Annotated in this window: 51 protein-coding genes (2 of these 51 cut by a window edge); 5 read left to right on the top strand and 46 right to left on the bottom strand. The window is 70.9% G+C overall.

Going from position 1 to position 57,671, the window contains the following annotated elements; all coding sequences use genetic code 11:
* Together EDF51_RS03430 and EDF51_RS03435 are read left to right on the top strand one after the other, a co-directional pair.
* Positions 1 to 65: the 3' portion of a peptidylprolyl isomerase gene (locus EDF51_RS03430; protein WP_134193845.1), read on the top strand. The gene continues 748 nt to the left of window position 1, outside the view; 65 of the gene's 813 nt are visible here — the last part of the coding sequence; its start codon lies off the left edge, out of view; it ends in the stop codon at positions 63 to 65.
* Positions 66 to 178: 113 nt separating this feature from the next.
* Complete coding sequence (locus tag EDF51_RS03435; RefSeq protein ID WP_173168634.1) at positions 179 to 1,411, top strand: DUF349 domain-containing protein; 1,233 nt, start codon at positions 179 to 181, stop codon at positions 1,409 to 1,411.
* 102 nt (positions 1,412 to 1,513) lie between these two features.
* Here the strand turns inward: EDF51_RS03435 and EDF51_RS03440 are convergent, their stop codons facing one another.
* From EDF51_RS03440 to EDF51_RS19770, 5 genes are read right to left on the bottom strand one after another with little or no spacing between them, the layout of a single operon-like run.
* Positions 1,514 to 2,476: a bifunctional riboflavin kinase/FAD synthetase gene (locus EDF51_RS03440; protein ID WP_123937788.1), complete on the bottom strand. Its 963-nt coding sequence runs from the start codon at positions 2,474 to 2,476 to the stop codon at positions 1,514 to 1,516.
* An 8-nt stretch (positions 2,477 to 2,484) separates the two neighbouring features.
* Positions 2,485 to 2,931 carry a hypothetical protein gene (locus EDF51_RS03445; RefSeq protein ID WP_123339724.1) on the bottom strand — a complete coding sequence of 149 codons (447 nt, stop codon included), beginning with the start codon at positions 2,929 to 2,931 and terminating at the stop codon, positions 2,485 to 2,487.
* 45 nt (positions 2,932 to 2,976) lie between these two features.
* A complete protein-coding gene (locus EDF51_RS03450; protein ID WP_123937787.1) occupies positions 2,977 to 3,342 on the bottom strand; it encodes a hypothetical protein in 366 nt (121 codons plus the stop codon).
* Positions 3,339 to 4,298, bottom strand: a complete 960-nt coding sequence (gene truB / locus EDF51_RS03455) for a tRNA pseudouridine(55) synthase TruB (protein WP_131846500.1) — start codon at positions 4,296 to 4,298, stop codon at positions 3,339 to 3,341. The genes EDF51_RS03450 and truB overlap by 4 nt, the downstream gene beginning before the upstream one ends.
* A gap of 22 nt (positions 4,299 to 4,320) precedes the next feature.
* Positions 4,321 to 4,767: a hypothetical protein gene (locus EDF51_RS19770; protein ID WP_166673483.1), complete on the bottom strand. Its 447-nt coding sequence runs from the start codon at positions 4,765 to 4,767 to the stop codon at positions 4,321 to 4,323.
* A gap of 88 nt (positions 4,768 to 4,855) precedes the next feature.
* Between EDF51_RS19770 and EDF51_RS03465 the strand changes: the two genes are divergently transcribed.
* Positions 4,856 to 5,710 carry an A/G-specific adenine glycosylase gene (locus EDF51_RS03465; RefSeq protein ID WP_185094196.1) on the top strand — a complete coding sequence of 285 codons (855 nt, stop codon included), beginning with the start codon at positions 4,856 to 4,858 and terminating at the stop codon, positions 5,708 to 5,710.
* Between the two features lie 72 nt (positions 5,711 to 5,782).
* On the opposite strand, the gene rbfA is transcribed toward EDF51_RS03465, so the two are convergent.
* From rbfA to EDF51_RS03530, 12 genes are all read right to left on the bottom strand, one after another.
* Complete coding sequence (gene rbfA, locus EDF51_RS03470) at positions 5,783 to 6,247, bottom strand: 30S ribosome-binding factor RbfA (RefSeq protein ID WP_123294301.1); 465 nt, start codon at positions 6,245 to 6,247, stop codon at positions 5,783 to 5,785.
* Between the two features lie 111 nt (positions 6,248 to 6,358).
* Positions 6,359 to 9,211, bottom strand: coding sequence for a translation initiation factor IF-2 (gene infB, locus EDF51_RS03475; protein WP_123339727.1), 2,853 nt, complete (start codon positions 9,209 to 9,211; stop codon positions 6,359 to 6,361).
* 73 nt (positions 9,212 to 9,284) lie between these two features.
* On the bottom strand, positions 9,285 to 9,596 hold the full coding sequence (locus tag EDF51_RS03480; RefSeq protein WP_111083891.1) for a YlxR family protein: 312 nt from the start codon (positions 9,594 to 9,596) through the stop codon (positions 9,285 to 9,287).
* A gap of 66 nt (positions 9,597 to 9,662) precedes the next feature.
* Positions 9,663 to 10,658 carry a transcription termination factor NusA gene (nusA, locus tag EDF51_RS03485; protein WP_134193847.1) on the bottom strand — a complete coding sequence of 332 codons (996 nt, stop codon included), beginning with the start codon at positions 10,656 to 10,658 and terminating at the stop codon, positions 9,663 to 9,665.
* A gap of 174 nt (positions 10,659 to 10,832) precedes the next feature.
* Positions 10,833 to 12,584 (bottom strand): proline--tRNA ligase, encoded by a 1,752-nt coding sequence (locus EDF51_RS03490; protein WP_134193849.1) that lies wholly within the window; start codon positions 12,582 to 12,584, stop codon positions 10,833 to 10,835.
* A 284-nt stretch (positions 12,585 to 12,868) separates the two neighbouring features.
* Positions 12,869 to 14,002, bottom strand: coding sequence for a flavodoxin-dependent (E)-4-hydroxy-3-methylbut-2-enyl-diphosphate synthase (ispG, locus tag EDF51_RS03500; protein ID WP_111083888.1), 1,134 nt, complete (start codon positions 14,000 to 14,002; stop codon positions 12,869 to 12,871).
* 74 nt (positions 14,003 to 14,076) lie between these two features.
* A complete protein-coding gene (locus EDF51_RS03505) occupies positions 14,077 to 14,649 on the bottom strand; it encodes a cysteine hydrolase (RefSeq protein WP_133937035.1) in 573 nt (190 codons plus the stop codon).
* A 20-nt stretch (positions 14,650 to 14,669) separates the two neighbouring features.
* Entirely contained in the window at positions 14,670 to 16,142 is a 1,473-nt protein-coding gene (locus EDF51_RS03510; protein ID WP_134193851.1) for a cytosine permease, read from the bottom strand.
* A gap of 24 nt (positions 16,143 to 16,166) precedes the next feature.
* Complete coding sequence (locus tag EDF51_RS03515) at positions 16,167 to 17,501, bottom strand: site-2 protease family protein (protein ID WP_208321812.1); 1,335 nt, start codon at positions 17,499 to 17,501, stop codon at positions 16,167 to 16,169.
* 174 nt (positions 17,502 to 17,675) lie between these two features.
* Positions 17,676 to 18,758, bottom strand: a complete 1,083-nt coding sequence (gene dxr, locus EDF51_RS03520; protein WP_132100290.1) for a 1-deoxy-D-xylulose-5-phosphate reductoisomerase — start codon at positions 18,756 to 18,758, stop codon at positions 17,676 to 17,678.
* 2 nt (positions 18,759 to 18,760) lie between these two features.
* On the bottom strand, positions 18,761 to 19,732 hold the full coding sequence (locus EDF51_RS03525; protein WP_134193855.1) for an FKBP-type peptidyl-prolyl cis-trans isomerase: 972 nt from the start codon (positions 19,730 to 19,732) through the stop codon (positions 18,761 to 18,763).
* Positions 19,733 to 19,738: 6 nt separating this feature from the next.
* Positions 19,739 to 20,248 (bottom strand): OsmC family protein, encoded by a 510-nt coding sequence (locus EDF51_RS03530; RefSeq protein ID WP_132100288.1) that lies wholly within the window; start codon positions 20,246 to 20,248, stop codon positions 19,739 to 19,741.
* A 58-nt stretch (positions 20,249 to 20,306) separates the two neighbouring features.
* On the opposite strand from EDF51_RS03530, the gene EDF51_RS03535 reads away from it, so the two are divergent.
* Positions 20,307 to 21,299, top strand: coding sequence for an asparaginase (locus EDF51_RS03535; RefSeq protein WP_132100287.1), 993 nt, complete (start codon positions 20,307 to 20,309; stop codon positions 21,297 to 21,299).
* Positions 21,300 to 21,304: 5 nt separating this feature from the next.
* Here the strand turns inward: EDF51_RS03535 and EDF51_RS03540 are convergent, their stop codons facing one another.
* The 22 genes from EDF51_RS03540 to EDF51_RS03645 all read right to left on the bottom strand — a co-directional run bounded on the left by EDF51_RS03540 (position 21,305) and on the right by EDF51_RS03645 (position 48,793).
* Complete coding sequence (locus tag EDF51_RS03540; RefSeq protein ID WP_134193857.1) at positions 21,305 to 21,973, bottom strand: hypothetical protein; 669 nt, start codon at positions 21,971 to 21,973, stop codon at positions 21,305 to 21,307.
* A gap of 70 nt (positions 21,974 to 22,043) precedes the next feature.
* A complete protein-coding gene (locus EDF51_RS03545) occupies positions 22,044 to 23,915 on the bottom strand; it encodes an FHA domain-containing protein (RefSeq protein ID WP_132100285.1) in 1,872 nt (623 codons plus the stop codon).
* 23 nt (positions 23,916 to 23,938) lie between these two features.
* The gene (locus tag EDF51_RS03550; RefSeq protein WP_133937043.1) at positions 23,939 to 26,398 is read right to left on the bottom strand and encodes a transglutaminaseTgpA domain-containing protein; all 2,460 of its coding nucleotides are present in this window, start codon (positions 26,396 to 26,398) and stop codon (positions 23,939 to 23,941) included.
* A complete protein-coding gene (locus EDF51_RS03555; RefSeq protein ID WP_134193859.1) occupies positions 26,395 to 27,807 on the bottom strand; it encodes a DUF58 domain-containing protein in 1,413 nt (470 codons plus the stop codon). The genes EDF51_RS03550 and EDF51_RS03555 overlap by 4 nt, the downstream gene beginning before the upstream one ends.
* A complete protein-coding gene (locus tag EDF51_RS03560) occupies positions 27,804 to 28,775 on the bottom strand; it encodes a MoxR family ATPase (RefSeq protein WP_123294288.1) in 972 nt (323 codons plus the stop codon). Before EDF51_RS03560 ends, EDF51_RS03555 begins: the two co-directional genes overlap by 4 nt.
* Before the next feature lie 69 nt (positions 28,776 to 28,844).
* Positions 28,845 to 34,724, bottom strand: coding sequence for an Ig-like domain-containing protein (locus EDF51_RS03565; RefSeq protein ID WP_134193861.1), 5,880 nt, complete (start codon positions 34,722 to 34,724; stop codon positions 28,845 to 28,847).
* Positions 34,721 to 36,133, bottom strand: coding sequence for a serine/threonine-protein kinase (locus tag EDF51_RS03570; RefSeq protein ID WP_132100281.1), 1,413 nt, complete (start codon positions 36,131 to 36,133; stop codon positions 34,721 to 34,723). Before EDF51_RS03570 ends, EDF51_RS03565 begins: the two co-directional genes overlap by 4 nt.
* Positions 36,134 to 36,273: 140 nt before the next feature.
* Positions 36,274 to 37,095: a protein phosphatase 2C domain-containing protein gene (locus EDF51_RS03575; protein WP_123294286.1), complete on the bottom strand. Its 822-nt coding sequence runs from the start codon at positions 37,093 to 37,095 to the stop codon at positions 36,274 to 36,276.
* Between the two features lie 3 nt (positions 37,096 to 37,098).
* Entirely contained in the window at positions 37,099 to 37,872 is a 774-nt protein-coding gene (locus tag EDF51_RS03580) for an FHA domain-containing protein (RefSeq protein WP_132100280.1), read from the bottom strand.
* A 52-nt stretch (positions 37,873 to 37,924) separates the two neighbouring features.
* The gene (locus EDF51_RS03585; protein WP_132100279.1) at positions 37,925 to 38,503 is read right to left on the bottom strand and encodes a hypothetical protein; all 579 of its coding nucleotides are present in this window, start codon (positions 38,501 to 38,503) and stop codon (positions 37,925 to 37,927) included.
* A gap of 104 nt (positions 38,504 to 38,607) precedes the next feature.
* Complete coding sequence (yaaA, locus tag EDF51_RS03590) at positions 38,608 to 39,378, bottom strand: peroxide stress protein YaaA (RefSeq protein ID WP_347876520.1); 771 nt, start codon at positions 39,376 to 39,378, stop codon at positions 38,608 to 38,610.
* Entirely contained in the window at positions 39,375 to 39,638 is a 264-nt protein-coding gene (locus EDF51_RS03595) for a F0F1 ATP synthase subunit epsilon (RefSeq protein WP_017885743.1), read from the bottom strand. Before EDF51_RS03595 ends, yaaA begins: the two co-directional genes overlap by 4 nt.
* Position 39,639: 1 nt before the next feature.
* The gene (gene atpD / locus EDF51_RS03600) at positions 39,640 to 41,094 is read right to left on the bottom strand and encodes a F0F1 ATP synthase subunit beta (protein WP_065959250.1); all 1,455 of its coding nucleotides are present in this window, start codon (positions 41,092 to 41,094) and stop codon (positions 39,640 to 39,642) included.
* Between the two features lie 47 nt (positions 41,095 to 41,141).
* A complete protein-coding gene (locus EDF51_RS03605) occupies positions 41,142 to 42,044 on the bottom strand; it encodes a F0F1 ATP synthase subunit gamma (RefSeq protein ID WP_123339744.1) in 903 nt (300 codons plus the stop codon).
* The gene (gene atpA / locus EDF51_RS03610) at positions 42,045 to 43,673 is read right to left on the bottom strand and encodes a F0F1 ATP synthase subunit alpha (RefSeq protein ID WP_123339745.1); all 1,629 of its coding nucleotides are present in this window, start codon (positions 43,671 to 43,673) and stop codon (positions 42,045 to 42,047) included.
* 107 nt (positions 43,674 to 43,780) lie between these two features.
* A complete protein-coding gene (locus tag EDF51_RS03615) occupies positions 43,781 to 44,575 on the bottom strand; it encodes a F0F1 ATP synthase subunit delta (protein WP_123937769.1) in 795 nt (264 codons plus the stop codon).
* A 2-nt stretch (positions 44,576 to 44,577) separates the two neighbouring features.
* Complete coding sequence (locus EDF51_RS03620; protein WP_123312395.1) at positions 44,578 to 45,132, bottom strand: F0F1 ATP synthase subunit B; 555 nt, start codon at positions 45,130 to 45,132, stop codon at positions 44,578 to 44,580.
* A gap of 9 nt (positions 45,133 to 45,141) precedes the next feature.
* On the bottom strand, positions 45,142 to 45,378 hold the full coding sequence (atpE, locus tag EDF51_RS03625) for an ATP synthase F0 subunit C (protein WP_027465781.1): 237 nt from the start codon (positions 45,376 to 45,378) through the stop codon (positions 45,142 to 45,144).
* 61 nt (positions 45,379 to 45,439) lie between these two features.
* Entirely contained in the window at positions 45,440 to 46,252 is an 813-nt protein-coding gene (gene atpB / locus EDF51_RS03630; protein WP_111084153.1) for a F0F1 ATP synthase subunit A, read from the bottom strand.
* Between the two features lie 155 nt (positions 46,253 to 46,407).
* Positions 46,408 to 46,899: a hypothetical protein gene (locus tag EDF51_RS03635; RefSeq protein ID WP_123294279.1), complete on the bottom strand. Its 492-nt coding sequence runs from the start codon at positions 46,897 to 46,899 to the stop codon at positions 46,408 to 46,410.
* Positions 46,896 to 48,122, bottom strand: a complete 1,227-nt coding sequence (locus EDF51_RS03640) for an MraY family glycosyltransferase (RefSeq protein ID WP_111083866.1) — start codon at positions 48,120 to 48,122, stop codon at positions 46,896 to 46,898. The genes EDF51_RS03635 and EDF51_RS03640 overlap by 4 nt, the downstream gene beginning before the upstream one ends.
* Positions 48,119 to 48,793: an L-threonylcarbamoyladenylate synthase gene (locus EDF51_RS03645; protein ID WP_123294277.1), complete on the bottom strand. Its 675-nt coding sequence runs from the start codon at positions 48,791 to 48,793 to the stop codon at positions 48,119 to 48,121. Before EDF51_RS03645 ends, EDF51_RS03640 begins: the two co-directional genes overlap by 4 nt.
* Positions 48,794 to 48,830: 37 nt before the next feature.
* Between EDF51_RS03645 and EDF51_RS03650 the strand changes: the two genes are divergently transcribed.
* The gene (locus tag EDF51_RS03650) at positions 48,831 to 49,481 is read left to right on the top strand and encodes an HAD family phosphatase (protein WP_131879678.1); all 651 of its coding nucleotides are present in this window, start codon (positions 48,831 to 48,833) and stop codon (positions 49,479 to 49,481) included.
* A 126-nt stretch (positions 49,482 to 49,607) separates the two neighbouring features.
* Here EDF51_RS03650 and prmC read toward each other — a convergent pair whose 3' ends face one another.
* The 7 genes from prmC to lysA form a co-directional block, all read right to left on the bottom strand.
* On the bottom strand, positions 49,608 to 50,444 hold the full coding sequence (gene prmC / locus EDF51_RS03655; protein WP_207913252.1) for a peptide chain release factor N(5)-glutamine methyltransferase: 837 nt from the start codon (positions 50,442 to 50,444) through the stop codon (positions 49,608 to 49,610).
* A 64-nt stretch (positions 50,445 to 50,508) separates the two neighbouring features.
* The gene (prfA, locus tag EDF51_RS03660; protein ID WP_123294274.1) at positions 50,509 to 51,591 is read right to left on the bottom strand and encodes a peptide chain release factor 1; all 1,083 of its coding nucleotides are present in this window, start codon (positions 51,589 to 51,591) and stop codon (positions 50,509 to 50,511) included.
* A gap of 3 nt (positions 51,592 to 51,594) precedes the next feature.
* Positions 51,595 to 53,892 carry a transcription termination factor Rho gene (rho, locus tag EDF51_RS03665; RefSeq protein ID WP_131879680.1) on the bottom strand — a complete coding sequence of 766 codons (2,298 nt, stop codon included), beginning with the start codon at positions 53,890 to 53,892 and terminating at the stop codon, positions 51,595 to 51,597.
* A 182-nt stretch (positions 53,893 to 54,074) separates the two neighbouring features.
* On the bottom strand, positions 54,075 to 55,016 hold the full coding sequence (thrB, locus tag EDF51_RS03670; protein ID WP_123294435.1) for a homoserine kinase: 942 nt from the start codon (positions 55,014 to 55,016) through the stop codon (positions 54,075 to 54,077).
* Between the two features lie 101 nt (positions 55,017 to 55,117).
* Positions 55,118 to 56,197 (bottom strand): threonine synthase, encoded by a 1,080-nt coding sequence (gene thrC, locus EDF51_RS03675; RefSeq protein WP_123294272.1) that lies wholly within the window; start codon positions 56,195 to 56,197, stop codon positions 55,118 to 55,120.
* A gap of 70 nt (positions 56,198 to 56,267) precedes the next feature.
* Positions 56,268 to 57,575, bottom strand: a complete 1,308-nt coding sequence (locus tag EDF51_RS03680) for a homoserine dehydrogenase (RefSeq protein WP_123294271.1) — start codon at positions 57,573 to 57,575, stop codon at positions 56,268 to 56,270.
* Positions 57,576 to 57,600: 25 nt separating this feature from the next.
* Positions 57,601 to 57,671, bottom strand: partial view of a diaminopimelate decarboxylase gene (gene lysA, locus EDF51_RS03685; RefSeq protein ID WP_131920025.1) — the 3' portion only. It continues 1,357 nt past the right edge of the window; the window shows 71 of its 1,428 coding nt (coding positions 1,358-1,428); the start codon falls outside the window, past its right edge — the gene reads right to left on this strand; the stop codon is at positions 57,601 to 57,603.

Consider the following 57,671-nt stretch of genomic DNA (forward strand, 5'->3'; position numbering starts at 1 on the left):
ACGGCACCGGTGAGCCGAAGGTGGCGACGACGATCACCTCCGCGACCATCGCCCAGGAGAAGTAGTCCACAAGCCGTCGCGTCCGGCGGGCCGCGGAGCCCGTCCGTGCAATAGGCTGACGACCTGACCGTGCCGACGGTGACGTCGGCGATGCACGACCACGATCGAGGCGAGACCTGTGGGATCTGACGAAGCAACGACCTGGGGGCGGGTCGACGAGAACGGGACCGTGTACGTCCGGTACGAAGAGACCGAACGTGCTGTCGGTGAGTACCCGGACGCCACCCCCGAAGAAGCCCTCGCCTACTTCGCGCGGAAGTACGCCGACCTCGAGGGGCAGGTGAAGATCGCCGAGCAGCGCGTCCAGCGTGGTGCGTCGGCGAACGACGTCGCCCGGACGGTCGAGCACCTGACGACCCTGGTGGCCGAAGCCCGCGTGGTCGGTGACATCAAGTCGCTCGAGACCCGAGTGGGCGCGCTCACCGAGCAGCTCGGCTCGCTCACCAAGGAGCAGGCCGAGCAGGCGCAGCAGGCGCTGAACGACGCCCTGGCGCACCGTGCGGCCCTGGTCGAAGAGGCCGAGGCGCTCGCGGCGGTCGACCCGGCACGCGCGCAGTGGAAGCAGATCACGGCGCAGCTCGACGACGTGTTCGCCCGCTGGCAGCAGCACCAGCACGACGGCCCGCGCATCCCCAAGAACGAGGCCAACGAGCTCTGGAAGCGGTTCCGCGCAGCGCGGTCCACCGTCGACCAGCACCGTCGCGCGTTCTACTCCGAGCTCGACGCGCAGCACCGCGACGCCCGCACCCGCAAGCAGGAACTCGTGACCCAGGCCGAGGCACTCGCCTCGCGCGGGTCCGACGCGATCCCGGACTACCGCCAGCTGCTCGACGACTGGAAGAACGCCGGGCGCGCCGGCAAGCGCCACGACGATGCCCTCTGGGCGCGGTTCAAGGCCGCCGGTGACGTGCTGTTCGAGCAGCGCCACGCCGAGAGCGCGGCGGAGGACGAGGAGTTCTCGGGCAATCTCGAGGCGAAGCAGGCCCTGCTCACCGAGGCCGAGCCGCTGCTCAAGGCGACCGACCGGGTGGCGGCGCGCAAGACCCTGACCGGCATCCAGCGCCGCTGGGACGAGGTCGGAAAGGTCCCCCGCGCGGACGTCCGTCGCATCGAGGACCGCCTGCGTGCGATCGAAGACCACGTGCGCGGGCTCGAGGACGCGCACTGGAAGGAGTCCAACCCGGAGCGCAAGGCCCGGCAGACCGGACTCGCCAGCCAGCTCGAGGACGCCATCGGCAAGCTCGAGTCCGAGCTCGCCGACGCGCAGGCCTCCGGCGACGCCCGCAAGATCAAGGACGCCCAGGAAGCGCTCGACGCCCGCAAGATCTGGCTCGACGCCCTCGGCAGCTAGTCACTGCACACGACGACGCCCCCGTGACCGATCGGTCGCGGGGGCGTCGTCGTGTGGTGCCGTGTGGGCACTGTCTGCTGGCGTCCGGTGTGGCGCCGCCGTTCAGACCGGCGTGGGCAGGCCCAGCAGCAACCGGATGTCGAGGTCGTCCTGCCGCATCTGCGTGGCGAGCTCGTCCATCGAGTCGAACTTCACCATGCCGCGGACGTACGAGACGAACAGCACCGAGATGCGATCGCCGTACAGGTCGAGGTCGACGTCGAGCAGGTGCGCCTCGATCTGCTTGGCGGGCACGCCCTCGAACGTCGGGTTGTTGCCGACCGAGACGGCCGCCGGGTACACCGTGCCGTCGTGCAGCACGCGCGCGGCGTAGACGCCGTCGGCCGGTGCGAACCCCTCGAACGCCGGGTCGAGGTTCGCCGTCGGGTACCCCATGGCGCGCCCGCGCTGGTTGCCGTGCACGACGGTGCTGCGGACCGCGTGCTCACGCCCGAGCAGCCGGGCGGCCTCGGCCACCCGCCCGTCGCCGAGCAGTTCGCGGATCCAGGTCGACGAGACGCGCCGCTCGCCGTCGGGGCGGACGTCGTCCACCAGGTCGACGTCGTCGATGAGCTCGACCGTGAAGCCGTGCTGCTCCCCCAGGGTGCGGAGCAGGGCGACGTCGCCGGCACCCTTCGCCCCGAAGCGGAAGTCGCTGCCGACGAAGACGAGCCGGGCGTGCAGGGTGTCGACGAGGATCTCGGACACGAACGCTTCGGGCGACTTCGACTGCAGTTCCTCGTCGAAGCGGAGCAGCAGGGTGGCGTCGACCCCGGCGTCGTCGAGGAGCTCGCGCCGCTGCGCCGTGCTCGTGAGGGCCGGCGGGACGTGCTGCGGGTCGATGACGTTGAGGGGGTGCCGGTCGAACGTCACCACGGTGGCGACCAGGCCCTGTTCGTGGGCGGCGCGCTCCAGGTGCGCGATCACCGCGCGGTGTCCGACGTGCACGCCGTCGAACTTGCCGATCGTGACGGCGCTCGGACCGAAGCCCTCGGCCACGTCGGCGATGTCGTCGTAGAACTGCACGGTTGCTCCTACTCGCCCACGGGGGCGGTGGTCGATGCGGGCACCGGTTCGACCGTCGCGGTGCGGTGGTGCTTGCGGAGCCACCAGAGTCCGGCGATCGGCAGGACCAGCGGCGCGAAGGCGTAGCCCATGCCGTAGTACGACCAGATCGTGTCGTCGGGGAAGAGCTGCCGGTCGAACAGCGAGAGCGTGCCGATGACGAGGACGCCGGTCATCTCGAACACGATCGTGACGCACGCGACGCGGTACCAGAAGCGTCCGGGCACGATCAGGGCGATCATCGCCACGATGTACACGACGGCGGCGATGGCGCTCACCGTGTACGCGAACGGCGCGAAGGAGAACTTCTCGATGATCTGCACGACGCTCCGGCCCGTCGCCGCCAGGGCGAGGATGCCGTACACGGCGATGAGGACGCGGCCGATGCCGGTCGCGAGTGAGGATCTGGTCGCCATTGCACCGATTCTACCGACGTGCGCGGACCACCATGACGCTCGGCGTCAGTTCAGGGCGAACCAGATCTGGTACATCCGGTAGATCATCACCGCGACGGTGAAGGCGCCGGCGCCGAGGACGACGGTGCTCCACTTCGTGCGGTCCACGAGCGCCCAGACGATGGTCGCCGGCGGCACCAGGAGCACCGACACGGCGTAGACCCCGAACTCGAGGGCGTTGCCGTCCGGCGGGCTGCCCGTCGCGGGCAGCACGATCGAGATGACGCCCTGCACCAGGAGCAGGACCTCGATGAGCGCGAGGGACCCCACGGTGTAGTCGTTCGGCTTCCAGCCGATGAACCCGACCACGACGGCGAACAGCCCGGCCAGGACCGCGACGACGAGCTGGACCCACATGAACCACTCGATCACGCGTGCGCCCCGTTCTGCGACGCCGGAGCAGCCGGCGCCGGGAAGTTCGTGATGACCCGGAGCAGTCCGCGCCGGACCGAGACCAGTCCGACGAGGCGGTCGTCGTCGACGGCCACGGCAGCCACCGGCTCGTCCGAGTCGGGGTGGTCGGCTGCGACGCGCTTGCCGTCGGTCAGGTCCTTCGCCGCGGCCGCGTCGAGCGACACCGACGAGAACAACCGGCGTGCCACGTCGGCCGGACGGGCGAGCGCCGCGCGGACGTCGACGGCGTCGTCCTCGAGGTCGATCGCGTCGGCCACGTCGAACGGACCGACCTGGGTGCGACGGAGCGCGGTGAGGTGCGCGCCGGTGCCGAGGGTGGCGCCGACGTCGCGTGCGAGGGCCCGGACGTACGTGCCGGACGAGCAGGTCACGACGACGTCGAGGTCGACGACCGCCACCTCGGCACCGTCGACCGTGACGGTGCGGTCGTTCCGGCCGGTGACGTCGAACCGCGAGACGGTGACCGTGCGGGACTTCAGCTCGACGGTCTCGCCCTTGCGCGCCAGGTCGTACGCGCGGCGCCCGTCGACCTTGATCGCGCTGACGGTGGACGGGACCTGGTCGATCGTGCCGCGCTGCAGGGCGACGGCGCGTTCGACGGACTCGTCCGAGACGTCCGCTGCGGCGACGCCGGTCGCGGCGGTCGGGGTGCCGTCGGCGTCGTCGGAGTCCGTGGACACGCCGAGCCGGATGGTGGCGGTGTAGGTCTTGCCGAGGCCCACCAGGTGGGTGAGCAACCGGGTGGAGTGCCCGATCCCCAGGAGCAGCAGCCCGGTCGCCATCGGGTCGAGGGTCCCCGCGTGCCCGACCTTCTTCAGACCGAGGCGGCGGCGGGCGATCGACACGACGCGGTGGCTGGAGATCCCCTGCGGTTTGTCGACGAGGAGGATGCCGTCCGGCACGGTTTCGAGCACCAGAGGAGATTACCAGCGCCGGTCAGCAGGCGTCGTTCCACTCGCGACGAGGGTGCTCGGGATCGGTGACGTCGAGGACGGCGGAGGCGGCGATCTTGACGTCCGCCCGACGTTCGAGCCGGCCGGCTTCCTGCTCGACCCACAGCGACCAGCGCCAGAGCCCGCGGACACCGGGAGCCAGCAGTCCGGGCCCGTGCACGACCAGCACGCCGTCACCGGCGCCGGTGGTGCGGAACGGGGCGACCGCCTCGTCGCGCAGCGTGTCGGGATCGGCGGACGGCGCCGTCGCGGCCATCGCGGACACCCCGTGCTGCTCGAAGCCGGCCACCAGCGTGGCGGCGACGTGTTCGAGATCGGTGCCGTCCTGCCCGTCGATGCCGATCACGGTCCGGTTCGTGCCGACCTGCGCGATCACCTCAGCAGCGATCGCGGCCATCGTGTCGGTCTCTTCGGGTGCCCAGCGTGCCATGCGTCCACCGTAGGCTGTCGTGGTGAACGCGAGCAGGGCCTCCCGGCCAGATGTGGAGAACGCGAGCGTCCCCGACATCGCGACCCCGTTGACCACCTGGTTCCGACAGGAGGCCCGCGACCTGCCGTGGCGTCGTCCCGGCTTCCCCGCGTGGGGCACCCTGGTCAGCGAGATCATGCTGCAGCAGACGCAGGTCGCGCGCGTGATCCCCCGACTGGAGGCGTGGCTCACCCGGTGGCCGACGCCTGCGGACCTCGCGGCGTCGCCCCCGGCGGACGCGGTGCGTGCCTGGGACCGGCTCGGCTACCCGAGACGCGCGCTCGCGCTGCACGCGGCGGCCACGGTGATCGCCACCGAGCACGGCAACGTCGTCCCACGGGACGTCGAGGCGCTGCTCGCGCTGCCGGGGATCGGCGACTACACGGCGCGGGCCGTCGCCGTGTTCGCGTACGGCGACCGGCACCCGGTCGTCGACGTCAACGTGCGGCGGGTCCTGAAGCGCGCGCTCCTCGGCCAGGGCGAGCCCGGGCCGGCGAAGGCCAAGGACGACCTGCCCCTGATGGAGTCCGTGCTGCCGGCCGACCGCGACGACGCCGCTGCGACGAACGCGGCGGTGATGGAACTCGGAGCGCTCGTGTGCGTCGCCCGCTCCCCCGCGTGCGACGCGTGCCCGATCGCGGACCGCTGCGCCTGGCGTGCGGCCGGGTACCCCGAACACGACGGGCCACGCGCCCCGAAGCAGGCGAAGTTCGCCGGCAGCGACCGGCAGGTGCGCGGGCTGATCATGGCCGAGCTGCGCGCGAGCGACGTGCCGGTCACCCGGTCGGAGATCGAACCGGTCTGGCCGGACGCCGATCAGCGGGACCGAGCGCTCGCGTCGCTGCTGCGCGACGGACTGGCGGTCGGCGACGACGCCACCGGGTACCGGCTGCCGGACGCCTGACGTTTCCGCCGGGCACGACGCACGAGCGCCCCGCCGCACACGGTGCAGCGGGGCGCTCGGACGCTCGTCGGGCTACGCCCGCGCCACGTCCTGCTCGTCGTCGGACTCGTCGTCCTCGTCCTCGTCGTGCTTGTACGGGTCGGCGTCGCCGGCGAACGTCGCACCGACCGACGCAGCTCGCACCTGCTCGTCACGCACCTGGGCCTGCACGAGCAGGTCCTCCATGTGCGCCGAGGTCTCCGGCAGTGCGTCGGCGATGAACTCGAGCGACGGGGTGAGCCGCGCCGTGATGTTCTTGCCGACCTCGGAGCGGAGCATGCCGGTCGCGGCCTTGAGTGCCGCGGCGGAGTCGGCGCGCTCCTCGTCGGTGCCGTACACGGTGTAGAAGACCGATGCGTGCTGCAGGTCTCCGGTCACGCGGACGTCGGTGATCGTCACGAACCCGAGACGCGGGTCGCGCAGACCCTTGTCGAGACGGCGTGCGACGACTTCCTTGATGCGGTCCGCCATCTTGCGTGCGCGCTGCGGATCGGCCATGGGTGCCTCCTGAGGCAGTGGCGGGACGTTTCCCGCCGGTGGTTCTGCGTGGAAAGGGGTCGGGCCCCGACCTCCCGCGAAGGGAGGCCGGGGCCCAGGGTAGTCACACGATCAGTCGCGCGGCTTCTCGACGAGCTCGGTGGTCTCGATCTCGTCACCGATCTGGAGATCGTTGAACTTGCCGAGACCGATACCGGCCTCGAAGTCCGTGCGGACCTCGGTGACGTCGTCCTTGAAGCGACGGAGCGACTCGATCGCCAGCCCGTCGGCCAGGACCACACCGTCACGGATGACGCGCGCCTTGGCGTTGCGCGTGATCGTGCCGGAGCGGACGATGACACCCGCGATGTTGCCGAACTTCGAGGAGCTGAAGACCTCGCGGATCTCGGCGACACCGGACTGGACCTCTTCGTACTCGGGCTTGAGCATGCCCTTGAGGGACTGCTCGATGTCGTCGAGTGCGTTGTAGATGACCGAGTAGAAGCGCACGTCGATGCCTTCGCGCGCCGCACGCTCGCGGGCCTTGACGTCCGGACGGACGTTGAAGCCGACCACGATGGCGTTGTCGATCGTGGCGAGGTCGATGTCCGACTCCGTGATCGCACCGACACCGCGGTGGAGGATGCGGAGCTGGACACTGTCGTCGACCTCGATGTCCAGGAGCGACTGCTCGAGTGCCTCGACGGCACCGGAGACGTCACCCTTGATGATGAGGTTGAGCGAGTCGACCTTGCCCTCTTCGAGTGCACGGGTGAAGTCCTCGAGCGAGATGCGCTTGCGGGCCTTGGCCAGCTGGGCGTTGCGCTCGGCGGCTTCACGCTTCTCGGCGATCTGACGTGCCGTGCGGTCCTCTTCGGTGACGAGGAACGTGTCACCGGCGCGGGGCACCGAGGACAGACCCTGCACCTGGACCGGGCGGCTCGGCGTGGCGGCCTTGACCGCGACACCGTTCTCGTCGGTCATCGCACGGACGCGGCCGTAGGCCGTGCCCGCCACGATGGCGTCGCCGACGTGCAGCGTTCCGGACTGGATGAGGACGGTCGCCACCGCACCACGGCCCTTGTCGAGCCGCGCTTCGATCGCGACGCCGCGGGCGTCCTTGTCGGGGTTCGCACGCAGGTCGAGCCCGGCGTCAGCGGTGAGCAGCACGGCGTCCAGGAGGTCCTGGATGCCGATGTTCTGCCGAGCCGAGACGTCGACGAACATGACGTCTCCGCCGTACTCCTCCGCCACCAGGTTGTACTCGGTGAGCTGCTGGCGGACCTTGGCCGGGTTCGCGCCTTCCTTGTCGATCTTGTTCACCGCGACCACGATCGGCACGTTGGCCGACTGCGCGTGGTTCAGCGCCTCGATCGTCTGGGGCATGATGCCGTCGTCCGCCGCGACCACGAGGATCGCGATGTCGGTGACCTGCGCACCACGAGCACGCATGGCCGTGAAGGCCTCGTGACCCGGGGTGTCGATGAACGTGATCGGACGCTCGATGCCCTCGTGCTCGGTGACGATCTGGTACGCACCGATGTGCTGGGTGATGCCACCGGCTTCACCCTCGACGACCTTCGAGTTCCGGATCGCGTCGAGCAGTCGCGTCTTACCGTGGTCGACGTGACCCATGACGGTCACGACGGGGGGACGGACCTGCAGGACGGAGTCGTCCTCGTCGGCGTACTCGGCATCGATGTCGATGTCGAAGCCCTCGAGGAGCTCCTTGTCCTCGTCCTCGGGCGAGACGATCTGGATCTTGTAGCCCAGCTCGTCACCGAGGACCTCGAACGTCGCCTCGTCCAGCGACTCGGTCGCGGTCGCCATCTCACCGAGGTGGAACAGCACCGTGACCAGGTTGCCGGGCATGGCGTCGATCTTGTCCGCGAAGTCCGAGATGCTCGCACCGCGACGGAGTCGGACGACCGTGTTGCCGTCGCCACGAGGGACCTGCACACCGCCGAGCGACGGGGCCTGACGCATCTCGTACTCGGCGCGCTTCGTCCGCTTCGACTTGCGGGCACGGCTCTTGCCGCCACCGCGACCGAACGCACCGGCGGTACCACCACCGGGGCCACGACCACGGCCACCGCCACCGGCGGGACGAGGGCCGCTGAAGGCCGGACGCGGGAAGCCGCCACCGGCACCGCCGCCGGCACCCGGACGGGCGCCACCGGGGCCGCCACGACCGCCACCCTGGCCCGGGCGCTGCCCGAAGCCGTTGGGACGGTTCGCCTGACCGGGTCCACCCGGACGCGGTGCACCCGGACGCGGGACGCCGGGACGCGGGGGCTGCGGACGCGGGATGCCCGCTCCACCGGCACCAGCGGCGGGGCGCTGGCCCATGCCCTGGTTCGAGGCGAAGGGGTTGTTGCCGGGGCGCGGCGGGCGCGAGCCCATGCCCTGGTTCGACGCGTAGGGGTTGTTGCCCGGACGTGCGCCGGGCTTCGGGCCACCGGGCTTCGGGCCGGCAGCGGCGGGCTTGGCACTCGAGCCAGGCTTCACCGCGTCGGTCTTCGGCTCGTCACCGGTCGAGTCGGCCGGCTGCGTGGCAGCCTGCTGCTCGGCGGCGGCCTTCTCGGCACGGGCCTTCTGTGCGGCCTCGGCCTCGGCCTGTCGCTGGGCGACGGACTTCGGTGCGGCCGGGGCCGGGACGTCCTCGGCAGCAGGTGCTGCCTGGACCTCGGGCTCCGGTGCGGGTGCCGGACGGACCGGGCCGGGGCGCGGGCCACCGGGCTTCGGCGCGCCGGACGCGGGCGTGCTGCTCTTGGCCGGCGTGCTCGGCGCGGGGGCCGAGGCTGCGGGCTTGGATGCCGGGACACCGTCCGCCTGCAGGGCGGCACGGAGCTTCCGGGCAACGGGGGGCTCGATGCTCGAGCTGGCACCCCGGACGAACTCGCCGAGCTCCTTGAGCTTCTCGAGTGCGGTCTTGCTGTCGACGCCGAGTTCGCTTGCGATCTCGTGTACGCGTGGTTTAGCCACTGTTCTCCTTCACGGGTCCCACCCCGTAAAGGGCAGGACTCAATGGATGACGGGTCTCATTTCGAGCCGCTCATCAGTTGTCCATAAGCCGTTCAGCCTGTTCTGTCATGTCCGGGCGCTCGGTCGACGCTCGTGAGAGGCCGACGATGTGGTCGAGCACCGCGGACGTGTCGGGATCGCGATCCAACCGGAGCGCACGGCGGAAAGCCCTGCGCTTGACGGCCAGATCGTAGGCATCGACGGTCGGTGTGAGCCATGCTCCCCGGCCCGGCATGACTGCCTTCGGATCCGCCACGACGCGGCCATCGCTCAGGGCGACGACTCGGAGGAGTGAGGATCGGGAAGCGCGACGACGACTGCCGATGCACGTTCTGACGGGAACCACTCTACTCCTTGCCTCGGACGTCCGCGATCCGGCGCGCCCTTCTGGGCACGCCGGCGGCGAAATCGCCTAGTCGTCGCCGTCCAGGATGGAGTCCGGCTGGATGTCGATCCGGGCCCCGGTGAGCTTGGCAGCCAGGCGGGCGTTCTGCCCTTCCTTGCCGATCGCGAGCGACAGCTGGTAGTCCGGCACGAGTGCGCGGACGGCCTTGGTCGACGCGTCGAGCACGAAGGCGCTGGTCACCTTGGCCGGCGACAGGGCGCTCGCGACGAACGCCGACAGGTCCGGGGACCAGTCCACGATGTCGACCTTCTCGGCACCCAGCTCGTTGGTGACCGCACGCACGCGCGCGCCCAGCTCGCCGATGCAGGCACCCTTCGCGTTGACGCCGGGCTCGTTCGCCTTGACCGCGATCTTCGTGCGGTGACCGGCTTCGCGCGCGAGCGACGTGATCTCGACGATGCCCGAGGCGATCTCCGGCACCTCGAGGGCGAAGAGCTTCCGGACCAGGCCCGGGTGCGTGCGCGACACCGTGATCTGCGGACCCTTGTTGCCGCGGGCGACGCTCGTCACGTACACGCGGATGCGCGAACCGTGCGCGTAGGACTCGCCCGGCACCTGCTCTTCGGGCGGCAGGATCGCCTCGACCGTGCCGAGGTCGACCATCACCATGCGCGGGTTCGGGCCCTGCTGGACCACACCGGCGACGATGTCGCCTTCCTTGCCGCGGAACTCGCCGAGGATCTTGTCGTCACCGATGTCGCGCAGGCGCTGGTTGATGACCTGCTTCGCCGCGAAGGCCGCGATGCGACCGAAGTCGCTCGGCTGGTCGACGGCTTCACCGATGACGGTGCCCTCGTCGTCGAGCTCGGGGACGTAGACACTGACCTCGCCGGACTTGCGGTCGAGCTCGACACGCGACTGCGCGTGGGCCGGCTCGCCGTTCTCTTCGGCGTGCTTCTGGTAGGCGGTCAGGATGGCAGATTCGATGATCTGGACCAGTTCGTCGAACGGGATCTCCCGCTCGCGCTCCATGAGTCGCAGGACTGCGAGATCGATCTTCACCGAGGTGCCTCCGTATTCAGATGAGTCGCTCCTGCGGATGGAACCGTCGCAGAAGTCGGCCACAAGCGTACCGCACTGCGGCTCGCGGACCCGAGCACGGATGCACGGGAGGCCCGTGGCGGCGTCGCCACGGGCCTCCCGTCCGTCGGGTGGTCGCGTCCAGGACGCGACCCGCTAGATCGCGCGGACCGCGTCGAGCAGTTCGGCGACCGGCACGTCGCGGCGTTCGCCGCTGGCCCGGTTCCACAGCTCGACGACGCCGTCGGCGGCGCCGCGGCCGGCGACGACCACGATCGGCATGCCGAGCAGCTCGGCGTCGCGGAGCTTGACGCCGGGCGACACCTTCGGACGGTCGTCGTAGAGCACGTCGAACCGCTCACCCTCGAGCTCGGCGACGATCGACGTCGCCAGCTCGTAGGCGACCTGGTCACGGCCGGTGGCGACGATGTGCACGTCGAACGGTGCGACGTTCTTCGGCCAGGCCAGGCCCTTGTCGTCGTTGTGCGCCTCGGCCAGGATCGCCAGGATGCGCGTCACGCCGATGCCGTACGAGCCCATAGTGACGGTCGCGAGCTTGCCGTTCTCGTCCTGCACCTTGAGGCCCAGGGCCTCGGCGTACTTGCGGCCGAGCTGGAAGACGTGCCCGATCTCCATGCCGCGGGCGGTCTCGAGCGGACCCGAGCCGTCGGGCGACGGGTCCCCCGCGCGGACGTCCGAGACCTCGGCGACACCGTCGGCCACGAAGTCACGGCCGGCGACCAGGCCGGAGACGTGCACGCCGCGCTCGTTGGCGCCGGTGACCCAGGCGGTGCCGTCGACCACGCGCGGGTCGACGAAGTACCGGATGCCCGTGGCGCTGTCGGCACCGAGGACCTGCGGGCCGATGTAGCCCTTGACCAGGCCCTTGTGCTTCTTGAAGTCGTCGTCGCCTGCGGCTTCGACCTCGGCCGGGGCGAACGCCACCTCGGCGCGCTTCAGGTCGACGTCGCGGTCACCGGGGAGCCCGACGACCACGACCTCGCGCGTGCCGTCCAGGTGCGTGAGGGCGAGGACGACGTTCTTCAGCGTGTCCGCGGCGGTCCACGGCGCGCCGTCGCGCGGGGCGACCTCGTTCGCGTGGGCGACGAGCGTGTCGATCGTCGGGGTGTCCGACGACGGCAGGAGCACCGCGTCGGGCTGCCCCTCGATCGGCAGCGACGCGGGCACGGGCGTGACGTAGGCCTCGACGTTCGCCGCGTAGCCGTTGGCGCTGCGGACGAAGGTGTCCTCGCCCACGGCGATCGGGTGCAGGAACTCCTCCGACTTGGAGCCGCCCATCGCGCCGGCGTCCGCCTTGACGATGACGTACTCGAGGCCGAGGCGGGCGAAGATCTTCTCGTACGCGTCGCGCATGACCTGGTAGCTGCGCTCGAGGCCCTCGTCGGTGAGGTCGAACGAGTACGCGTCCTTCATGGTGAACTCGCGACCGCGCAGCAGACCCGCGCGCGGGCGTGCTTCGTCGCGGTACTTGTCCTGGATCTGGAACAGCGTGACGGGGAGGTCCTTGTACGACGAGTACAGGTCCTTCACCAGCAGCGCGAACATCTCTTCGTGCGTGGGGGCGAGCAAGTAGTCGGACCCCTTGCGGTCCTGCAGGCGGAACATGCCGTCGCCGTACTCGGTCCAGCGGTTCGTCGCCTCGTACGGCTCGCGCGGCAGCAGCGCCGGCAGGAGCACTTCCTGCGCACCGGCAGCGACCATCTCGTCGCGGATGATCCCCTCGATCTTGGCGCGCACCCGGAGACCGAGCGGCAGCCAGGCGAAGATCCCCGGGGACTGGCGACGGACGTACCCGGCGCGGACGAGCAGCTTGTGGCTCGTCACCTCGGCGTCGGAGGGGTCGTCGCGGAGCGTACGGAGGAACAGATGCGAAAGCCGTGTGACCACGGGGCCAGCCTAGCGGCGTGCGCCGACGGCGCGGGCGCTCGCACCGTGCGAGGTCCGGGGCGAACGGTGCGAGGTCCCGGGCGAACGGTGCGAGGTCCCGGGCGAACGGTGCGAGGTTGCGGGCGAACGGTGCGAGGTCCCGGGCGAACGGTGCGAGGTCCCGGGCGAACGGTGCGAGGTTGCGTACTCGGTGCCGGGCGGGGAGACTCGCACCGAGTACGGAACCTCGCACGGGAGCGCAGCGCGCCGAGCCCCGCCTCGCACGGTGCGAGGGGGAGCGCGCGCTACGGGGTGGTGATAACCTCGGGGCTGCCGAGCGCGGCCTCCGGCCCCATCTCGTCAGCGATGCGGTTCGCCTCGGCGATGAGGGTCTGCACGATCTCGTGCTCCGGCACCGTCTTGACGACCTTGCCCTTCACGAAGATCTGGCCCTTGCCGTTGCCAGACGCCACGCCGAGGTCGGCCTCGCGCGCTTCGCCCGGGCCGTTCACGACGCAGCCCATGACGGCGACGCGCAGGGGGACGGACATGCCCTCGAGCCCCTTGGTGACGTCGTTCGCCAGCTGGTAGACGTCGACCTGGGCCCGGCCGCAGCTCGGGCACGAGACGATCTCGAGCTTGCGTTCGCGCAGGTTGAGCGACTGCAGGATCTGCAGGCCGACCTTCACCTCTTGCGCGGGCGGCGCGGACAGGGACACGCGGATGGTGTCGCCGATGCCCTCGGCCAGCAGGATGCCGAACGCGGTGGCGCTCTTGATGGTGCCCTGGAACTCGGGGCCGGCCTCGGTCACACCGAGGTGCAGCGGCCAGTCACCGGCGGCGGCGAGCTGGCGGTAGGCCTTCACCATGACGATCGGGTCGTTGTGCTTGACCGAGATCTTGAAGTCGTGGAAGTCGTGCTCCTCGAACAGGCTGGCTTCCCACACGGCGGACTCGACGAGCGCCTCGGGTGTGGCCTTGCCGTACTTCTGCAGCAGGCTCGGCTCGAGCGACCCGGCGTTGACGCCGATGCGGAGCGACACGCCTGCGGCCTTCGCCGCGGCGGCGATCGCACCGACCTGGTCGTCGAACTTGCGGATGTTGCCCGGGTTCACGCGGACCGCGGCACAACCGGCGTCGATCGCCTGGAACACGTACTTCGGCTGGAAGTGGATGTCGGCGATGACCGGGATCTGCGACTTCTTCGCGATGATCGGCAGCGCGTCGGCGTCTTCCTGGGTCGGCACCGCGACCCGGACGATGTCGCAGCCCGAGGCCGTGAGCTCGGCGATCTGCTGCAGCGTCGCGTTGATGTTCGTCGTCGGGGTCGTGGTCATCGACTGGACGGACACCGGAGCGTCGCCGCCCACGAGCACCTTGCCGACCCGGATCTGGCGCGACTTGCGTCGGGGGGCGAGGGTTTCGGGCGACTTGGGCATACCGAGGTTCACAGCGGGCACGTGAGCACTCTACGCGCTCGCTCCGAGCGTCCCGGCCCGGTCACACCGGACGCTCAGAGCCGGGCGGCGCTGTCCACCACGGTGATGAGCGGCGCGTACAGCCGCATCGCGCCGAGCGCCCGCTCGTGGTCCGCGTCGCTCGCCCCGGCGCAGGCGTCCGCGACGACCGTCACGGTCGCTCCGGCGTCCGCCGCCGCCAGGGCGGTCGACAGCACGCAGCAGTCGGTCGACACCCCCGTGAGCACCAGGTGCGGGTGGTCACCGACGACTGCCTGGAGGCCCGTCCCCCACTTGCCGAACGTCGGCTCGGTCACGACGGGGTCGTTCCGGTCCCCTGCCGCACTCGCGAAGGGCTCGGTCAGCGCGTACAGCGGGTCGGCGTCCGGCACGAGGGCGAAGGGCCACTCGCGGTAGTACGGCACCCAGGCGCCCTGCGGGCGCTGGGGCGCGACGAACCGGGTGAACACCGTGCGTCCGGTGAACCGGGGCAGCAGGCGTTCGATACCGACCCCGGCGTGGTCGTACCGCGGCGCCGCCCACGGAGACTCCCCCGTGAAGACCTGCTGCATGTCGATGACGACGAGCCAGGCGTCGTCGGGGACGCCCGTGGTCCCTGACGTGCTCACTGCTTCGCTCCCCGTTGCGCTCACCGCTGTGCTTCCTGGCGCCGGACGGAGCCCCGGGCGAACAGCAGGGTGCCGAGGAACCCGACGACGAGCGCGACCAGCACACCGAGGTTCGCGTAGGCCCAGGCGCCGTCGCGTCCGCCGAGGCCGAACGGCCCGAGCAGGTAGCCCTGCCACGACAGCCACGCCGGTGACGCCAGCGTCACCAGACCCCACCCGAGCGCCGTGCCGACCGCGACCAGGGCGATCGCGCCCCACCGGACGTCGCCGTAGCGGCCGCGACGGTCGTCGAGCTCGCCTTCGGCGTAGGCAGTGCGCCGGAGCAGGACGTCCGCGACGAAGATGCCGGCCCAGGCGGCGATCGGGACGCCGAGGGTGATGAGGAACGCCTGGAACGGGCCGACGAAGTCCGTCGCGAAGAAGGCGATGTAGATCGCACCCGCCACCATGAACACGCCGTCCACCCCGGCGGCGACCGGCCGCGGGATCTTCACGCCGACGCTCAGCAGCGCGAGGCCCGACGAGTAGATGTCGAGCACCGCGCCGCCGACGAGCCCGAGGATCGCGACGAGGGCGAACGGGATGAGGAACCACACCGGCAGGATCGTGGTGAGCGCGCCGATCGGGTCGGCACCGATCGCCGCGCTCAGGTCCGGCGAGGACCCGGCGAGCAGGACACCGAAGACCACGAGGATCGCCGGCGCGAGCGCCCCGCCGAAGGTCGTCCACCCGACGACTCCCCCGGTCGACGCCGAGCGCGGCAGGTACCGCGAGTAGTCGGCAGCGGCGTTCACCCAGCCGAGGCCGAAGCCGGTCATCACGAGCACGAGCGCACCGATGAACTGCTGGGCACTGCCCGTCGGCATCGCGGCGATCGCGGCGAAGTCGATGGACGGCACCGCGAGCACGACGTAGACGACCGTGAGCACCCCCGTGATGACCGTGATCCAGGTCTGCAGGCGCATGATCACGTCGAAGCCCGCGACGCCGGCCCCGACCACGAGCGCGGCGACCACGACGAGCGCGACGACCTTCGTCAGCACCCCGCCGTCCCAGCCGAGCTCGGTGAACACCGTCGAGGTCGCGAGGACGGCCAGTGCGGCGAGGGCGGTCTCCCACCCGACGGTGAGGATCCAGCTGAGGAACGAGGGCACCCGGTTGCCGCGGACCCCGAAGGCCGCACGGCTCAGCACCATCGTCGGCGCCGACCCGCGTTTGCCGGCGATCGCGACGATGCCGCACAGCAGGAACGAGAACACCACCCCGATGACCGAGACGACGGTGGCCTGCCAGAACGAGATGCCGAACCCGACCACGAACGACCCGTAGGCGATGCCGAGGACGGAGATGTTCGCCGCGAACCACGGCCAGAAGAGTCCCCGCGGGGTGCCCTTGCGGTCGGACTCGGCGATGACGTCGAGGCCCTGCCGTTCAACGGTGCGGACCTCGGGCGCGGCGGTGGTGGGCCCGGAGTTCGTGGGCGCTGTGCTCATCCGCTGAGCGTAGCGCCGCAGCGACTACCCGAACAGGTTCACAGGCCGCACGATGTCGGCGTAGATCAGCAGCGCGCTCATCCCCGCCAGCAGCACCACGACGACCATCGTGAGCGGCATCGTCTTCGCCAGGTCGATGGGGCCCGGGTCCGCCTTGCCGACGAGTTTGAAGGACCGTCGCTTGATCGCCTCCCACAGGGCGCCGGCGATGTGCCCGCCGTCGAGCGGCAGCAGCGGCACCATGTTCAGCACGAACAGGCCGATGTTCAGCGAGGCCAGCAGCCCGAGGATCGTGTACGCCTTGTCGACCACCGGCACGCCGCTCATCGACGAGACCTCGCCGATCGCGCGGCCGACGCCGACGACCGACACGGGGCTGTCCTGCGACCGCTCCTGCGCGCCGAACGCCGCGTTCCAGACGGCGACCAGGCGCTGCGGCAGGTCGATGATGAGGTGCGCCGACGCGGCGATCTGCGCACCCGTCGCGGGCAGGACCTCGGCCGGCGACTGCCGCACGAGCGACTGCCCGATGCTGACGCCGACGACACCGACCCGCTGGGTCTTCGTCGTGCCGTCGTCGTTCGTGACGACCTTGCCCTCGGCGTCGTAGACGTCGCGGGTGGCGGTCGTCGGGGTGATCTCGAGCGTCTTCCGGGCACCGTCACGCTCGACGACGACCGTCACCTGCTCGCCGGCCGACTTCTGGAACACCTCGGAGACGCGCGCGATGGTCGGGTCCTGCTCACCGTTCACCGAGAGCACGACGTCGCCCGACGCGATGCCGGCCTGCTTCGCCGGCGACTCCGCATCGCCCGAGGTGCACTCGGTCGTCTGGCTTGTCGGCAGGACACAGTCGACGCTCGAGGTGAACGTCGTGGTCGGCGACCCGAAGCCACACAACAGCACGCCGAACAGGACGATCCCGATCACCAGGTTCATCGCGGGGCCAGCGACCATCACGATGATGCGCTTCCACGGGGTCAGCCGGTAGAACGCGCGGGAGTCGTCGCCGCCGGAGTCCGCGATCTGCTCCGCGCTGGCCTGGCGGGCGTCCTGCACGAACGCGCCGTACATGCCGGTGTTCGTGATCGCACTCGGGCGGCCGGAGGCACGCGGCTTGAGCATGCCGACCATCGAGATGTAGCCGCCGACCAGGATCGGGCGGATGCCGTACTCGGTCTCACCCCGCTTGAACGACCACATGGCCTTGCCGAAGCCCAGCGAGTACTGCGTCACCTTGACGTTGAACAGCTTCGCGAAGGACAGGTGCCCCAGCTCGTGGAGTCCGATCGAGACCAGCAGGCCGATGATGAAGACGACCACGCCGAGGACGAAGAGCAGGACGGTTTCGACGGTCACCGGGAAAGGGTACGGGACGCTTGCCATGACGGAGCCGAGCGCCGTCTGAGAGGTGATCTGAGCCTCTCCCCACCGGCACGGCCGTCCCGCCGCTGGCGCGTCGCGCCGGAACCGGCGGTGTGGGCCCAGTCCGTCACGTGGTGACCATGCGACCGACGGGAGGCGCGGATCGCGTCAGCGGGTCAGCGCGCGGTCCGCCGCGGCGCGGGCCCAGAGCTCCGCAGCGAGCACGCCGTCGAGTGACGGCTCACCCGCGGTGTGCTCCTCGACGACGCGCTCGACCGTGTCGACGATGTCGAGGAACCCTATGGCGCCCGCGTGGAACGCGGCCACGGCCTGCTCGTTCGCCGCGTTGAAGACGGCCGGGAAGGTCCCGCCGAGCTCACCGACACGCTTCGCTAGGGCGACGGCGCCGAACGCGTCAGCGTCGAGCGGCTCGAAGGTCCAGGTGCTCGCCGTGGTCCAGTCGAGCGGCACACCGACCCCGGGCACGCGGCCCGGCCACGCCAGGCCGAGCGCGATCGGCAGACGCATGTCCGGCGGCGAGGCCTGCGCGATGGTGGAGCCGTCGACGAACTCGACCATCGAGTGCACGATCGACTGCGCGTGCACCGTGACCTCGATGCGGTCGTACGGCACGCCGAAGAGCAGGTGGGCCTCGATGACCTCGAGCCCCTTGTTGACGAGCGTGGCGGAGTTCGTCGTGACGACGACGCCCATGTCCCACGTGGGGTGCGCCAGCGCCTGCGCCGGGGTGACGTCGCGGAGCTGCTCGCGGGTGCGGCCGCGGAACGGACCGCCGCTCGCCGTGAGGACGAGCCGCTGCACCTCGGTGTCGGCACCGGAGCGGAGCGCCTGCGCGATCGCCGAGTGCTCACTGTCCACGGGGACGATCTGGCCCGGCGCTGCAGCCTGCTGCACCAGGGAACCGCCCACGATCAGGCTCTCCTTGTTGGCGAGCGCCAGGGTCGCACCGGTCTCGAGCACCGCGAGCGTCGGCCCGAGGCCGACCGACCCCGTGATGCCGTTCAGGACGACGTCGGCCTCGACGCTGCGGACGAGCCGCTCGGAGGCCTGCGCCCCGAACGCCGTGTCGCGCACGCCGAACCGGGCGGCCTGCTCGGCGACCAGGGTGCGGTTGCTGCCGGCGGTCAGTCCGACGACCTCGAACCGGTCGGGGTTGCGGGCGACGACGTCGAGCGCCTGCGTGCCGATCGAGCCGGTGCTGCCGAGGACGACGATGCGGCGCCGGGCCACGGTCAGCCCTTCGCGAGGATGTCGACCACGAAGACGAGCGTGGCGTTCTTCGGGATGCCCGAACCCTCCTGCGGGTTCGCGCCGTAGGCGTCCTCCGGCGTGGCGACGATCAGCACCTGGGAGCCGACCTTCTGGCCGACGAGCCCCGTGACGAAGCCCTTGATGAGTGCGCTCTCGGAGACCGTGAAGGTCGTCGGGGCGCCCTTCGACCACGAGGAGTCGAACTCCTTGCCGGTGCTGTAGACGACGCCCTTGTACTGCACGAGGGCGGTGTCGCCGTCGGCGATGGACGCGCCGTCGCCCTGCTTGAGGACCTCGACGGTCGTCTTGGTCGGGGCCTTCACACCGTCGGGGATCGTGATCTCCGGCTCGCCGGACGCCTTGTCCTTGACCGTCGGCAGGCCGGGGTCCTGGTCCTGCGGGGTGCCGCTCGCCTTGGTGGGGGTCTGCGCGACGACGTCCGCGACCACGACGATCTCGCCGCCGGTGTTGAAGCCGAGTGCCGCGGACTGACCGACCGCTGCCAACCGGTCGCCGACCTTCGAGCAGGCGAGGAGGGCACCGAAGCCCGAGCCGCCGACGGACAGGACCTGCGGGTTGCCCTCGTCGAAACCGACCGTGCCGAGCTTCTTGGCGTCCTTCGCCTCGTAGACCGTGTACGACACCTGGGCGTAGTCGCCCTCGTCCAACGACGCGCCCTTGCCCGAGACGAGCTTCGTGGCCTGCGGGGTCTTGGCCGACAGGCCCGCCGCGAACTTGACGGTCGGGGCCTTCGCGCCCCCGAACGAGCCGGTCGCCCGGATCGAGTCAGAGGCCTTGCCGGGGTCCGGGCAGGACGTGATCGCCGAGGCGGTCGCACTGGCGGTCGGGGTCGGCGAGGCCGTGGACCCGTCCGAACCGGAGCCGGAGCATGCGGCGAGTCCCAGCACGACGGCGGGGACGAGGGCGATCGGGAGCAGGCGCAGACGCTTCACGGGACCCTAGTCTGCCCCACCTGCTGAAGAGTCCCCTGCCAATGTCGCAGCACGGACGACGGTCTGGGCCTCGTGGTGCACCGGGAACGACACCGACCGGGCGATGAAGCAGAGCTGGTTCGCCGTGGCGTGCGCGGCTTCGGCATCGGCCACCCGGTCTGCCTCGAGGATCGTCACGACCGGGTGCAGCGTCGCACCGGTGAGCTCGCCCGAGCCGTCGCGGTTCAGGTTCAGCGACGCAGTGGCCGTGTCGCGGTAGTCGACGACGGTGAAGCCCTGGGTCACCGCGACGTGCAGGTAGCTGAGCATGTGGCACTGGGCCAACGCGGCGACGACGAGTTCCTCCGGGTTCCAGCGGTCGCGGTCACCGCGGAACGTGGGGTCGGCCGAGCCGACCACGTCGGGCTTGCCGACCGCCGAGACGACGTGGTCGCGCCCGTAGTCGCGGTAGCCGGACGTGCCGGTGCCGCGGTCTCCCGTCCAGCTGACGGAGACCTCGTAGGTGTGGTCCTGCACGGGTGCTGCCCCTTCGTCGGCGTCACTGGCGGTCGTCCGCCCTGGCTAGCATGGCGGCATGACGGTGAGCCACGAAGTCCGCACTGATCGCCATCCTCTCACCGCCGACGGGTCGGTCGAACTCGCGGTCCTCGACCGGTCGGGGTTCGACGAGAGCCGGCACATCGGCGCCGGGGTCGTGGTCGACTCCTCGGGTGCCGTCGTCGACTCGGTCGGCGACGTCACCGCCAGCATCTACCCGCGCTCGACGATGAAGCCGTTCCAGGCCCTCGCCGTCCGCGGCGCCGGTGCCCGGTTCTCCGACGAGGAACTCGTCCTCACCACCGCGAGCCACGCCGGTACCGTCGCACACCAGGCCCTCGCGCTGCACATGCTCGAGTCGTTCGACCACGTCGAGGCCGACCTCGGGTGCCCGCCGGACATGCCCTTCGACCGAGCGACCGGCCGGACGATGGACGGCCCCCGGCGCCTGGCGATGAACTGCTCGGGCAAACACGCCGGCATGCTCGCCGCCTGCCGCGTCAACGGGTGGGACGAGGCGACGTACCTGGACATCGAGCACCCGATGCAGCAGCGGGTCCGCTCGGTGGTCGAGGAGTACACGCACGAGACGGTCGACCTGGTCGGCACCGACGGCTGCGGCGCCCCCGTCTTTCCGCTCACGCTGACCGGACTGGCACGCGGGTTCGCCGGCGTCGTCGCCCGGGCCGACGACGACTCCACGGCGCTGACCGACGCCGTCCTGGCGCACCCGTGGGCGATCGACGGGGTCGGTCGGGCCAACACCGTCACGATCGAGCGGCTGCAGGTCCTGGCGAAGCTCGGGGCCGAGGGCGTCATGGTGATGGGGCTGCCCGGTGGGGCCGCGGTCGCGGTGAAGGTGCTGGACGGGTCACAGCGCGCGGGCACCCTCGCAGCGCTGACCCTGCTGCAGCGGAACGGGCTGGTGGGCGCCGACGGCGTGGCCGATGTCCTGGCGGCGACGGGTGAACAGGTGCTCGGCGGTGGTGTGCCGGTCGGCGCGGTCCGGGTCGGCTCCGGCCTGCGCTGAGGCCGTCACCCGACGAGCTCCGGCAGTACCGGGAGCACCGGTCTGAGCGTGACACCACATCGGTCGGGTGGGCGACGGACGGTGCAGCCGTAGCGGGTGACCTCCACCGCGGCGTCCCACAGCCCTGGCATCGCTCCGAGTCCCGGGACGAGCACGACCGTGCCGCTCGGGCGTCCGGAGCGGTCGAGGCGAGCGAGCACCGCCGTGCCGTCGGGCAGCGTCGTACCGTCGGGCAGCGCCGGGTCGTCGCCAGTTTGGGTTCCGATTCTGCCGGCTGCGCGGAGGTCGTCCCACGGATCGGCGGTGGCGCGGAGCTGTTCGGCGATCGCCCGGAACACCGCGGCGGCGAGTGCCCCGGTGCCGACGACCACGACGTGACCGGTCGTGTCGGTCTCCCACGGCACACCGTCCGAGCCGTGGCCGAGCAGGAGCCGTCCTGGTGCGCTCGGACAGTGGGACTCGATCGCCGCTGCGGAGTAGTCGCCGGACAGCGACTCCGGTTCGCGGCGTCCGCCTGCGCCGGACCGGTGCAGCAGGACGTCGAGCACCGCGCAGCACCCGGCGGCTGCGAACACCACCGCACGGGAAGCGCCGTCGAGGGGCGCGAACACCCCGGCGAGGACGAGCACGACGGCGGTCCCGACCAGGACGCACCGAGCAGCGAACGGGGTCATGCCTCCATCGCAGCAGGACGGCGGCGTCTCCGGGGCGCCGACGACCGATCTGTGGAGAAGTCCGGCAGCGCTACTGCACGAGGAAGAACTGCTCGCCGATGTCCACCCGAGCCCCGCGCTCCACGCGGTACCGACGGCCGGGCTCGCAGCGACGGATCGAACCGTCGATGTGGCGGACGACGGTGCCGTTGCCGGAGAACCGGTCGGACACCCACAGGTCGTCACCGTCGCGGCCGAGCTCGAGGTGGGTCTTCGACACCGACTTGCCCGGGTCGTGGACGGTCAGCAGGTCGTCGTAGCGCTCCCCCGGCTGCGGACGAGGCAGACGACCGAGCAGGCCCGTGCCGTGCACCCCGAACCGCTCGCCCGTGCTGAAGTGCAGCAGGAACGGCGCGCGCGTCGGGGTCTTCGAGACGATGCGGGTCTCGTCGACGTCCTCGTCGAGCTCGTCGGCGTCCGCACTGGCCTCGGGACGGTCCGACGGCGGGAGCGGGAGCTCGGGTGCCGTCGCCCCGGGGAGCGGAGGCAGCGGCGCGGCGAGCGGGGCCTGCGCCGGCGGGACCCAGGACCGTTCGGAGTCCTGCGGTTCTCCGTGCGGTGCCGCGTCCCCGGGCTCGGTCGGCTCGGTCACCGGCGCCGCGTGTGCGCCGCGGGGACGGCCACCCGGGCGCGAGGCCTCGCTGTCCGGCAGGGCCGACTCGTCGTCGGCGGCGGTCTCGTCGGCCACGTCCTCGTCGGACCCGGTCTCGCCGGACCCGGTCTCGTCGCTCGAGGCCTGATCGTCCGCAGGCGCATCGACCGGGATCTCGTCGTCCGGCGCGTCGGTCGACGACGACCCGCCGGCTCCGGCCGACTCCACGCCGGAGTGCTCGGTCGCCCAGTCCGGACGCGCCATCGGCAACGGTACGACCGGTCCGGTGAACGCGGCGGTCACGGCGGGGCGGACTGCTCCGCACTCGCCGCAGAAGATGTCGTCGGGCTCGAGGCGGTTGCCACAGACGTGGCAGATGGTCGTGGCGTGCATGCCCGGCGTCACGAGCGGCGCGGGCCGCGGCGGTCGGCGGTCGATCAGGGGCTCGACGACGGCGGTGTCCCCCGGCTGCGGCGGCGAGACGACGGGCACGGCTGCGGTCGGTTGTCCGAGCGCACCGTCCTGCACGGGCTCGCCGGAGCGGGTGGACGTCGTGTCGTCAGCACCGTCGGTGTCGGCGTGCACGGCTGCGTCGTCCGTCGCGTGCGGGGACGCCGCGGTGTCGTCTGGCGTGTCGTGGGACGTGTCACGGGGCGTGTCGTCAGCGACGGTCGGTGCACTCGGGACCGGCGGCACGACGGGAGCCGGATCAGCTCCGGCATCGGTTGTGGCGCCGCGACCGACCCACCAGGACGGGCCTGCCGGAGCCGCGGACGGGGCCGGAGCGACCGGCGGCGCCCACACGGGTGCCGGCGCCTCGTCAGCGGCCGGCGGGGTCACGGGACGGTCCTCGACGGGAGCCAACCGGGTCCGCTCGGGGTCGTCGGCGAGGGCGTCGGCGGGCTCGGAGCGGTAGGCGTCCGGGTCCAGTGGCGGTTCGTCCTGGGCGGGGACGGCGTCGGGCTGCGCGGCCGCGTTCGACCAGTCGCCGAGGCCGGAGCCCGCTCCGTGCACGTGCGACGGTGCCTCGCGCGGGGCGAGGTCGTCGGGGCGTTGCACGGGCACCGCGGTCGGGGGTTCGGTGCTGCGGCGGTCGGCACCGGTCAGCCAGGCGCGGGTGGCGGGGTCGAGGGTCGACTCGGGCAACCACGCGTCGGCCGCAGGGTCGGAGCGACGTCCGTGGGAGTCGGGCTGCTGCAGGGGCGGTGGCGGCGCCTGCTCGACGGGGGTCGGAGCGACCGGCCGGCGGCTCGCTCCGGCGGTCACCGCGCGTCCGCACTCACCGCAGAAGATCGCCCCCTCCGGGAGCATCGATCCACAGTGTTCGCATCTGATCACGGTCTGCCTCTGTCCTCACTCGGCCGTCCACGACGCTCGTCAGGCCTCCGGCCATCGTAGTCACCGCGTCTCGCCGAGCCCTGACCGGTGGTGGCGCGCGGCCGTTCGGGTCCCCGCAGGGACCGGAGCGACACGGCGGTGCGGAACCGCTCACGGCGGGTCCGACCGGCGCGCAGGGTCCCCACCGCATCGTCCGTCGCCGACCACATCCGGTCGGCGGCGGCCTGGTCGACGTCGCTCGGTCCGAACACCGCCCGGTCGGCGAGGGCGGCCAGTCCGGTCCCGCCCTCACCCGGAGCGCCGGTCACGGTCTCGCGTCGTGTGGCCGATCCGGCCACGTCGTGCCCACGGTCGAGGAGCGCATCGCGGTACTCGTCCCAGGCCCCGACGATGCGACCGCGCGGCGTCGGAGCACGACGGCGCCGTCGGCGGCGGACCCGCTTCAGCAGGACGATCACCCCGAACGGCAGGAGCACGAGGGCGATCAGCCCCAGTGCACCGAGCACCCACGGCAGCGCTGCGAGCAGGATCTGCAACCACAGCGGCTGCACGGGCGGCGTGTTCCGGTCGCTCTGCGGCGGCGCCTGCTGGTCCTGGTCCTGCTGGTCGACGGGAGGCGGCGGCACGACGGTCTCGGGACGGGTCACCGGCTGCGGCGTCTGCTGCTGCTCGTTCGGGATCTCGCGGACACTCGGGTTGGGGTTGAGCATCACCCACCCCCACTGCGCGGTGTCGACCTCGATGCGCGCGGTGACGTCCGAGCCGCGGAACGTCGTGGTGCCGCCGCTCGCCGACGCCCCGCCGGACCCCGAGTCGCCGCCTGCGGTGAAGCCCATGACCACCCGTGCCGGGAACCCGAGCTCGTCGGCCATCAGCGCTGCTGCGGCGGCGTACTGCTCCTGGTCGCCGATCATCAGCGGCGACGTCAGGAGCTCCTGGATGCGGTCGGCGCCGTGCCCCGAACGGCTCATCCGGTCGTCACCGACGCCGTGGCTGACGTACCCGTTGCGCTTGAGCGCCTGGATCACCGCGACGAGCTTCGCACCAGAAGTCGCATCGGCGTCGGTCGTCGCCTCGACCGTCTCGCGGACGGCGTCCGGCACGTCGCGCGCCGTCGGGACCGCGGCACTGCCCGGGCGGGCGGCCGCGAGCTGCTCGTCCGTCGGCTGGTCGGGGACCACGGCGGTCAGGTCGTAGGAAGTGCCTTCGCGGACACCGCCGACCACGGCGCCCGTCTGCGTCGAGCCGTTGTAGAAGAAGGAACCGCGCTCGTCGTCGGCGTCGGTCCCGGTGAAGTCGACGCGCTCCAGGTCCCCCACCGTCGGCAGCCAGACCCCGCTGTAGCCGTCGACGGTCACCCCGACGCGCACCGTGGTGCCGTCCACGCCACGGACGTCGACCGACGTCGGCACGCGCTCGAACGTGCCCGACGACGAGGAGCCGTCCGACCCGCCGACGCGGTAGACCACGCCGTCGTAGGTGTCGAGCGTCGCGATGCGCACGAACCCGTTCTCCGGCAGTCCGGTGACCCGGAGCTGTGCGGTGTCCGCCGCGCTCTGTTCCTCGTACGCGCGGAAGCCGCTCAGCGGGCTGACGTAGTCGCGGGGGTCGAACGGCTTCACGACGTCCGTGCGGGCGACGGTGCGCTCGTTGGCCGGTGGCGCGACCAGCCCGAGACCCGTGGCGACGACGGCCGCCGCGACGATCGTCCCCGTGCCGACGAGCGCGGGGCGCACGACGGACCGAGCGATCGGCACCGGCGACCCGATCGTGGTCGCCACGGCGACCGCGCGACGTGCGTGCCGCACCGTCAGCGCCCACACGAGCGCGACGGCGACGAGCACGACGGCCGTCACGATCGACGTGTCCAGCCGGCTCGGTCCGACGACCACCCCGATCGCGAACAGCACCAGTGCCGGGATGCTCGCGAGTTCCTGCCTGGAGGCACGGGTCGCCACGCTCACGGCCGTCACCGTGGCGACGAGGAGCGTCACGAAGTACGGCACGAGGAGCGCCTCGTACGAGCCGACCGGCAGGCTGATGGTCACCAGCTGCTTCCACCCCAGCGCGACGCCGGCGAACAGCGCGAGCAGGCCCGGGCCCGTCGGCAGAACCCCGTTGGCCTGACCGGGCACGGCGGCGGGTACACCGGCGAGCGTGAACGCCGCCACCGTCGCGATCGCCACCACGACCAGCGGCAGCCGCAGGACCGCGCCGACGAGGGCGACGAGGGTGCCGAACGCGATCGCGGTCACCGCCGCGACGATCATCGAGTCGTCGCGGTAGACCGGCCACCACGACACACTCGCGATCGCGAGCAGGAGCCACACGACGAGGGTCCCGCCGGCCAGACGGAACGGCACGAGCCGCCGGGCATCGCGTCGATCGGAACGCCGGGTCGACCGACGGGCACGCTCCGCGGGCGGCGTCGGCGTGGCCACCGGAGGGGCGCTCACGCGGCGGCCGATCGGTGCAGGGCGTGCCGGAGGTCGTCCAGGTAGCCGATGGTCATCACGGTCAGGCCCGCGACCCGCAGGAACCGTGGCTGTGCTTCGGGCTCGCAGATCACCGCGACGACCTCGACCCCGACGGGGAAGCGCGTCGCCGCGAGCCGGAGCGCCGGCAGTCCGATCGTCGAACCGACGACCAGGAACGCCACCGAGATGCCCTCGGTGTCGCTGCCGACGATCCGGGAGACCTCGGCGATGGGCAGGCAGGCCTCGGCGAGTCCGACCGAGGCGAAGTCGTCGAGCAGGCGCGTCGGGGTGACCGTCGGCAGGGTCCGCACCGCGTAGACGGCACGCTTCGCGAACTCCGGGGTGCGTTCCGACACCACGACCGAGACCTCTCGGCCGTCGCGGATCGCACGGGCACCGAGCGAGGCCGCAGCGCTCACCGCGAGCTCGAACTCCTCGTCGTCCCCGAACTCCGACCGGGCGATGCCGAGTGCCACGACCAGGTGCGAGCGGCGCGTGTCCTCGAACTGGCGCACCATCAGCGCGCCCGACTTCGCCGTCGACTTCCAGTGGATGGTGCGGGGGTCGTCACCCGGCATGTACTCGCGGATGGCGTGGAACGCGATGTCGGCCGGCGACAGGTCGGTGGTCGCCTGCCCCTCGAGGTCGCGCACCAGCCCGGTGCTCGTCGACGGGATTGCGATCGTGCGCGGGTGCACGATGACCTGTTCGCGTGCGGTCCAGACGACCTCGCGGCGGACGAGACCGACGGGGTCGGCGCGGACACCGGTGACCGGACCCACGTCGAGCACGCCGCGGCGCACGGTCGGTACGGGCACCAGCTGCTCGAACGTGCCGTGCGCGCCGATCGCCGGGATCGCGACGTCGACGAGCCCCGGGCCGACCGGCACCTCGACCGTCGTCGGCACCGAGGGCAGACGCGTCGGGTTCTCCGCCGTGACCACCACACCGGCCTCGTCGCCGACCGCCACACGGTGCTGCGGCAGGCGCATCCGGATCACCAGCCGCGTGCGGCCGATGAGCGCGATCGCGGCGACGACGACGAGCACCGCTCCCGCGAACCCGACGACGACGATCTCGCGCAGGCCGAACCGGTAGCCGGCCACGAACGCGACGAGCGTGAGGGCCGCGACCGTCCACCCGAGCCCGGTGACGACGGACGAGACCTCGCCCCAGGAACGCTTGACGAGCCTCCAGGCCGTTGCCCAGACCCGGACGATCCCGACGACCGCATCCGCTGCGACGCCTTCGCGGTCACCGACGATCCGTGAGCGGACGTTGGTCAGGCCGGCGACCGTCCCCGTGCGCTCGTACGCCGTCGTCCCGCGACGCGACCGCGTCGAGGACGGACGGCGTGAGCGCGTGGAGATGGGCCGGCGGTCCGTCACGTCGTGACTCGGTCGGCCGGCGGCGGCGTCTCCACCAGCAGCTGTGCGATGACGCTCGGCGCGCTGACACCGTCGAACTCCGCCTCGGCGTCGAGCACCAGGCGGTGCGCGAGCACCGGGACGGCGAGGGCCTTGACGTCGTCCGGCGTGACGTAGTGGCGGCCGCTCAGCGCAGCGAGCACGCGTGCCGAACGGATGAGGCCCATCGCGCCGCGGACGCTGACGCCCAGGCGGACCTCACTGGCCGAACGCGTCGCGTCGACCAACCGTGCGACGTAGTCGGCGATGACGGCGTCGACGTGCACCGTGCGGGCCAGCGCGGCCATCTCGGTGATCGTCGCCGCGGGCACGACACTCGCGAGCGGAACCGATGCCGACGGAGCAGACGAGGTCTCGAGGATCTTCACGGTGGCGGCGTGGTCGGGGTAGCCGATCGAGGTCTTCATGAGGAACCGGTCGAGCTGCGCCTCGGGCAGACGGTACGTGCCGGCCTGCTCGATGGGGTTCTGCGTCGCGATGACCATGAACGGAGCCGCCAGACGGTGGTTCACGCCGTCGACCGTGATCGCCGACTCCTCCATCGCCTCGAGCAGGGCCGACTGCGTCTTCGGGCTCGCACGGTTGATCTCGTCGGCGAGGACGATGTTCGCGAAGACCGGGCCGCGGTGGAAGTCGAACTCCTGCGTGCGCTGGTCGTAGACACTGATGCCGGTGATGTCGCCGGGCAGCAGGTCGGGGGTGAACTGGATGCGGTTCGTCGTCCCCTGCACGCTCTGCGCCATCGCCCGCGCCAGACTCGTCTTGCCCGTGCCGGGGACGTCCTCGAGGAGCAGGTGGCCCTCGCTGAGCATCGCCGTCACCGCGAGGCGGATCACGAACGTCTTCCCGAGGAGCACCTGCTCGACGTTGGTCACGATGCGGCCTGCGACGTCGGCGAACCAGGTGGCCTGCTCCGGGGTCATGCTCATGCGGGGTCGTTCCTCGTTCTCGGGGATGGCGGTAGGTGCAGCGTACGGTCAGCGGGCGGCGGAACCGGGTCAGCCGGGCGCGGGTTCCGGATCGGGCTCACTCGGCACGGACGGCTCCGGCTCGGGGTCCGGCACCGGCGCCGCTGCGATCGGGAACGCATCGGTCACGGCGTCGGACTTCTGCGAGCTCGAGCCGTCCGTCGCGGTGACCGTTGCTCGGACCTTGACGGAGCTCGCGCCGAGTGGCGGAGTCGGCGCGGTCTCCCCGGCGTTCCAGCTGTCGGTCCCGCGGAAGATGTTGCCGTCCTCGTCGAAGTACCAGTACGCGGTGTAGCGCACCGAGATCCCGGAGCCGCTCGGCCCCGTCACCGCGATCGGCTGCCCCTGCTGGGCAGCGGTCACCGAGAGGTTCGAGTCGAGGGCCGTGGCGTTGCCCGTCCACGATTGGTCGTCGGGCGTGCAGAACGTGCTGCCCGGTCCGCCGCAGGCACGCAGGAGCATCTGCGCGGACACGTTGCGCGCTCCGGACCCCGGCACGCCTGTCCAGGTCTGGCCCGGCTGCAGCGTGATCGGCTGCCCGCCGGTCTCGAGCTGGTAGTGGTGCGCGTTCCGCGAGGGAGCCGTGACGCTGACGTTCCAGAGGTTCGTCCCGACCTGCACGACGTCGACGGAGGGTCGTCCGGTCCCTGTGGGACGTTCGTACGTCACCGCGTCCGTGTACTCGACGTTGCAGAAGTAGCCGTTCGACACGGTCACGGCGTACCGCGTCGACCCGCCGCCGACGCCGTCGTCGCGCGTCGGGCTCGACGAACCGATCGAGCCGGACGGGGTGGCAGCGCAGTCGACGTTGCCCGAGCGGAACACCCCGTACCGCAGTCCGGACCCGCCTGCCGCGTCGGGAGCACCCCAGGTCACGGTCACGGTCGACTTCCCCGAAGAGTCCGCCTGCTCACCGGCGACGGCTCGGACGTTCGTCGGCTTGCCGGGCGTCCCGACGGCCGTACCCGTGGCCGATGCCGAGTTCCACTGCACGACGGTGCCGTTGCGGTCCGCGTCGTTCCGGGCCGAGATCGTCACCTTGTACTGCGCGGCGCTCTGGGCTCCGGTGAACGAGGTGCTCGTCGCCGTGCCGGTGTGCCGGGTACCGGACAGCCCCGGTCCCTCGATGGTGACGATGTAGTCGTCGACCGCGCTGCCACGGTTCGGAGCGGGAACGGCCTTCCACGCGACGTCGAGCTGGTTCGGCGTCGACCCGTTCGGTGTGACGGTGATGCCCTTCGGCGGCGCCGGCACGTAGTCGGCGCTGATCGTGGCCGAGCTGCCCGACGGCTTCGAGTCGCCGATCGCGTTCGTGGCGATGACCTGGAAGCGGTACGACGCCTTCGGGTCGAGGCCCGTCAGGGTGCAGACCGTGGCGGTGCCGCAGTTCTTCGCGACGCCGTTCGTGCCGGTGACGCGGTACCCGGTGATCGGCGAGTTGTTGCCCTGCGGGGTCGACCAGGTCAGCGTGGCCTGGCCACCGTCGTAGGACCCGGTCCGGGTTGGCGTGCCGGGGGCGTCGGGGACGTCCTGCACCGAGATCGTCACGTCACCCCAGACGTAGCGGTCCGGGTCGTTCGTGGCGTCGGCGACCTGGTACTGCAGGTGGGCGTCCACCGGCTTGGCGCTGTCGGAGACGCGGACCTGCAGACGGGTGCGGTCGCCGCTCGGGGTCACGGAGACGCCGCTCGGCAGCCCGCCGGACAGACCACGGATGTTCACGACGCGCAACCGCTGTCCGGGGAACGGGTTCGTCGGCTGGTCGTTCGTCAGGACGTCGATGGTGGTCGTCGCACCGCGCTTGGTGATCGACCGGTCGGCGCCGGGTTGCACGAGCGGACGCGTCGAGGCCACGACCCCGACGGTCACGGTGCCGGCACGTCCGGCGTTCGCGTCGTCCTGCACCCCGATGCCGATCGACGCCGTGGTGTTCTTCTTCGCGGTGTCGGCGACCGTGATGGTCAGCTGCTGCTTGGAGATCGTGGCGGTGGTGCCGGCCGCTGGACGGCCGACGACGGAGTAGCGCAGCTCCGGCAGGTCCTTCGGGTACGGGTAGTCGGTGAGCTTCGTCAGGTCGACGGTGCGCGTCTCACCAGGCTGCATCTCGACCGCCGAGCCGGTGAACGCCGGCGGCTGGTTCGACCGCGGCGTCACGGTGACCGGGAGCACGAGCGTCGCGACCCGCCCCTTCCCGCCGTTGGCCGCGGAACCGTCCGTGACCTCGAACGAGATCGACGCGTTGCCGTAGTACAGCTTCGACGAGGTGAACTGCAGCGTCGACGAGTCCACGACCAGGCTCTGGCCGTTCGCGTGCGTCGCCTTCACCGTGCCGCGGTCCGTGATCGTCGCCGTCTGGCCGTTCGCGGTCACGACGTAGTCCTCGAGCGGGATCCGGACCGTCGCCTCGCTCTTCACGGTGACGGCACCGGCCGAGCGGTTGATCTGCGGCAGGGCGTCGTCGAACCCGGGGACGTTGATGAAGCCGTAGGACACGATGTCGGGGTGGTCGACCCGTGCGACCGAGAACGGGATGACCTGGGACTCGTCGGTGAGCCGGACCGTGATCCGTCCGTCGTCGGTGAGCCGTGCGGTGTCGCCGTAGCCGTCGACGATCCCGACCTGCAGGTCGGCAGCGGTGCCCTCGGCGAAGAAGACGTTCTCGAGCACGTCGACGGTCACGCTCTCGCGCCGCAGGATGTCCTGCAGGTCGAGGGTCGTGTCGTCGACCTCGGGGCGGAGGGGTTGCGCGTCCGGGTCGACCGTGACGGTGAGGAACGCGGTGCTCGATCCCCCGCTGGCGTTCGCCACCGTGTAGAGCACGGCGTAGTCGCCCGACTTCGCGGTCTTCGGGGGTGTGACCCGGATCTGCTGCTTCCGCAGGATCTTCGCCGACACGTCGTCGGCGGTGGGCTCGGCCGCCGACACGGTGAGCTGACCCCCCTCGGGGTCGGAGTCGTTCTGCAGCACCCGCACGGTCACCGAACCGCCGGGTCGGATGGTCACGTGGTCGGCCTCGGCGACGGGGTTCGACGCCTGTTCGGCCCGGGGGGCGATGCCCACGCGGACGGTACCGGTGGCACGCGCGCCGAGGGCGTCGACCACCGTGTAGGTGAACTCGTCGGTGCCGGCCGAGTAGTCGCCGGCCTCGTAGGTCAGCGCGTCGGACGCGACGTCGGTGACGGAGCCCTTGTCGGGGTTCGACCCGACGCCGACGAGCTGCACCGAGTCGCCGTCCGGGTCGATCCCGTTCAGCGGCACCGAGATCCGCACCGACGAACCCGCCACGACCCGGGCGGTCACGGTCTGCGGGACCGGCGGGTTGTTCGTCGCCGCGTCCCGTTCGCGCACCGAGATCGAGACGGCGGCGTCGGCGTACTGGCCGTCCGGACCGGCGACCCGGTAGACGGCGGTGTAGTTGCCGGGGGTCTTCGGCGCGAGGTAGCGCAGGTGGTCGCCCGAGGCGAACAACAGACCGCCGTCACCGGGCACGTTCTGCACGAGCTCGGGCTCGAGGGTCAGGGGCTCGCCCTCGGGCTGGGTGTCGTTGTCGAGCACGTCGATGTTCGCGACGTCGCCGACCCGGACGGTCGCGCTGTCGGGCTGGGCGACGGGCGGCTGGATCCGGTCGGGCTTGGGGATCTCGACGACGGTGATCGTGCCGGTGGACGACGCCAGGCCGTTCGTCTCGGTGTACCCGAACGACACCGGCCCGTCGAGCGGTGCGGTCAGCGTGACGCGCACGGTGTGCTGGTCGAGGATGCTCGCCTGGACCCCGCTGCCCCGCACCGGTCCGTCGAGGGCGGTGACGAGCAGCACCCCGCCCGCCGGGTCGATGTCGGTCGCGGTGACGTCGGTGTCCTTGCTCGACAGCGTGTTGACGAAGACCGTCTTCGGGGTCGTGATGGGCGCGGTCGAGGCGTCCGGCGGCGCGAGGATCGTGACCCGGACGATGCCGCTCGACGTCTTCACACCGTCGGTCACGGTGTACTCGAGCTGGTGGTCGCCGGCGCTCGCCCCCTGCACCCGGAACGTGCCCGCGTCGTAGCTCGGGGTGACCGTCAGCCCCGCCGACGACGACACACTCGTGAGGGTCACGGTGCCGTTGCCGCCGCGGACGTGGTCGAGCGGCTCCACCGTGAAGGCCTTGCCGGCGTAGCCCTGCACCGGGAACGGGTCGGCACGCAGCGGCACACTCCCCTGCTTCGCCACGCGCACGGTCACCGAGCCACGGCCGTCGGCGCGTCCGTCGCTCACGACGAGCTGCACGGCACGGTCACCCGTCCGGCCGCTGTCCGCCCGGAAGTCGAGCAGGCCGTCCGGGGTGGTCGACACCCGGTCGCCGTCCGAGGCGGTCGCGGACTTCAGGTACACCGGGTCGCCGTCGGGGTCGACCCAGTCGCCGAGCACGCTGCTGACGACGTGTCCGTTCTGCACCACGTCCGCCGAGGTGTCACGCACCTGTCGCGGGGCCTCGTTCTGCGACTCCGGCCGCACCGTGACGCGGACGGTCGCAGTGTCCGACCCGCCGTTGCCGTCGGTGATCGTGTACGGGAAGGTCACGGTGCCGGTCGCGCGCGACGACAGCGTGACCTGCAGCCGTTGGCCGTCGGCGACGATGGCGACGCGGCCGGCGGACTCCGAGATGGACCCGACCTCGCTCACGATGATCGGGTCACCGTTCGGGTCGTAGTCGTTGAGCAGGACCGGGAGGCTCGTGGTGCGTCCCGGACGAGCGCCCAGGTCGTCGTCCACCGCCACCGGCGGCTTCTGGTCCTTGTCGACCTCGGGGTCGTCGTCGGAGACCTGCTCCTGCTGCTGCTCGTCGTCCTGCTTGATGAGGTCGGCCCAGTTGTCGATGAGCTGGCCACTACGGTCGATCGCCCAGGAACGACCGCTCGACGGGTCGTTGGCGACGACGGTCTGCCCGTTGTGCAGGATCTGCATCGTGCTGGTCCCGCCGGTGCTCGCGAGCCGCTGGAGGGCGTTGCCGTCGCAGGTGTCGATCGCCTGGCCACCGGCCCACGCCGCGTAGGTGCAGGACCCGTCGACGTAGGGGCGCGCCGCACGCCCGGACACCTGGAGCGCGGTGGCGTCGACGGCCCCCGAGGCGCTGACCCGGACGAGTCCGGCGGTGCCCGCGACGGTGACGTCGGACGAGGTGTCCGACGAGCGCTGGAGCACGGGTGACGCGCCGACCCGGTCGCCGAGCTCCGCGGTGCGGCCGTCGATCGACAGGGCGCCGCTGGTGCGGTCGAGCACGGCCAGGTGGCCGTCGAAGGTCGCGACCTGGAAGTCGTCGGTGCGGTCCATGTCGACCTTCCACCGTTGGTCGACGGACAACGTCGATCCGACGTCGACGAGCGATGCCGTGCCGGTCTTCGCCGAGTACACCGCGACGTGTCCGTCCGAGGCGTCGAAGACGGTGTCCGCCCCGAGCGTCAGGTCGGCCTTGGTCGAGGCGTCGAACTCGGCGAGGTCGGCCGCGGGCGTCGCCCACAGCTCGCCGGTGTCCTGGTTGCCGATCACCGCGGTGTCCCCCGCGAAGAAGACCTGGGGTGTCCCCGCGGGCAGGGTCACGGCGTCGCCGACGGTGGCGTCGGCGACGTCGACCTTGGCCACGGTCCCCTTGGTCTGGTCGACGCTGTAGACCATGGACCCGCGCTGCAGCACGGCCAGGTCGTCGCTCGCGGTCTCGACGGCGGTGTTCAGCTGGAGGACCCCGGTGTTGGCCCGGCCGACCGCTCCGTACTCGGCGGAGGGCACCCAGACGGTGCCGTCCCCGAGGTCGACGCGCTGCGTGTGGTACCCGGTCGAGACGATCGCGGTCGTCGCGACGACCGCGGCGACCAGGATGGAGACCCCGGTGGTGACGGCTGCGGATCGGTGCTTCGCGACGAGCGCGCGGATCACCCGGTGCTCCCGACGGTCGCGCACTTCTGCGCGCTCGCTGCACCGGTCTTGCCGTCGCGGTTGACCGCGACCGCGATGCACTCCTCGTCGCCGCGCTCCCCGGAGACGACGAACGTGGTGCCAGTCTGCTGGCTGGACGCGCCGTTCGACGAGATGACGTAGGTGTCGCCGCTCTTCAGCCCCGGGTCCGCCCACGAGAACGACACCGCCTGCGCCGAGGGCTGTGCGCGGACGTCCGCCACCACGGGGATCGCCCCGGCGCCGAGCCGCCCGACGACGACCACGGTCGCGATGGCGAGGGCGGCGACCACGACGACGGCGAGGGACGTCGCCCAGACGAGTGTCGACCGGGTGCGTCGACGAGCACGTGTGACCGATCCGGTGCGGTGGACGGTGCCGACGCTCTGCGAACCGCCGGCGACGACGCCGCCCTGGACCGCGCGACGGGTGCGGCGACGGGCGCCGACCCGCGACGGCGGCTGGAGCTCCCGGATCATGGTCCGGTCGCCCTCCGGGGTCGGGGTCGCGATTGCCCACGCCTCGACCGCGACGTCGGCCGCGGTCTGCGGGATCCCGAGCTCGGCCTCGACCTGCTGGAACCCGCGCACGAGTTCGAGCACGGTCGTCGGGCGCGACGGCACCTTGCGGGACAGCGCGGTGGCGAGCAGGCGCTCGAGCGACGGTGGGACGTCGGTGCGACCGGTGGGCTTGACGCCGCCCTTGTCGATCCGGCTCATGAGGTCGCTCGCACCGTTCTTGCCGCCCCGGACCTCGAACGGGCTGCGGCCGGCGAGCAGGGAGTACACGGTGGCGGCGAGGGAGTACACCTCGGACTGGATCGTGCCGCGGGACTCGTCGATCAGGACCTCGGGAGCCGACCACGGGATCGACATGCCGATGGGCTCGTCCGGGTCGGTCCCGCCGATGGTGGCCGCGATGCCGAAGTCGGACAGCACGGGGTTGCCGTACGCCGTGAGCAGGATGTTCGACGGTTTGATGTCACGGTGGAGCACGCCTTCGCGGTGCGCGGTCTCGAGGGCGGACCCGATCCGGACACCGATCGAGAGCACCTCGGACACCGGGATCGGCTCCCGCCGGTACCGCTCGCTGAGCGACGAGGAGCACAGCTCCATCACGAGGTACGGACGTCCGTCGGCCGCCACGCTCGCCTGGAACACCGTGAGGATCGACGGGTGGGTGCTGAGCCGGGCCATCAGGTTGGCCTCGGCCTGGAACATCTGCCGGACGCGGTCGTCGACGACCTCGTCGAGCAGCACCTTCACCGCGACCTGACGACGCGGCATGTCCTGCTCGTAGAGGAAGACGTCGGCGAAGCCACCGGAACCGAGGACGTGCACGGGGCTGAAGCCGCCGATCACGGGCGGGTTGGACGGCAGGCGACGCGCCATCGCTATCTCCTCCCCGGCCGAGCGGCCAACTCTCTCGTCGTGGCACAGTCATTGTACGAAGCGCCGGTGACCGTCGATCCGCACACCGACCACCTGTGGACGGGCGCGCTCCCCCAGTTCGGGGGGTCCTGTGCCGGCGGTCAGTGCCGCGGCAGGGTGTCCTCGAGGTCGCCGTCGTCCGGGGCGGCGTCGACCTGGAGCACCACGACGGTGACGTTGTCGCGGCCCCCGGCGACGACCGCGTCGCCGACGAGGCGTTCGGCGAGTCCCTGCGCACCGGCTTCCCGCGCCGCGATGCGCGCGATGCCGGCGTCGCCGAGCTCCTTCGTCAGGCCGTCGGAGCAGACGATGTACCGGTCGCCCGCGCGGAGCGGCAGGGTCCACCAGTCGGGCGCCGGCGGTTCGCCGAACCCGACCGCGCGGGTGATGACGTTGCTGTCCGGGTGCTGTTCGGCGTCCTCGGCCCGCAGCAGCCCGGCGTCGACCATCTCCTGCACCACGGAGTGGTCCACGGTGACGCGGCGCAGCACGCCGTCCTCGATCCGGTAGGTCCGCGAGTCGCCGACGTTGAAGACGAGGGCGGCCGGCTGCCCGAGCGACGCGACCAGGGCGATGCCGGTGACGGTCGTGCCCGCTCCGATCGCGTTGCCGCCGGCTGCGCGCTCGATGTCGGCCGTGGCGAGCAGCAGCGCCCGCTGGATGCCCTGCCGCGTGGTGAAGGGCTCCTGCGTCACCTGCTCGAGTCGACGCACGACGGCGTCGCTCGCGCGGTCGCCGGCGAGGTGTCCGCCCATGCCGTCGGCGACGACGAAGAACGGCGCCCCGACGATGTAGCTGTCCTCGTTGTGGTCACGGCGACGACCGACGTCGGTCGCGGCTCCCCACGAGAGCGTCAGGGTGGCGCCGTCGGCACCGGGGACGTCGATGGCGTGCGCAGTCGCTGCTCGGCCGAGTTCGGTCACGTTTCAGGATCGCTCTCTGGGGGTTCGGGGCGTGCCGTGTGCTGTCTGGTCGGTGGGCCACGGGGGAACCGGTGGGAACCCGTCTGCCGTCGGCGCGACCCGGAGGTACGGCGAGAGGACCTCGATGGCGTTGCCGTCACCGACCTCGACTACCGTACCCGTCAGCGCGACGATCGACGCACCCGATGCCATGCGGTACACCGGCGCGCCGGCCGGTCGGACGACGGTGCCGTTCGTGGACCGCAGGTCCTGCACCACCACGGCTTCGCCCTCGGCGTGGATGCGGACGTGCGAGGACGACACCTGCCCGTTGGCGGACCGGACCGTCACGAGTTCCGGTTCGGGGCCGCTGGTGATCCGCGGCAGCGACGGACGCCGTCCGATGACGACCGGGTGGTCCAGGCGGAAGGTCCGGTCGCCGATGCGGATCGACGGCACGCGCGCCGCGGGCGCGGCAGGGGCGGACGGGAGGCCCGTGGCGGCTCCGGCGGGCACGCTCGGTCCGGCGGCGCTCCGGACACGGGCGCGGACGACCGTGTCCTCCGGGTCGGCTCCGTCGTCGGCAGGATCGTCGGCTCTGTCGTCGGCACGGTCGCCGGCTCCGTCGTCGGCACGGTCACCGACCGGTTCGGACGGCTCCGTGCGCGGCCGGATGACGGTGTCGCCGAGCACGTCGTCGAAGCGATCGCCGGCACCGGCACCGCGGGGTCGCCGGATGACGGTGTCCTCGATGTCGTCGTCGCGCAACCGGAGCCCTTCGGATGTGGTGTCCTCCACCGTAGACGATCCGGTCGACCCGTCACACCGCGCCGTCGGCCGTCCGCGCTGGTCACGATCGGTGCCGGTCACGACGGGGCCCGGCCCACGTCGGCGCACTGCCGGCCAGGACCGACCGCAGGACCAGCCCGGCGAGCGGGTCGTCGGCACGGGTCTCGAGGGCGTAGCGCGCCCGTGTCTCGGCGCGGGCCGACGACCCGAGCGCCCACGCACACCAGGCCCCGAGTGCGAGCGCACCGGCGGCTCCGGCCGTACAGTCCACCTGACCACCCTCGGCGCGCCAGACCCGCCAGGCCTCGGCACACCGGTCGCCAGCCGTGCGCAGACGAGCACGGTCCGGTTCCGGTCCGAGGCCGTGCAACGCCGGCGGCGTCGGCTCGTCGAACGGGTCGAACCCCCGGATGGCCCGCGGATCCGGCTGGTCTCGGGCGGCGAGGAACGGGATGAGCGCCATGCGGGTCGACAGCGCACCGCAGGCGGTGACGATCGCGATCGCGCCGACGCGGGAGCAAGCGCCGACGCCGGACGTGACCAGCGCTGCGGCCGCTGCCGGGAGGGTGACCGCCGCCGCGATCTCGCGAGGGAACCGGACTGCGGTGTGGTCGGGGGTGTGTGCCGTCAAGGGGATCATGCACGCCATCGAAGCGTGATCCGGGCCTCCAGTCAGGCACGAACCGACCACCTGTGGACAGCAGCGCCCCGGCCCGACCTGTGGAGGACGGACCGGGGCGCTGATCAGACGGTGACGGGTTCCAGGCTCTCGGCGACCAGGTCCCAGCCGGAGTCGCTGCGTTCGACCACGACGCCGTTCGCGGCGGCCCAGTCCACAAGGTCGTCCATGGCCGTGACGACCGCTCCGGTGCGCGCGAGCAACGCGACCAGTCGGCCCTTCGCCGTCTTGTTCCAGTGGTTCAACGCCCGCCGCCGACCGGAGCCGTCGATGCTCACGACGCGCGGGGCGACCGCCTCCGGGACGGGACCGAGCTGGCGGTAGCCCTCGGACCGGAGGTCGAGCACCAGGCCGTCCGCCCGCTCGGCCAGGACCCGGGACGAGGCCGCGGGCCAGTGCGACGCCAATCGGATCGTCCCGAGCCGGGAGTCGTGCGACAGGCGGTACGCCGGGATCGGGTCACCAGCACCGATCGGTCCGAACATGGCCGACTGCACGACCACGTGGTCGTGCCACCACGCCCGCGTCGACGCGTCGGCGGTCTGCGCGCCGAGGGGGTCGTAGAGCACCCCCGTGTAGCGCTCGATCGCCGGCATCGTGCCCGACGTGTCGAGTTCGAGGTTGCGGAACCGTTCGGCGATCGACTTCGGGCCGAGCTTCAGAGCCGTCCTGGCCGAGGACTCCTCGGAACTGACGGAGCGGGCCGCGGTGATCACCGCGGCCCGCTCTTCGGCCAGTTCCGGGAACGAGAGTGCACGCAGATCGAGCGTGCGGCTCGTGTCCCCACCCTCCCGCTTCGTCTCCGAAGGCGGGAGGAGGACGGTCAGTCCGGTCAGGACGCCAGCGCGGCCTGCCGCGCGACGATCGTCACCGTGTCGTGCTCCACCGACAGGAAGCCGTCTTCGGCGTCGACCGCGACGGTCGACCCATCGGCCCGCGTGATGCGGACCTGACCCTGCGCGAGGATCGCGAGCATCGGCTCGTGTCCCGCCAGGATGCCGATCTGGCCCTCTGTCGTGCGTGCGACGACCATGGTGGTGTCGCCCGACCAGACCTCACGGTCGGCCGAGACGACGCTCACGTTGAGACCCGCCATGTCAGCGGTTCTCCTTCTGGATCTGTGCCCACTTCTCTTCCACGTCGTTGATGCCACCGACGTTGAAGAACGCCTGCGTCGCAACGTGGTCGAACTCGCCGTCGGCGATGGCGCGGAAGGACTCGATGGTGTCCTTGAGCGGCACCGTGGAGCCCTCGACGCCCGTGAACTTCTTCGCCATGTACGTGTTCTGCGAGAGGAACTGCTGGATACGACGAGCGCGCTCGACCGTGATCTTGTCCTCTTCGGAGAGCTCGTCGACACCGAGGATGGCGATGATCTCCTGCAGTTCCTTGTTCTTCTGGAGGATCTGCTTGACGCGCGTGGCCGTCTCGTAGTGGTCGGCGCCCAGGTACCGCGGGTCCATGATCCGCGACGTCGAGGTCAGCGGGTCGATCGCGGGGTACAGACCCTGCGACGCGATCTCACGCGAGAGCTCGGTGGTCGCGTCGAGGTGCGCGAACGTGGTGGCCGGAGCCGGGTCGGTGTAGTCGTCAGCCGGCACGTAGATCGCCTGCAGCGAAGTGATCGAGTGACCACGCGTCGAGGTGATGCGCTCCTGGAGCACACCCATCTCGTCGGCGAGGTTGGGCTGGTAGCCCACGGCGGACGGCATGCGACCGAGCAGCGTCGAGACCTCGGAGCCGGCCTGCGTGAAGCGGAAGATGTTGTCGATGAAGAGGAGCACGTCCTGCTTCTGGACATCGCGGAAGTACTCCGCCATCGTCAGCGCCGACAGGGCCACGCGGAGACGCGTTCCCGGCGGCTCGTCCATCTGGCCGAACACGAGGGCCGTCTTGTCGAAGACCCCCGCCTCTTCCATCTCACCGATGAGGTCGTTGCCCTCACGGGTGCGCTCACCGACACCGGCGAACACCGACACACCGCCGTGGTCCTGCGCAACGCGCTGGATCATCTCCTGGATGAGGACCGTCTTGCCGACGCCCGCACCACCGAAGAGGCCGATCTTGCCACCCTGCACGTACGGGGTGAGGAGGTCGATGGACTTGATGCCGGTCTCGAACATCGAGGTCTTCGACTCGAGCTGGTCGAAGGCCGGGGCCTTGCGGTGGATCGGCCAGCGCTCGGTGATCTCGAGCTTCTCGTCCGTGTTGAGCACGTTCCCGAGGACGTCGAATACCTTGCCCTTGGTGACGTCGCCGACGGGGACCGAGATCGGAGCGCCCGAGTCACGGACCTCCTGGCCACGGACCAGGCCGTCGGTCGGCTTCAGGGAGATGGCACGGACCAGGTCGTCGCCCAGGTGCTGGGCGACCTCGAGGCCGATCTCCTGCGACGAGTCACCGATGGTGATGGTCGTGAACAGGAGGTTGTACATCTCCGGGATTGCGTCGTGGGGGAACTCGATGTCGACGACGGGACCCGTGACACGGGCGATCCGGCCGACACCGGGCGCCGACGACGTCTCGACCGCGGTGGTTGCGGTGTCGGTCATGGCTGGTGCCTTCCTGAGGGTGGGTATCTGTCCGCGAACGACGCGGACTACTTCTTCTTCGACGAGAGGGCGTCGGCGCCGCCGACGATCTCGGAGATCTGCTGCGTGATCTCCGCCTGACGCGCGTTGTTCGCGAGTCGGGTGAAGTCACGGATCAGCGAGTCCGCGTTGTCGCTGGCCGCCTTCATCGCCTTCTGACGGGCGGCGTGCTCGGAAGCAGCCGACTGCAGCATGGCGTTGAAGATGCGGCTCTCGATGTAGACCGGGAGCAGCGAGTCGAGCACCGCATCGGCGTCCGGCTCGAACTCGTAGAGCGGCAGGGGCTCGTTGCCCTCGGGCTCCTCGACCCCTTCGACGACCTCGAGGGGCAGCAGGCGAACGACCTGCGGCTCCTGCGTCGCCATGCTGAGGAACCGGTTGAACACGATGTGGATCTCGTCCACGCCGCCTTCTGCGGTGTCCTGGAGGAACTTCGCCACGACGGCGTCGCCGATCTCCTTGGCCGTCGAGAACTCGGGCTGGTCGGTGTTGCCGACCCACTGCTGCTCCGACGCGCGCTCACGGAACGCGAAGTACCCGACGGACTTGCGGCCGACCAGGTAGTAGACGACGTCCTTGCCCTCGCTGCGGAGCAGGGAGGCGAGCTCCTCGCCCTGCTTGAGGACGTTCGTGCTGAACGCGCCGTTCAAGCCGCGGTCCGAGGTGAAGAGCACCACGGCCGCACGGGTCGAGGACTCCGGCTCGGTGGTCAGCACGTGGTCGACGTTCGAGAACGTCGCCACGGCCGACACCGCACGCGTCACGGCTCGCGAGTACGGGCCGGACGCAGCCATGCGGGCCTGCGCCTTCTGGATCCGCGACGCCGAGATCAGTTCCATCGCGCGAGTGACCTTCTTCGTGGTCTTCGCGGACTTGATTCGCTGTCGGTAGACCCGGACCTGCGCTGCCATCTAGCGACGACCCTTGACGATCTGCTCCTGGTCGACGTCCTCGGAGTCTGCCGCGTCGAACTGCTCGGAACCGAGGGTCTTGCCGTCGCTCGTCTGGAAGCTCTTCGTGAACTCGTCGATCTGCTTCGACATCTCGGCGACGGTCTCGTCGCTGAGCTGGTTCGTCTCGCGCAGGGTCGTGAGGACCTCGGAGTTGCGACGCAGGTGGTCGAGCAGTTCGGACTCGAAGCGCAGCACGTCCGGCACCGGGACGGTGTCGAGCTTGCCGTTGGTGCCGGCCCAGATCGAGACGACCTGCTCCTCGACCGGGTACGGCGAGTACTGCGGCTGCTTGAGGAGCTCGGTCAGGCGGGCGCCACGGTCCAGCTGACGACGCGACGCCTGGTCGAGGTCGGACGCGAACATCGCGAACGCCTCGAGGGAGCGGTACTGCGCCAGCTCGAGCTTCAGCGTGCCGGAGACCTTCTTGATCGACTTCACCTGGGCGTCACCACCGACGCGGGACACCGAGATGCCCACGTCGACGGCCGGACGCTGGTTCGCGTTGAAGAGGTCCGACTGCAGGAAGATCTGGCCGTCGGTGATGGAGATGACGTTGGTCGGGATGTACGCCGAGACGTCGTTCGCCTTGGTCTCGATGATCGGGAGACCCGTCATGGAACCGGCGCCGAGCTCGTCGGACAGCTTCGCGCAACGCTCCAGCAGACGGGAGTGCAGGTAGAAGACGTCACCCGGGTACGCCTCGCGCCCCGGCGGACGACGCAGGAGGAGCGACACGGCACGGTAGGCCTCGGCCTGCTTCGACAGGTCGTCGAAGATGATGAGGACGTGCTTGCCGGAGTACATCCAGTGCTGGCCGATGGCCGAGCCGGTGTACGGGGCGAGGTACTTGAAGCCGGCCGGGTCGGACGCGGGGGCGGCGACGATGGTGGTGTACTCCATCGCGCCGGCGTCCTCGAGCGCTCCCTTGACGGAGGCGATCGTGGAACCCTTCTGACCGATGGCGACGTAGATGCAGCGGACCTGCTTGTCCTCGTCGCCGGACTCCCAGTTGGCCTTCTGGTTGATGATCGTGTCGATCGCGATGGCCGTCTTGCCGGTCTGGCGGTCGCCGATGATCAGCTGACGCTGACCACGGCCGACGGGGATCATCGCGTCGATGGCCTTGATGCCGGTCTGCAGCGGCTGGTGGACCGACTTGCGGGCCATGACGCCGGGAGCCTGGAGCTCGAGGGCGCGACGGCCCTCGGCAGCGATCTCGCCGAGACCGTCGATCGGGGCGCCGAGCGGGTCGACGACGCGACCGAGGAAGGCGTCGCCGACGGGGGCGGAGAGGACCTCACCCGTGCGGGTGACCTCCATGCCCTCTTCGATGCCGGCGAACTCGCCGAGCACGATGGCGCCGATCGAGTCTTCATCGAGGTTCTGCGCGAGGCCGAGCGTGCCGTCCGCGAAGCGGATGAGCTCGTTGGCCATGACGCCGGGGAGGCCCTCGACGTGCGCGATGCCGTCGCCGGCGTCGGTGACGTGCCCGACCTCGGCCGTGGAGGCCTTCGTCGGCTCGTAGTTCGAGACGAAGTCCTTCAGGGCATCACGGATCTCATCGGGGCTGATGGTGATGTCTGCCATGGGATTTTCCTTGTGGTTTTCCGGGGCCCTTCGGCTCCGAGAGGGTGACGCTGCCGGACTCGGCAGTTCCCGTTGTGGACTTGGGAGGAGCGGCTTCGACCGTACGCCTAGCCGGCGAGCTGGAGCCGGAGCTCCGAGAGCCGCGTGGACACGGTGCCGTCGATGACGTCGCCGCCGATCTGCACCCGGACCCCGCCGACGACCGTGGGGTCGACGACCTGGTTGATGCTGATGTCCTTGCCGTAGCGCTCGGCCAGCCCGCGTGCGACGCGTGCCGACTGGGCGGTCGTGAGTGCCGTGGCGGTGACCACGGTCGCGACGAGCTTGCCGTCCTGCTCGGCCACGATGCGCGAGGCATCGCGGACGAGTTCACCGATGCGGCGGCCGCGAGGCTGCTGCACGAGCGCGGAGACGATGGTCACGGTCTGCTGCGACGCCTTTGGGCCGAGGAGCCGCTCGACGAGCGCGCCCTTCTGCGCCGGGCTGCCGAGCTTCGTGCCGAGTGCCAGCTCGAGCCCGGCGTCCGAACGGACAGCGGTCTCGAAGGCGAACAGCTCGGACTCGATCGGCGAGTCGGTACCCGCGGTGGCGGCGACGGCGCGGATGCCCGCGTCCTCGATGCCGGCGAGCAGGTCCTGGTGCGAGGACCAGCGCGAGCCGGCCACCGCGGTCAGGACAGCACGAGTCGCGTGCGACTGACCGGCGAAGACGCGGTCGATGAGGACCTTCTTGCCGGCCGGGTCGGCCGTCGGGTCGGACAGCAGCCCGAGCAGCTGCGGCGCACCGGCGATCGCACGCCCGGAGGCGAGGATCTCGGCACCCACGGCCAGGTCGGCGCTCGAACCGAGGTCCGAGAGCACCGCCCTGGTGGACGCGAGTGCTTCTCTGGTAGCGCTGCGCATGCTCAGTGCTCCCCCGTCTTCGTGGCCTGCGAGGCCTCGAGGTCGGCGAGGAAGCGGTCGACGACTGCCGACGACTTGGCGTCGTCCTTGAGCGATTCGCCGATCACACCGGACGCGAGGTCGAGGGCAAGGGTGCCCACCTCGGACCGGAGCGACTGGACGGCGCTCTGACGCTCGGCTTCGATCTGCGCCTGGGCGTTGGCCGTGATGCGTGCTGCATCGGCCGCTGCCTGCTCGCGGACCTCGTTACCGATCGCCGTGGCGTCGGCGCGGGCCTGCTCACGGATGCGGGACGCCTCGGAGCGGGCGTCGGCGAGCTGCTTGTTGTACTCGTCGAGCGCAGCAGCGGCCTGCTCCTGAGCAGCCTCTGCCTTCTTGATGCCACCCTCGATGGCCTCAGTGCGCTCATCGAGCATCTTCGTGATGCGCGGCGTGACGACACGCCACATCACCACGAGGATGATGAGGAAGGCCACCGCGGACCACACGATGTCGTACACCGGCGGAATGAGGGGGTTGTGCGTCTCCTCCGCCGCGATGATGAGTGCGTTGTGCATCGAGGAACCTTAGTTGGTGAAGATGAAGTACGTGGCGATGCCGATGAAGGCCAGGGCCTCGGTGAAGGCGATACCGATGTACATGAGGGTCGTCAGGCGGCCCTGGAGCTCGGGCTGGCGGGCGACGGACTCGATCGTCTTGCCGACGACGATGCCGACACCGATGGCCGGGCCGATCGCAGCGAGGCCGTAGCCAACCGTCGCGATGTTGCCGTTGATCTCCGCGAGAACGGTCGTTGCGTCCACGTGTTTTCCTTTCGAGGTGCGGGTCCGACGGTTGCCGGTCCCGTAGGGGGTCAGTGAGGAATCAGTGCTCGTCAGCCAGCGCCAGCTGGATGTAGACGGCGGTGAGGAGCATGAAGACGTAGGCCTGCAGCAGCGCGACGAGGATCTCGAAGAAGCTGAACGCGATGCCGAACGCGAGGGTCCCGACACCGAAGGCCTTGAAGCCGAGCGAAGCGTCGAAGAAGAAGAACTGCGTCGCCGAGAAGAACAGGACGAGCAGCAGGTGCCCGACGACCATGTTCATCAGGAGTCGCAGGGTGAGCGTCACCGGACGGAGCACGAAGGTCGAGACGAGCTCGATCGGCGTCACGATGATGTAGAGGAACCACGGCACCCCGGGCGGGAAGAGCGAGTTCCGGAGGAACGTGCCCGGGTGCTTGCGGAGGCCGGCGTAGATGAACGCGACGTAGGCGACGATCGCGAGGATCATCGGCATCGCGATGCGACTGGTGCCGGCGAGGTTCATGCCCGGGATCAGACCGGTCAGGTTCATGAACAGCACGCCGAAGAAGATCGTCGCCAGGAGCGGCAGGAATCGCTTGCCGTCCTTCTCTCCGAGGTTGTCGAAGGTGTTGCGACGAACGACGTCGAACGCGTACTCGATGAACGCCTGACCGCGGTTCGGGACGAGCTTCAGCGCGCGGGTTCCCACGAAGGCGAACACCAGGAGCACGGCGACGGCGAAGAAGCGGATGAGGACGACCCGATCGATCTCGAACGGCGTCCCTGCGAAGAAGATCGCATCCGGGAAGAACTCGTTGATCGACGGACCATGGAACTCGGCGGCCTTGCTGCTCCCCGCCGCAACGGTGTCAACCGCAGCAGAGAGGGACAGGGGAAGAGCGTGGGATAGCAGCGCTGTCTCCTGTGTCGGCGCGCGCACATCATGGCACGCGATGGTGGACGTTGTGGAGGCTTGCCCGCTCCGAGCGAAAGGCTCCGGTGGCGGACTCCGAGAAGCCTATCAGGTGCGAGAGGCTTCCCGGCTTCTCAGTTGCGGGGGGTCGGGTTCTCAGCGTCCGCGGAGCCACCCGACCCGTCACCGGGCAGCTGCACGCCGATCGGGATGCGGGCCTTCGCCACCGCGACGACGTCGATGACCAGGGACCCGACGACCCCCGCGATGATCACGATCGCGAGCACCGGGAAGTCCACCCAGGTACGGTCCTTCAGTGCCACCAGCAGCACGATGAACACGATGAACTTGAGCAGCCAGGTGCCCATCACGATGCCGAAGAAGGCACCCGAGATCATCTGCCCCTTGGACACCCGTAGCGCGACGAGGACACTGACCGCGGTGAGGCCGAGGAACACCACGCTGAGCACGGCTCCGAGCAGGCCGCCGACGAGCCCGGGAGTGTCGGCGACGAGCAGCCCCACGACTCCCCCGACGATCGCCAGGGCGACCGCGAGCACCGCGCCCCACGTGATGATGCGGCGGAACACCGGCCGGACGTGGTCGAGCGCGTTCGGTGCGGTCACGTGATGTCTCCTGGGATCGTGCGGTCGTTGGCGGCCCGGTCGAGCGGGTCGAGGCTGGCGTCCACCACGGCGGCGGAACGGTTGGCGGTCTGGGCGGCGATCTCGGTGCGCTTCCGGCCGAGCGGCGCGAACGTGGCGACGGCGCACACGGTGAAGCCGACCGCGACGAAGGCGACCACCCAGTACCAGTCCACGAACAGGAACAGCAGGCACCCGACCGCGACGGTGGCGGTCCACGCGTAGAAGATCAGGACGGCGTGGAAGTGCGAGTGCCCCATGTCGAGCAGACGGTGGTGCAGGTGCTTGCGGTCGGCCGAGAACGGTGACTTGCCAGCGCTGAGCCGCCGGGTGACGGCGAGGCCGAAGTCCAGGATCGGCACGATCAGGATCGCGAAGGGCAGCAGGATCGGGATGAAAGCCGGCAGCAGCGCCTGGCGTGTCTGCACCGCTGCGGGATCGATGTTGCCCGTGACCGACACGGCGCTGGTGGCCATCAGGAAGCCGACGAGCAGCGCTCCGGCGTCGCCCATGAACAGCTTCGCCGGGTGCCAGTTGAGGATGAGGAACCCGAAGCAGGAGCCGACGAGCACCGCGGTCAGCAGTGACGGCAGGTTGAAGAAGAACTCGGTCTGCACGACCACGCGGTTGATGAAGAACGTGTAGAGGAAGAACACCCCGCCGGCGATGATCGCGACCCCGGCGACCAGGCCGTCGAGTCCGTCGATGAAGTTCACCGCGTTCATCACGAGCACCACCGCCAGCACCGTGAAGATCAGGCTCATGTACGACGAGCCCACGCCCAGGGTGTTGCCGATCGGCAGCGACACGATCGCGACGCCCTGCCAGGCGAGGATGCCCGCAGCGATGATCTGCCCGGCGAGCTTCGTCATCCAGTCGAGGTCCCAGATGTCGTCCGCGACGCCGAGCACCACGATGATCGTCGCGCCCCCGAGCACCGCCAGCACGCGGCCCGGCTCGGAGAACACCAGCCGGAAGTAGTCGGTCCCCGCGATCGACGGGAACAGGAACCACGCCGCCAACAGCGACACGATGACGCCGATGTACATCGCGATCCCGCCGAGGCGCGGAGTCGGCGTGCGGTGCACGTCGCGCTCGCGGACCTGGGGGTACCACTTGTACTTCAGCCCGAGTTTCCACACCAGCACGCTGACCAGGAAGCTCACGACCGCGGCGATCGCCCCCGCCAGCAGGTAGTACTTCATCCGACGAGGTCGGCTCCGACGACCCGGATGATCTCGTCGTCGGAGATCACCCCGTGTCGGACGATGCGGAGCTTCCCGCCGTCCGACAGCCCCGTCGCGTCGACGATCGTCGAGCCGGTGGAGGCTTCGAAGCCCTCGTGCTCCCCGATCGCGCCGCCGTCCAGGTACACGGCGACGCTGTCGCCGAGCATCCGCTCAGCGGCATCGACGTCCATCGCGGCCGGGTCGCCGGTCGAGTTCGCGGACGAGACCGCGAGCGGACCGACCTCTTGCAGGAGCTCGAGCGCGATCCGCGAGTCCGGCATCCGCAGGGCGACCGTGCCCCGCGTCTCGCCGAGGTCCCAGTCGAGCGACGGCTGCGCGCGCAGGATCACGGTCAGGCCGCCGGGCCAGAACTCGGCGACGAGGTCGCGCACCTGCTGCGGCACGTCGCTCGCGAGCGCGTCGAGCGTCGGCGGGCCGGGGATCAACACCGGCGGCGGCGACTGCCGCGTCCGGCCCTTCGCGTCGAGCAACCGCTGGACGGCGGCCGCGTTGAAGGCGTCCGCGGCGAGGCCGTAGACGGTGTCGGTGGGGACGACGACGAGGTCTCCGCGCCCGAGGGCGGCACGTGCGAGCCGCATCCCGGTCAGGAGCCCGTCGGAGTCGGTGCAGTCGTATCGGGATGCCATGACTCGACGATGATAGTGCGACACAATGGAGGACATCGTGAACGAGACCCCTGCGCCCCACCTCCTGTTCCTCTTCGACATGGACGACGTCCTCGTCCGGTACGACTGGCAGGTGCGGATGGCCGCACTCTCCGAGTTCACCGGACACGAGTTCGAGGAGCTCCGACGCCGCTGGTGGGACTGCGGCCACGAGATGCGTGCCGAGGCCGGCGACTTCGCCGACGGCGACGAGTACCTCGCCGCGTTCGAGCGGGCGATGGAGTGCGACGTCCCCGAGGCCGAGTGGGCGCGCATCCGCGGGTCCGCGATGACCGAGCTGCCGGAGCGCATCGAGGCCGTCCGGATCGCGAGCGAGCACGGGCGTGTCGGCCTGCTCACCAACAACGGGCCGCTCGCGGGTCGGTGGATCCACCAGTGGGCACCGTCACTGCCGGGGCTGTTCGGCGAGCACCTGGACACGTCGAGCAACTTCGGCGCCCGCAAGCCCGAGCCCGAGGTCTTCCTCCGCGCGATGGAGCACCACGGCGTGCCCGCCGAACGCACGTTCTTCGCCGACGACATGCCGGAGAACATCGCGGGTGCCCGGAGCGTCGGCATCCATGCGGTCCTGGTCGAGCGCGACACCGACCTGCGCGAGCACGTCCGCGCCTTCGTCGCGCAGCAGCGCGAGGCCTCCCCCGTCGCCTGACCCTTCCCATCACGTTCGAGATGGCAACAAGCAACGGGCGTACCTGGTCGTTCTGAACGGCCAGGTACGCCCGTTTCCGCTCGGTACGGCACGGCATACCGACCGGGAGGCCCGGGGTGCGTCCGCCTACCGGGTCGCGGTGGTCGTGCGGTCGCGACCCGTCAGGTCGACGTGCGTCTCCGGGGTCCGGAACCCCCGGCGCGCCAGGACCTCGCGGACGCCGGCGCCCTGCGGCTCGGCGTGCTCGATGACGAGCACCCCGCCGGGCACGAGCAACCGCCACGCCGTCTCGGCCAGGGCGCGCACGGCGTCGAGGCCGTCCGGCCCGCCGTACAGCGCCATCGCGGGGTCGTGGTCGCGGACCTCGGGGTCGATCGGGATCGCGTCGTCCGGCACGTACGGCGGGTTCGACACCACCACCGAGACCGTGCCGTCGAGTTCGGGCAGCGCGTCGGCGAGGTCGCCCTCGACGAGTCGCACCGTGCCGCCGTGGGCGTCGGTGTTCCGGCGGGTCCAGAACAGGGCCTCGGGCGATCGTTCGACGGCGTACACGACGGCGTTCGGCACCTCGGTGTCCATGGCGATCGCGATGGCACCGCTCCCGGAGCCGAGGTCGACCGCGATCGGCGCCGGCACCGCGACCGCCCGGAGCGCGTCGATGCCGAACTGCACGACGCCCTCGGTCTCGGGACGGGGCACGAACACGCCGGGTCCGACCGCCAGGGTCAGTGCTCGGAAGTACGCCTGCCCGGTGATGTGCTGCAGCGGCTCGCGGGTGCTCCGTCGGGCGATCGCGTGCCGGAAGCGCTCGACGTGCTCCGGAGCGATCGCGCCGCCGGTCATCGCGCGGGCCTGTACCGCACCGCGCGAGGTGTCGGTCGCCCACGCGAGCAGCAGCTCGGCGTCGACCTGGGGCGTCGGGACGCCGGACGCGACGAGCGCCGCGGCCGCCTGCTCGAGCAGGCGATCCGCGGCGTACGTGAGGGGCGTGTCGGCGGTGATCCGGGCCTCCAGGCTGGGTGTGCGGTTACGCGTCCTGGTCGCCGATGGCGGCCAGACGTGCCTCTTCGTCCGCCTGGATGGCGGACTGGACGACGGGCTCGAGCGCACCGTTCATGACGCGGTCCAGGTCGTACGCCTTGTAGCCGGTGCGGTGGTCCGCGATCCGGTTCTCCGGGAAGTTGTACGTCCGGATGCGCTCCGAACGGTCCATCCCACGGATCTGCGACTTGCGCGCATCCGAGGCGATCGCGTCGAGCTCCTCCTGCTGCCGCGCGAGGATGCGTGCACGGAGCACGCGCATGCCGGCCTCACGGTTCTGGAGCTGCGACTTCTCGTTCTGCATCGCCACCGTGATGCCCGTGGGCAGGTGCGTGATGCGGACCGCGGAGTCCGTCGTGTTGACGGACTGCCCGCCGGGACCGGAGGACCGGTACACGTCGATCTTCAGGTCGTTCTGGTTGATCGCGACCTCTTCGGGCTCGTCGACCTCGGGGAACACCAGCACGCCGGTCGTCGAGGTGTGGATGCGCCCCTGCGACTCGGTCTGCGGCACGCGCTGCACACGGTGCACGCCGCCCTCGTACTTCAGGTGCGCCCAGACACCCTGCGACGGGTCGGTCGTGTTCGACTTGATCGCGACCTGGACGTCCTTGTAGCCACCCAGGTCGGACTCGGTGCGCTCGAGGAGCTCGACCTTCCAGCCCTTGGTCTCGGCGTAGTGCGAGTACATGCGCAGGAGGTCGGCCGCGAACAGCGCCGATTCCTCGCCGCCCTCGCCGCCCTTGATCTCCATGATCACGTCGCGCCCGTCGTCGGGGTCGCGCGGGATGAGCAGCCGGCGGAGACGCTCCTGGCGCTCCGCCAACTGCTCCTCGAGCTCGGGGACCTCGTCCGCGAACGCCGAGTCCTCACGCGCGAGCTCCTGGGCGGCGGCGAGGTCGTCCCCCGCCGCCTGCCAGGACTCGTACGCGGACTTGATCTGGTTGAGCTCGGCGTAGCGCCGGTTCACCTTCTTCGCCCGGGCCGCATCGGCGTGGAGCGCGGGGTCCGACAGCTGCTGCGTCAGGTCCTCGTGTTCCGCCAGCAGCCCTGCCACCGACTCGAACACGCGTTACTCCTGGTGACCGTTGTGGTGAGCGCCGCCGGTCGTCGGGACCGACTTCTGCACCTGCACCAGGAACTCGACGTTCGACTGCGTCTCCTTGAGGTTCCGCAGCACGATCTCGAGGGCCTGCTGCGGGTCGAGCCCGGCGAGGGCTCGGCGCAGACGCCAGGTGATCTTGACCTCGTCGGCGGAGAGCAGCTGCTCCTCGCGACGGGTGCCGGAGGCGTTGACGTCGACGGCCGGGAAGATCCGCTTGTCGGCCAGGTGACGGTTCAGGCGGAGCTCCATGTTGCCGGTGCCCTTGAACTCCTCGAAGATGACCTCGTCCATCTTGGAACCGGTCTCGACGAGCGCGGTGGCGAGGATGGTCAGCGAGCCGCCGTCCTCGATGTTGCGCGCGGCACCGAAGAAGCGCTTCGGCGGGTAGAGCGCCGCCGAGTCGACGCCACCGGAGAGCACGCGGCCCGACGCCGGGGTCGACAGGTTGTAGGCACGGCCCAGACGGGTGATCGAGTCGAGCAGCAGCACGACGTCGTGGCCCAGCTCCACCAAGCGCTTCGCACGCTCGATGGCGAGCTCGGCGACCGTGGTGTGGTCCTCGGCCGGACGGTCGAAGGTCGAGGCGATGACCTCGCCCTTCACCGTGCGCTGCATGTCGGTGACCTCTTCGGGCCGCTCGTCGACGAGGACGACCATGAGGTGCGCCTCGGGGTTGTTCTTCGCGACGGCGTTGGCGATGGCCTGCAGCACGACGGTCTTGCCGGCCTTGGGCGGCGAGACGATGAGGCCGCGCTGGCCCTTGCCGATCGGCGACACGAGGTCGATGATGCGGGTGCTCAGCTTGCCCGGCTCCGTCTCGAGGCGCAGGCGCTCGTTCGGGTACAGCGGGGTGAGGTCCGAGAAGTCGACACGGGCCGCTGCTTCTTCGGCGGTCTGGCCGTTGACCGAGTCGACGGTCACGAGCGCGTTGTACTTCTGACGGCTCTGCTGCTCGTTGTCACGGGGCTGCTTGATCGAACCGACGACGGCGTCGCCCTTGCGCAGGTGGTACTTCTTCACCTGGCCGAGGGAGACGTAGACGTCGTTCGGTCCGGGCAGGTAGCCGGTGGTGCGGACGAACGCGTAGTTGTCGAGGACGTCGAGGATGCCCGCGATCGGGATCAGGACGTCGTCCTCGGTGACCTCGGGCTCGAAGTCGTCGTTCTGGCCGCCACGGCCGCGCTTGCGGTCACGCTGGCGACGGCTGCGGCCGCCCTCGGTGTCGTCGGCGTTCTGCTGGGCCTGCTGGCCCTGCTTCTGCTGACCGTTCTGCTTCTGCTGGTTGGCCGCCTGCTGCTTCTGCTCGGCGCGGTCGTCCTGCTTCGCGTCGCGCTGCTTGGAGTCGCCCTGCTTCGCGTCGGCCTGCTTGGCGTCGGCCTGCTTCTGCTGGTCGCCGCCGTTCTGCTTCTGCTGGCCGCCCTGCTGGTGCTGCTGGCCGTCCTGCTGCTCGCCGTTCTGCTCGCCGTTCTCGGCGTTCTGCCCACGCCCACGACCACGACCACGGCTGCGACGGCCGCGACGCGAACCACCCTCACCGTTCTGGTCGTTCTGGTCGTGCTGCTCGCCGAAGTCGGCGGCACCGGACTGGTCCTGCGACTCGCCGTCGGTGCTCTGCTGCTCGGTCCGCGCCTGCTGTTCGGTCCGCGCCTGCTGCTCGGTGCGGGCCTGCTGGTCGGTCTGAGCGGGTGCCGAGGTCGGCGTCTGCTGGTCGGCCGACTCGTTCGGCTGCTGGGCCTGCTGGTCGGCACCGCGCTGGCCGCGGCCGCGACGCTGCCCACCGGTCTGCGTCTGGGCGGCTTCCTGGGCGTCCTTCTCGGCACGCACCTGGTCGAGGCCCGCGAGCAGGTCCTCGGTGCCGGTGTGGCCGGCGTTGGTGTGCTCGGCGGCCGAGGTCGGGCCGGCGTTCACGGTGCCACCGGACGACGCGCGGCGCGAACGGCGGGCACGCGACGGCGCGGCCGGCTCGGACTCGACGGCGGGTGCCTCGGGGTCGGCGACCGGAGCGATCGGTGCCTCGGCTCCGGGCTCCGGCAGCGTCGGCTGCTCGGTCACCGGCGCCGCGGCGGGGGTCGTGGCGGGCGCTGCCGCAGCGGGGACGTCGTCCGTGACGGGGCGCTTGTCCTCGATGGAGGCGATGAGGTCGCCCTTGCGGAGCTTGGAGAGCCCGGTGATGCCGAGCGAGGAGGCGATGCGCTGGAGTTCCGGCAGGCGGAGGGCGCGCAGGTCGCTGGGGATCTCCACCGGGGCGGAGTTGTTGTCGGTCAAGGTCGGTGTTTCCTTTCGAACCGCAGAACGCGGAGAGTTTCCACCGTCCCGGATGCACGGGTATGCATCGACCGCCGTTCAGACGACGGACCGGGATTCGGTGATCAGAAAGAGATGCACACCCGCGCGCCGGACCCTGCGACGTCGCAGGCGCTGTCCTTGAGGACGGGCATACCGTGCGGTTACGCGGGTTCGGCTTCGAGCGCCGAGTGCGCCACCACTGTAGCACCACCGAGATCGACGGCCAGCATGAGCGCGCGCCAGTCGGATTCCCCGTGTCGGGCGACGAGATCCGCGGCCGTGAGCCGTTGTGCCGGGTCGCTGCCGAGCACGAGCAGGCTCGGTCCCGCCCCGGACACGACGGCCGCGAGGCCGTGCTGCCGGAGCAGGCCGATCAGTGCGTCGGTCTCCGGCATCGCGCTCGCCCGGTACGCCTGGTGCAGGCGGTCCTCGGTCGCGGCGAGCAGGAGCTCGGGGCTCTGGATGAGCGCGGCGACGAGCAGCGCGGAACGGGAGACGTTGAACGCGGCGTCGGCGTGCGGGACGTTCTCGGGCTGCAGGGAGCGGGCGAGCTTCGTCGACAGCGTGGACGTCGGCACGAACACGACCGGTGCGACGCCGCGGTGCACCAGGAGGCGCTTGTACGCGGGTCCCTCGGCCGTCATCCACGCGATGGTGAGCCCACCGAAGAGTGCGGGGGCGACGTTGTCCGGGTGCCCCTCCATCTCGGTGGCCAGGCTGAGCAGGGTCGAGGCGTCCAGGTCGACGATGCCCTCGAGCAGCCCGCGGGCCGCCATCAGGCCGGCGACGATCGCGGCCGCCGAGGAACCGAGCCCGCGGCCGTGCGGGATCGCGTTCGTGGCGTGCAGCTCGAGGCCGGGCTGGTCGACGCCGGCGTGCTCGAGGCCGCGGCGGACGGCGCGCACGACCAGGTTCGTGTCGTCGGTGGCGACCTCGCCGGCACCGACGCCCTGCACCGTGACGGTGGCGCCGGCTTCCGGTCGGACCCGGACGACGACCTCGTCGTACAGCGAGAGCGCGAGACCGAGCGAGTCGAACCCCGGGCCGAGGTTCGCGGACGTCGCCGGCACGCGGACGCGCACGGCCCGTCCGGCGGGCAACACGTGGGCCGCCCGCCCGGCGGGCACAGCGTGGACCGCCCGTCCGGCCGGTACAGCACTGTGGGCGGTGACGCCCTCCCCCGGTCCGGACGAGCGGTCGGGGCTCACTGCGCCGCGACCAGTCCGAGCACGTCCGCGATCGACTTGGTGTCGACCGGCACGCTCGTCGGGGTGACCTCGCTGCCGTCCTCGGTGCGCAGGGCCCACTGCGGGTCCTTCAGGCCGTGGCCGGTGACGGTGATGACGACCTTCGCGCCCTTCGGCACGACGCCGGCGTCGGCGCGCTCGAGCAGCCCGGCGACACCGATGGCCGACGCGGGCTCGACGAAGACGCCGACCTCGGCCGACAGGATGTGGTGCGCGGCGAGGATCGCCTCGTCCGAGATCGCGCCGAAGTAGCCGTCGGTCTCGTCGCGGGCCTCGAGGGCGAACTGCCACGAGGCCGGGTTGCCGATGCGGATCGCGGAGGCGATGGTGTCGGGGTTCTTGACGACCTCGCCACGGACGATCGGTGCGGAACCGGCGGCCTGGAACCCGAACATGCGCGGGAGCTTCGTCGTGCGACCGGCGGCCACGTCCTCGCGGTAGCCACGGGAGTACGCGGTGTAGTTGCCCGCGTTGCCGACCGGCAGGAAGTGGAAGTCCGGGGCGTCGCCGAGGACGTCGACGACCTCGAACGCAGCGGTCTTCTGACCCTCGATGCGGTCGTTGTTGACCGAGTTGACGAGGTGCACCGGGTAGTTCGCCGCCAGGTCGCGGGCGATGTCGAGGCAGTCGTCGAAGTTGCCCTGGACCTGCAGCAGCTGGGCGTCGTGGGCGACGGCCTGGCTGAGCTTGCCCATGGCGATCTTGCCCTCGGGCACGAGCACCGCGGCGGTGATGCCGGCGTGCGTGGCGTACGCGGCGGCCGAGGCGCTGGTGTTGCCGGTCGAGGCGCAGATGACGGCCTTCGCGCCGTGCTCGACGGCCTTCGAGATCGCCATCGTCATGCCGCGGTCCTTGAAGGACCCGGTCGGGTTCATGCCCTCGAACTTGACGTAGACCTCGGCGCCGGTGCGCTCGGAGAGCCGACGAGCCGGGATGAGGGGCGTGCCGCCCTCGCCGAGCGTGACGATCGGCGTCGCCTCGGTCACGTCGAGTCGGTCGGCGTACTCGCGCAGGACTCCCTGCCACTGGTGGGCCATCAGGCTTCTCTCTCTGTCCGGTGGGTCGGTCTGGTGGTGGTTCGCGGTCGGCCTGGAGGCCCGTGGTGCGTCAGGCGCCGACGAAGCGCAGGACGCTGGTCACGTCCAGGACCACGTCTTCGCCGCGGAGCGTGCGGACGGTGTCCGCCAGGTCGGCTTCGCGCGCCAGGTGCGTGCCGATGACGAGCGCTGCCGTCCCCTCGGAGGCACCCGTGGTGGTCTGCTCGACGGTCTCGACGCTCACGCCGTGCTTCGCGAGCACGCCGGCGACCGTCGACAGCACGCCGGGAGCGTCCGTGACGTGCAGGGTGATCTGGTAGCGCGTGCGCACGGTGCCGATCGGGAAGACGGGCAGGTCCGACTGGGTCGACTCCGCGACACCCGGGCCGCCGATGACGTGCCGACGTGCGGCGGACACCAGGTCGCCGAGGACGGCGGACGCGGTCTCGACACCACCGGCACCGGCGCCGTAGAACATGAGGTCGCCCGCGGCCTCGGCCTCGACGAACACGGCGTTCTTCGCGCCGTGCACGCTCGCCAGGGGGTGCGACTCCGGCACGAGGGCCGGGTAGACGCGGGCGCTGACGCCCTCGCGGCCGTCCTCGTCGGTCAGTCGCTCGGCGGTCGCCAGGATCTTCACGACGTAGCCGGCCTTGCGCGCGGCGCGGACCTGCTCGATGGTCACCGAGGTGATGCCCTCGCGGTGCACGGCAGCGAGCGGCACCGAGGTGTGGAACGCCAGCGAGGCCAGGATCGCGGCCTTCTGCGCGGCGTCGTAGCCCTCGATGTCGGCGGTCGGGTCGGCCTCGGCGTACCCGAGCTCGGTCGCGGTCGCCAGGGCGTCCTCGAACGTCGCGCCCTCGCGGTCCATCAGGTCGAGGATGAAGTTCGTGGTGCCGTTGACGATGCCCATGATCCGCTCGATGCGGTCCCCGGCGAGCGAGTCGTGCAGCGGTCGGATGATCGGGATCGCTCCGGCGACGGCGGCCTCGTAGTACAGCTGCGCACCGACCTGCTCGGCCACCGCGAAGAGCTCCGGACCGTGGGTCGCGAGGAGCGCCTTGTTGCCGGTCACGACGTCCGCGCCGGACTGCAGCGCCTGCAGCACGAGCGTGCGCGCGGGCTCGATGCCACCGATCAGCTCGACGACGATGTCGGCACCGAGGATGAGCGACTCGGCGTCGGTCGTGTAGAGGTCCTTCGGCAGGTCGACGTCGCGCGGGGCGTCGACGTCGCGCACGGCGATCCCGACGAGTTCGAGGCCGGCACCGGCGCGCGAGGCGAGTTCGTCGGCGTGCTCGAGCAGGAGCCGCGCGACCTGGGACCCGACCGAGCCGGCCCCGAGCAGCGCGACGCGGACGTTGCGGTATTCGATCATCTGGAGTTGGTTCCTGTTCGTCGGGTCAGCGACCGGTGCCGGCGTGGGGCACGGGGCGGACCCCGGTGTCGCGGGCGAGGAGGTCGTCGATCGACT

It is taken from the genome of Curtobacterium sp. PhB25 (genome assembly GCF_004365375.1).
Classification (GTDB): Bacteria; Actinomycetota; Actinomycetes; order Actinomycetales; family Microbacteriaceae; genus Curtobacterium.

Bases quoted from the DNA above. Each gene is read 5' to 3' on its own strand.
- atpD (WP_065959250.1), bottom strand. From the start codon at position 41,094: ATGACCGACACCGCAACCACCGCGGTCGAGACGTCGTCGGCGCCCGGT.
- thrC (WP_123294272.1), bottom strand. From the start codon at position 56,197: ATGGCCCACCAGTGGCAGGGAGTCCTGCGCGAGTACGCCGACCGACTC.
- EDF51_RS03615 (WP_123937769.1), bottom strand. From the start codon at position 44,575: ATGCGCAGCGCTACCAGAGAAGCACTCGCGTCCACCAGGGCGGTGCTC.
- EDF51_RS03445 (WP_123339724.1), bottom strand. From the start codon at position 2,931: ATGGCGACCAGATCCTCACTCGCGACCGGCATCGGCCGCGTCCTCATC.
- ispG (WP_111083888.1), bottom strand. From the start codon at position 14,002: ATGCCCAAGTCGCCCGAAACCCTCGCCCCCCGACGCAAGTCGCGCCAG.
- EDF51_RS03645 (WP_123294277.1), bottom strand. From the start codon at position 48,793: ATGGCATCCCGATACGACTGCACCGACTCCGACGGGCTCCTGACCGGG.
- EDF51_RS03680 (WP_123294271.1), bottom strand. From the start codon at position 57,575: ATGATCGAATACCGCAACGTCCGCGTCGCGCTGCTCGGGGCCGGCTCG.
- EDF51_RS03570 (WP_132100281.1), bottom strand. From the start codon at position 36,133: ATGGCGCGTCGCCTGCCGTCCAACCCGCCCGTGATCGGCGGCTTCAGC.
- EDF51_RS19770 (WP_166673483.1), bottom strand. From the start codon at position 4,767: ATGGCACGCTGGGCACCCGAAGAGACCGACACGATGGCCGCGATCGCT.
- EDF51_RS03535 (WP_132100287.1), top strand. From the start codon at position 20,307: ATGACGGTGAGCCACGAAGTCCGCACTGATCGCCATCCTCTCACCGCC.
- EDF51_RS03585 (WP_132100279.1), bottom strand. From the start codon at position 38,503: ATGATCCCCTTGACGGCACACACCCCCGACCACACCGCAGTCCGGTTC.
- rbfA (WP_123294301.1), bottom strand. From the start codon at position 6,247: ATGGCCGATCCGCAGCGCGCACGCAAGATGGCGGACCGCATCAAGGAA.
- EDF51_RS03605 (WP_123339744.1), bottom strand. From the start codon at position 42,044: ATGGCAGCGCAGGTCCGGGTCTACCGACAGCGAATCAAGTCCGCGAAG.
- EDF51_RS03540 (WP_134193857.1), bottom strand. From the start codon at position 21,973: ATGACCCCGTTCGCTGCTCGGTGCGTCCTGGTCGGGACCGCCGTCGTG.
- EDF51_RS03545 (WP_132100285.1), bottom strand. From the start codon at position 23,915: ATGCTCCCGGAGGGGGCGATCTTCTGCGGTGAGTGCGGACGCGCGGTG.
- EDF51_RS03560 (WP_123294288.1), bottom strand. From the start codon at position 28,775: ATGAGCATGACCCCGGAGCAGGCCACCTGGTTCGCCGACGTCGCAGGC.
- EDF51_RS03620 (WP_123312395.1), bottom strand. From the start codon at position 45,132: ATGCACAACGCACTCATCATCGCGGCGGAGGAGACGCACAACCCCCTC.
- atpA (WP_123339745.1), bottom strand. From the start codon at position 43,673: ATGGCAGACATCACCATCAGCCCCGATGAGATCCGTGATGCCCTGAAG.
- EDF51_RS03510 (WP_134193851.1), bottom strand. From the start codon at position 16,142: ATGAGCACAGCGCCCACGAACTCCGGGCCCACCACCGCCGCGCCCGAG.
- EDF51_RS03595 (WP_017885743.1), bottom strand. From the start codon at position 39,638: ATGGCGGGTCTCAACGTGAGCGTCGTCTCGGCCGACCGTGAGGTCTGG.
- EDF51_RS03640 (WP_111083866.1), bottom strand. From the start codon at position 48,122: ATGAAGTACTACCTGCTGGCGGGGGCGATCGCCGCGGTCGTGAGCTTC.